The 57,671-nt window shown below is 59.5% G+C and carries 45 protein-coding genes and 4 pseudogenes (1 of these 49 running past the window's edge); 19 read left to right on the forward strand and 30 right to left on the reverse strand.

What is annotated here, in order from left to right:
• Positions 1–114 precede the first annotated feature (114 nt).
• Positions 115–1,299, forward strand: a complete 1,185-nt coding sequence (locus tag ACEUKI_RS01125) for an IS256 family transposase (RefSeq protein ID WP_131218582.1) — start codon at positions 115–117, stop codon at positions 1,297–1,299.
• A 393-nt stretch (positions 1,300–1,692) separates the two neighbouring features.
• Here the strand turns inward: ACEUKI_RS01125 and ACEUKI_RS01130 are convergent.
• Both ACEUKI_RS01130 and ACEUKI_RS01135 read right to left on the reverse strand, forming a co-directional pair.
• Positions 1,693–2,613, reverse strand: a pseudogene (locus ACEUKI_RS01130) (hypothetical protein).
• A gap of 212 nt (positions 2,614–2,825) precedes the next feature.
• Positions 2,826–3,596 (reverse strand): response regulator, encoded by a 771-nt coding sequence (locus ACEUKI_RS01135; protein WP_080784918.1) that lies wholly within the window; start codon positions 3,594–3,596, stop codon positions 2,826–2,828.
• Between ACEUKI_RS01135 and ACEUKI_RS01140 the strand changes: the two genes are divergently transcribed.
• Entirely contained in the window at positions 3,595–4,047 is a 453-nt protein-coding gene (locus ACEUKI_RS01140; protein ID WP_080784919.1) for a hypothetical protein, read from the forward strand. The genes ACEUKI_RS01135 and ACEUKI_RS01140 overlap by 2 nt on opposite strands.
• Before the next feature lie 13 nt (positions 4,048–4,060).
• Here ACEUKI_RS01140 and ACEUKI_RS01145 read toward each other — a convergent pair whose 3' ends face one another.
• Positions 4,061–4,327 carry an SGNH/GDSL hydrolase family protein gene (locus ACEUKI_RS01145; protein WP_374156369.1) on the reverse strand — a complete coding sequence of 89 codons (267 nt, stop codon included), beginning with the start codon at positions 4,325–4,327 and terminating at the stop codon, positions 4,061–4,063.
• Positions 4,328–4,509: 182 nt separating this feature from the next.
• Between ACEUKI_RS01145 and ACEUKI_RS01150 the strand changes: the two are divergent.
• Positions 4,510–5,987, forward strand: a pseudogene (locus ACEUKI_RS01150) (ATP-binding protein).
• 4 nt (positions 5,988–5,991) lie between these two features.
• On the opposite strand, the gene ACEUKI_RS01155 reads toward ACEUKI_RS01150, so the two are convergent.
• The 3 genes from ACEUKI_RS01155 to ACEUKI_RS01165 all read right to left on the reverse strand — a co-directional run bounded on the left by ACEUKI_RS01155 (position 5,992) and on the right by ACEUKI_RS01165 (position 9,713).
• Positions 5,992–7,404, reverse strand: coding sequence for an ABC transporter permease (locus ACEUKI_RS01155; RefSeq protein ID WP_374156370.1), 1,413 nt, complete (start codon positions 7,402–7,404; stop codon positions 5,992–5,994).
• Positions 7,391–8,629, reverse strand: a complete 1,239-nt coding sequence (locus tag ACEUKI_RS01160; protein ID WP_374156371.1) for an ABC transporter permease — start codon at positions 8,627–8,629, stop codon at positions 7,391–7,393. Before ACEUKI_RS01160 ends, ACEUKI_RS01155 begins: the two co-directional genes overlap by 14 nt.
• Positions 8,630–8,729: 100 nt before the next feature.
• Complete coding sequence (locus tag ACEUKI_RS01165) at positions 8,730–9,713, reverse strand: ABC transporter ATP-binding protein (protein WP_186289832.1); 984 nt, start codon at positions 9,711–9,713, stop codon at positions 8,730–8,732.
• Between the two features lie 385 nt (positions 9,714–10,098).
• Between ACEUKI_RS01165 and ACEUKI_RS01170 the strand changes: the two genes are divergently transcribed.
• Both ACEUKI_RS01170 and ACEUKI_RS01175 read left to right on the forward strand, forming a co-directional pair.
• Positions 10,099–11,451 carry a sensor histidine kinase gene (locus ACEUKI_RS01170; protein WP_374156372.1) on the forward strand — a complete coding sequence of 451 codons (1,353 nt, stop codon included), beginning with the start codon at positions 10,099–10,101 and terminating at the stop codon, positions 11,449–11,451.
• The gene (locus ACEUKI_RS01175) at positions 11,451–12,104 is read left to right on the forward strand and encodes a response regulator (protein WP_374156373.1); all 654 of its coding nucleotides are present in this window, start codon (positions 11,451–11,453) and stop codon (positions 12,102–12,104) included. The genes ACEUKI_RS01170 and ACEUKI_RS01175 overlap by 1 nt, the downstream gene beginning before the upstream one ends.
• Positions 12,105–12,288: 184 nt before the next feature.
• Here ACEUKI_RS01175 and ACEUKI_RS01180 read toward each other — a convergent pair whose 3' ends face one another.
• The 4 genes from ACEUKI_RS01180 to ACEUKI_RS01195 form a co-directional block, all read right to left on the reverse strand.
• Positions 12,289–12,912, reverse strand: a complete 624-nt coding sequence (locus ACEUKI_RS01180; protein WP_374156374.1) for a DUF47 domain-containing protein — start codon at positions 12,910–12,912, stop codon at positions 12,289–12,291.
• Between the two features lie 17 nt (positions 12,913–12,929).
• Positions 12,930–13,982, reverse strand: a complete 1,053-nt coding sequence (locus tag ACEUKI_RS01185; RefSeq protein ID WP_374156375.1) for an anion permease — start codon at positions 13,980–13,982, stop codon at positions 12,930–12,932.
• Between the two features lie 119 nt (positions 13,983–14,101).
• Positions 14,102–14,299, reverse strand: a complete 198-nt coding sequence (locus tag ACEUKI_RS01190; RefSeq protein WP_007052106.1) for a YbdD/YjiX family protein — start codon at positions 14,297–14,299, stop codon at positions 14,102–14,104.
• Between the two features lie 58 nt (positions 14,300–14,357).
• A complete protein-coding gene (locus ACEUKI_RS01195) occupies positions 14,358–16,076 on the reverse strand; it encodes a carbon starvation CstA family protein (protein WP_374156376.1) in 1,719 nt (572 codons plus the stop codon).
• A gap of 279 nt (positions 16,077–16,355) precedes the next feature.
• Here ACEUKI_RS01195 and ACEUKI_RS01200 point away from each other — a divergent pair, with 279 nt between their 5' ends.
• Positions 16,356–17,621, forward strand: a complete 1,266-nt coding sequence (locus ACEUKI_RS01200) for an alpha-amylase family protein (RefSeq protein ID WP_181896146.1) — start codon at positions 16,356–16,358, stop codon at positions 17,619–17,621.
• Positions 17,622–17,648: 27 nt separating this feature from the next.
• On the opposite strand, the gene ACEUKI_RS01205 is transcribed toward ACEUKI_RS01200, so the two are convergent.
• From ACEUKI_RS01205 to ACEUKI_RS01225, 5 genes are all read right to left on the reverse strand, one after another.
• A complete protein-coding gene (locus tag ACEUKI_RS01205) occupies positions 17,649–18,233 on the reverse strand; it encodes a TetR/AcrR family transcriptional regulator (RefSeq protein WP_181896144.1) in 585 nt (194 codons plus the stop codon).
• A 198-nt stretch (positions 18,234–18,431) separates the two neighbouring features.
• Complete coding sequence (locus ACEUKI_RS01210; RefSeq protein WP_374156377.1) at positions 18,432–20,510, reverse strand: DEAD/DEAH box helicase; 2,079 nt, start codon at positions 20,508–20,510, stop codon at positions 18,432–18,434.
• A 360-nt stretch (positions 20,511–20,870) separates the two neighbouring features.
• Positions 20,871–22,160 carry a uracil-xanthine permease family protein gene (locus tag ACEUKI_RS01215; RefSeq protein ID WP_374156378.1) on the reverse strand — a complete coding sequence of 430 codons (1,290 nt, stop codon included), beginning with the start codon at positions 22,158–22,160 and terminating at the stop codon, positions 20,871–20,873.
• A 104-nt stretch (positions 22,161–22,264) separates the two neighbouring features.
• Positions 22,265–23,095, reverse strand: coding sequence for a histidine phosphatase family protein (locus ACEUKI_RS01220; RefSeq protein WP_007053407.1), 831 nt, complete (start codon positions 23,093–23,095; stop codon positions 22,265–22,267).
• A gap of 50 nt (positions 23,096–23,145) precedes the next feature.
• Entirely contained in the window at positions 23,146–23,727 is a 582-nt protein-coding gene (locus tag ACEUKI_RS01225) for a haloacid dehalogenase-like hydrolase (RefSeq protein WP_374156379.1), read from the reverse strand.
• 154 nt (positions 23,728–23,881) lie between these two features.
• On the opposite strand from ACEUKI_RS01225, the gene ACEUKI_RS01230 reads away from it, so the two are divergent.
• Complete coding sequence (locus tag ACEUKI_RS01230; RefSeq protein WP_374156380.1) at positions 23,882–24,436, forward strand: helix-turn-helix transcriptional regulator; 555 nt, start codon at positions 23,882–23,884, stop codon at positions 24,434–24,436.
• Between the two features lie 21 nt (positions 24,437–24,457).
• On the opposite strand, the pseudogene ACEUKI_RS01235 reads toward ACEUKI_RS01230, so the two are convergent.
• The 3 genes and pseudogenes from ACEUKI_RS01235 to ACEUKI_RS01245 all read right to left on the reverse strand — a co-directional run bounded on the left by ACEUKI_RS01235 (position 24,458) and on the right by ACEUKI_RS01245 (position 28,237).
• Positions 24,458–24,715: pseudogene (locus tag ACEUKI_RS01235) on the reverse strand (excalibur calcium-binding domain-containing protein).
• Between the two features lie 440 nt (positions 24,716–25,155).
• A complete protein-coding gene (locus tag ACEUKI_RS01240; protein ID WP_118069023.1) occupies positions 25,156–26,319 on the reverse strand; it encodes an SPFH domain-containing protein in 1,164 nt (387 codons plus the stop codon).
• A gap of 373 nt (positions 26,320–26,692) precedes the next feature.
• Positions 26,693–28,237: a DUF6591 domain-containing protein gene (locus ACEUKI_RS01245; protein ID WP_115769968.1), complete on the reverse strand. Its 1,545-nt coding sequence runs from the start codon at positions 28,235–28,237 to the stop codon at positions 26,693–26,695.
• A gap of 433 nt (positions 28,238–28,670) precedes the next feature.
• Here ACEUKI_RS01245 and ACEUKI_RS01250 point away from each other — a divergent pair, with 433 nt between their 5' ends.
• Positions 28,671–29,111: an XRE family transcriptional regulator gene (locus ACEUKI_RS01250; RefSeq protein ID WP_181896145.1), complete on the forward strand. Its 441-nt coding sequence runs from the start codon at positions 28,671–28,673 to the stop codon at positions 29,109–29,111.
• A gap of 61 nt (positions 29,112–29,172) precedes the next feature.
• Positions 29,173–30,873: a serine/threonine protein kinase gene (locus tag ACEUKI_RS01255; RefSeq protein ID WP_374156381.1), complete on the forward strand. Its 1,701-nt coding sequence runs from the start codon at positions 29,173–29,175 to the stop codon at positions 30,871–30,873.
• A 37-nt stretch (positions 30,874–30,910) separates the two neighbouring features.
• Here the strand turns inward: ACEUKI_RS01255 and ACEUKI_RS01260 are convergent, their stop codons facing one another.
• The 4 genes from ACEUKI_RS01260 to ACEUKI_RS01275 all read right to left on the reverse strand — a co-directional run bounded on the left by ACEUKI_RS01260 (position 30,911) and on the right by ACEUKI_RS01275 (position 34,150).
• Positions 30,911–32,296, reverse strand: a complete 1,386-nt coding sequence (locus tag ACEUKI_RS01260; RefSeq protein ID WP_374156382.1) for an MFS transporter — start codon at positions 32,294–32,296, stop codon at positions 30,911–30,913.
• A 980-nt stretch (positions 32,297–33,276) separates the two neighbouring features.
• Positions 33,277–33,564, reverse strand: coding sequence for a cupin domain-containing protein (locus tag ACEUKI_RS01265; protein ID WP_374156383.1), 288 nt, complete (start codon positions 33,562–33,564; stop codon positions 33,277–33,279).
• A gap of 6 nt (positions 33,565–33,570) precedes the next feature.
• Positions 33,571–33,777 carry a hypothetical protein gene (locus ACEUKI_RS01270; protein ID WP_374156384.1) on the reverse strand — a complete coding sequence of 69 codons (207 nt, stop codon included), beginning with the start codon at positions 33,775–33,777 and terminating at the stop codon, positions 33,571–33,573.
• Between the two features lie 94 nt (positions 33,778–33,871).
• Complete coding sequence (locus ACEUKI_RS01275; protein WP_080784942.1) at positions 33,872–34,150, reverse strand: hypothetical protein; 279 nt, start codon at positions 34,148–34,150, stop codon at positions 33,872–33,874.
• Between the two features lie 237 nt (positions 34,151–34,387).
• On the opposite strand from ACEUKI_RS01275, the gene ACEUKI_RS01280 reads away from it, so the two are divergent.
• The 6 genes and pseudogenes from ACEUKI_RS01280 (at position 34,388) to ACEUKI_RS01305 (ending at position 39,556) form a co-directional block, all read left to right on the forward strand.
• Complete coding sequence (locus ACEUKI_RS01280; RefSeq protein ID WP_374156450.1) at positions 34,388–34,753, forward strand: YccF domain-containing protein; 366 nt, start codon at positions 34,388–34,390, stop codon at positions 34,751–34,753.
• A gap of 135 nt (positions 34,754–34,888) precedes the next feature.
• Positions 34,889–35,059, forward strand: a complete 171-nt coding sequence (locus ACEUKI_RS01285; protein WP_374156385.1) for a hypothetical protein — start codon at positions 34,889–34,891, stop codon at positions 35,057–35,059.
• A gap of 178 nt (positions 35,060–35,237) precedes the next feature.
• Positions 35,238–36,034: pseudogene (locus ACEUKI_RS01290) on the forward strand (phosphoesterase).
• 83 nt (positions 36,035–36,117) lie between these two features.
• Positions 36,118–37,560, forward strand: coding sequence for an RNA ligase (locus tag ACEUKI_RS01295; RefSeq protein ID WP_374156386.1), 1,443 nt, complete (start codon positions 36,118–36,120; stop codon positions 37,558–37,560).
• Positions 37,561–37,773: 213 nt separating this feature from the next.
• The gene (locus ACEUKI_RS01300; RefSeq protein WP_374156387.1) at positions 37,774–37,956 is read left to right on the forward strand and encodes a hypothetical protein; all 183 of its coding nucleotides are present in this window, start codon (positions 37,774–37,776) and stop codon (positions 37,954–37,956) included.
• A gap of 334 nt (positions 37,957–38,290) precedes the next feature.
• Entirely contained in the window at positions 38,291–39,556 is a 1,266-nt protein-coding gene (locus tag ACEUKI_RS01305) for a Fic family protein (protein WP_374156388.1), read from the forward strand.
• 236 nt (positions 39,557–39,792) lie between these two features.
• Here the strand turns inward: ACEUKI_RS01305 and ACEUKI_RS01310 are convergent, their stop codons facing one another.
• The 5 genes from ACEUKI_RS01310 to ACEUKI_RS01330 form a co-directional block, all read right to left on the reverse strand.
• Positions 39,793–40,236, reverse strand: a complete 444-nt coding sequence (locus ACEUKI_RS01310; RefSeq protein WP_374156389.1) for a hypothetical protein — start codon at positions 40,234–40,236, stop codon at positions 39,793–39,795.
• A 185-nt stretch (positions 40,237–40,421) separates the two neighbouring features.
• On the reverse strand, positions 40,422–43,082 hold the full coding sequence (locus ACEUKI_RS01315; RefSeq protein WP_374156390.1) for a TrlF family AAA-like ATPase: 2,661 nt from the start codon (positions 43,080–43,082) through the stop codon (positions 40,422–40,424).
• Positions 43,082–44,188, reverse strand: coding sequence for a redox-regulated ATPase YchF (gene ychF / locus ACEUKI_RS01320; RefSeq protein WP_374156391.1), 1,107 nt, complete (start codon positions 44,186–44,188; stop codon positions 43,082–43,084). Before ychF ends, ACEUKI_RS01315 begins: the two co-directional genes overlap by 1 nt.
• Before the next feature lie 132 nt (positions 44,189–44,320).
• The gene (gene proC / locus ACEUKI_RS01325; RefSeq protein WP_374156392.1) at positions 44,321–45,142 is read right to left on the reverse strand and encodes a pyrroline-5-carboxylate reductase; all 822 of its coding nucleotides are present in this window, start codon (positions 45,140–45,142) and stop codon (positions 44,321–44,323) included.
• A 61-nt stretch (positions 45,143–45,203) separates the two neighbouring features.
• Positions 45,204–46,682 carry an alpha/beta fold hydrolase gene (locus ACEUKI_RS01330; protein WP_374156393.1) on the reverse strand — a complete coding sequence of 493 codons (1,479 nt, stop codon included), beginning with the start codon at positions 46,680–46,682 and terminating at the stop codon, positions 45,204–45,206.
• A gap of 75 nt (positions 46,683–46,757) precedes the next feature.
• Here ACEUKI_RS01330 and ACEUKI_RS01335 point away from each other — a divergent pair, with 75 nt between their 5' ends.
• Positions 46,758–49,160 carry a histidine kinase gene (locus ACEUKI_RS01335; RefSeq protein WP_374156394.1) on the forward strand — a complete coding sequence of 801 codons (2,403 nt, stop codon included), beginning with the start codon at positions 46,758–46,760 and terminating at the stop codon, positions 49,158–49,160.
• Positions 49,161–49,243: 83 nt separating this feature from the next.
• Positions 49,244–50,134, forward strand: a complete 891-nt coding sequence (locus ACEUKI_RS01340) for a response regulator (protein WP_374156395.1) — start codon at positions 49,244–49,246, stop codon at positions 50,132–50,134.
• 32 nt (positions 50,135–50,166) lie between these two features.
• Here ACEUKI_RS01340 and ACEUKI_RS01345 read toward each other — a convergent pair whose 3' ends face one another.
• The 3 genes from ACEUKI_RS01345 to ACEUKI_RS01355 all read right to left on the reverse strand — a co-directional run bounded on the left by ACEUKI_RS01345 (position 50,167) and on the right by ACEUKI_RS01355 (position 55,627).
• Positions 50,167–53,019, reverse strand: a complete 2,853-nt coding sequence (locus tag ACEUKI_RS01345) for an ABC transporter permease (protein WP_374156396.1) — start codon at positions 53,017–53,019, stop codon at positions 50,167–50,169.
• A gap of 28 nt (positions 53,020–53,047) precedes the next feature.
• Positions 53,048–53,962: an ABC transporter ATP-binding protein gene (locus ACEUKI_RS01350; RefSeq protein WP_144169229.1), complete on the reverse strand. Its 915-nt coding sequence runs from the start codon at positions 53,960–53,962 to the stop codon at positions 53,048–53,050.
• Positions 53,963–54,310: 348 nt separating this feature from the next.
• A complete protein-coding gene (locus ACEUKI_RS01355) occupies positions 54,311–55,627 on the reverse strand; it encodes an O-acetylhomoserine aminocarboxypropyltransferase/cysteine synthase family protein (protein ID WP_374156397.1) in 1,317 nt (438 codons plus the stop codon).
• 472 nt (positions 55,628–56,099) lie between these two features.
• Between ACEUKI_RS01355 and ACEUKI_RS01360 the strand changes: the two genes are divergently transcribed.
• A complete protein-coding gene (locus tag ACEUKI_RS01360) occupies positions 56,100–56,972 on the forward strand; it encodes a pyridoxamine kinase (RefSeq protein WP_144169228.1) in 873 nt (290 codons plus the stop codon).
• Positions 56,973–57,208: 236 nt separating this feature from the next.
• A protein-coding gene (locus ACEUKI_RS01365) for a YraN family protein (RefSeq protein ID WP_374156398.1) crosses the window boundary here: on the forward strand, positions 57,209–57,671 show its 5' portion. Its footprint extends 41 nt past the window's final position; 463 of the gene's 504 nt are visible here — the first part of the coding sequence; its start codon is at positions 57,209–57,211; its stop codon lies off the right edge, out of view.

The following is a 57,671-nucleotide window of genomic DNA, read 5'->3' on the forward strand; positions in this document are numbered from 1 at the left end:
GAGATTTTGCGCACTTTGGTTTGGGCTTGAGATAGGGGCATGGCCCGTGTCCTGTGTACGATTTTCAGTCGCCAGACATTAGAAAACCGCGATTGGAAACGAGGGCACGAAGCCATGTCACAGCAGATTCTACAGGTCGACCAGGCCATGTTGGAAACCACCCTGGACCGGATGGTCCGCAAAAGCGTCGAGGAGACCCTGAACGCGATGCTCGACGCCGAGGCCGACGAGATCACCGGCGCCGCGCGCTACGAGCGCAGCGGGGACCGCAAGGCGTACCGGGCCGGCCACTACGAGCGCGACCTGACCGTCAAGGCCGGCAAAATGAGCCTGAAAGTGCCGAAACTCAAGGGCGCGGTGTTCGAGTCGGCCGTGATCGAACGATACCGTCGGCGTGAGGAGAGCGTCGAGGAGGCCTTGATCGACATGTACCTGGCCGGCGTCTCCACCCGCCAGGTCGATGATGTCAGCCGGCTCCTGTGGGGCGACCGCATGCCCTCGCAGACCCTGAGCGACAAGCTCAAGCGCGTCTATGCGGATATCGACGCATGGCGGGGCAGGCCCCTCGAACAGGATTACCCGTACCTGTTCATGGACGGCGTGTGGCACAAAAGGTGCTGGGGCGGGTCCGTGGAGAACGTGAGCATCCTGGTGGCCATCGGCGTCGGCATGGACGGGCGGCGCGAGGTGCTTTCGGTGGCCGAGGGCATGAAGGAGGACGCGGAAAGCTGGCGCGAATTCATCAAAGGCATGCTCGCACGAGGCCTCAAGGGCGTGAGACTGGTGACGGGAGATCGGTGCGCGGGGCTGGTCGCCGCCGCGGGCGAGCTGCTGCCCGATGCCCGCTACCAGCGGTGCATGGTGCATTTCGAGCGCAACATACTCGCCAGGGTCAACCCCGGGAACCGCGACTGGGCGGCCGACGCACTGAAGGCCGTGTTCTCCATGGAATCACGCGACAAGGCGTTGGAGAAGGCCGAATCCGTCGCCCGGGACATGGAATCCAGGAAACTCAAGGAGGCCGCCAAATGCCTGCGCGAGGGCATCGGCGAGACCACGACCTACCTGCTCGACGACTACCCGCGCGAGCATAGGCGTCGGATCCGCACCAACAACATGATCGAACGGCTCAACCGCGAGATCAGGCGCAGGACCCGCGTGGTCGGCTCGTTCCCCGACGGACGCAGCGCGTTGATGCTCGTCTGCGCGAGGGTCCGCTACGTGACATCCGACGAGTGGTCGACGCGCCGCTACCTCGACATGTCAAGGCTCGGTGAGACCGTACCAGCAGCGAACTGATCACCGCCACAGGGACGGGCGAAGACCAAAGTGCGCAAGAGTTCGGGCACTACCGCGTGGTCCCCCACCATCATGCAGCGGCCATGGGCCACGCCGCACAACGCATTCTCGACCGGTATGGTGCCGATCTCAGTCTCAAGCCCCTCACCAACCGGCAGGCCCTGCTTGTCAAGGATGGCAAAACCCGGTTGCTGCGATGATGCGGGTCGTAGGTCCGTCGTCCATTCGGCATCGCCGTGGTGTGTCCGGCCTGACATGCCTATCGAGCGGCATCAATCACACAGCAATGTGGCTGGGAACCTCGCCGAACGTCAACACCTGCGTACATCAGCACGGCAAAATCTGCCGAAAAACGCCCGGCGCACGAGATGCCAGCCGGCCCCATCCGTCACCTCAGTGCCGTACCGGGCCAGGCATGGCACTGAGCAACGGGATGAATCCGGCGCACAGTACCAGGGCCACAACGGCGAGTATCTGCCAGTGGGCGGAGCCGAGCCAGCCGCCCCACGTGCCGACGGCACCGCCGATCGCATACGCGAACCTGGCACGGCCGCTGAATTTGGCCAGGTCACCACCGCTCAGCAGCAGTTGTCGCGATACGATCACGCCATGCGCCAGCAGGCCATAGCCGAGGTTGTTGATGAGCCATCCGACGCACACCGCGGCAAACGCGGGGACCAGTACGGCGGCAAGGGAAATCGCCGTGGCGATTGCCCCGATGGTGGACACGGCGCGCATGCCGAGTTTTGCGGAGAGCCGCATGTAGACAAACGATCCGACGATGCTGCCCGCACCGCCGAATGCGTAGACCACGGTCAGCATATCGCTGCCGTACCGGGAGCCGATGCCCAGCAACGTACCGGCCACGCTGGCAATCACGGCGACGTAGCCGCTGTACTTGACGGGCAGGTCATCGTCGTCGCCGGCCGCATCCACCTCGAACACTTCGGAGGCCACGTCGATGACCTGCCCGGTCATCAGCAGCAGGCATGACAGGGCCAGCAGCAGCCACTTTCAATACGTCCAACCGTTGGGCACCAGCGCGACCGCCAGGCACAGTACACCTTCCACGCCCTCCGTGGTCGCAAGCGAACGGAACGAGCCGAACCGCTGCACGATCCATGCGGATACCGGAGAAGCGAAGTCGATGACCAGATTGAACGTCTTGCGGAACGCGATCACCCATGCCGGCAGTCCGACGATCAGAATCGAAGGAATCACCGACCCCTCGAAAATCGCGTTGGACAGCATCGAAAACGTCATACCCACCAACGCCCATCGCAACGCCCTGCTCAATACCGACAATCCGCGCATACCTTAATTCCTCGTCCTTGCTAGTGTAACGGAATACAGAAAGGAACATAATGAAAACAATAATTTATCTTATTCTGTTAGCGTATTTTTTCACCGGTAGCATGTCAACAACAGCATTCTTATCAAGCATAAAGTATGGCGACACTGCAGATTCAGATCAAAGCCTTTTTTATTATTGCCCACCATGGTTACAATGGTTTTGTAATTCATGATTACTGAGAAATCGGTAACCATGCCGTGGTGACCCATATTCCATACGATGACGAACATGTCAACGACCCACCAAGCTGCCGAAGCTGTCTTCTATGGAGCCCCAGCCCGTTGCCGCCCCGCAATTCATCCGGAGCATCGCCCTGAGCCACGTGGTTCTCGGCATGTATTCGTATACCTTCGACGCTCAGACGAACCGTTATCCGGTAACGGGCATGTTGGGGAGCGTGCCGGCATACATTCGCATAGCATTCCCGTAACAAGGACAAGAGTTCCATAACGAGTATTTCCTGTTGTGTCAGATTCCTGTCGCTGGACCGTTGCTCTTCCTGTACACGGGCACAAACCATGGCGGCAGATTCAAAGAGTTGGCCTCCGTATGTTCGGCCGCATATCACTTCGTGTACGCCCTCAACGAAATCAGCTTCCGAATTCTTGCTGACCATGCCCTGTGCGCCGGCCCTGGCCGCAATCGATCGGTACATGTTCGTAGAAAAGGCGGTCATGGCCACGATGGGCATCATCGAACAATGTTCGCGCACAATCCGGCACACGGTCGGCCCCTGCATGCCCTCCAGCGACATGTCGACCAGGACGATTTCCGGTCTGTCCCTCTCCGATAGGCAACGGGATACGGCATCAGTGCCATCGGTGACGGACCATATGACCGCCGCCGTTTTCACCGATGAACCCGTGGAGCGACTGCAGGCCAATGCAGTGGTGTATAGCGCCGCCCGCCATGAGGCCTGACTGTTCGGCGACTGCCAGATCATGGTCAACGGCGAGCAGATCCCGACCGTCAAACATGTCGATGAGCTGCTTGGCGAGTTGCGCGCGTTCACTGTGCTGGCGTTGCGGAGCAAGGGCGAGCACCAATCGCCTGCCGTTGCCGCTACAGACCCGGCTCGCGCGATGATTCTGCCGTTTCTACGCCTGCAATCGCAGTTCGCCAACAAGCGTGGTCCGTACGGGTATTTCGTGTTCGACGGGTTCACCGATCCGACGTATCCGATTCGCACCGTGAATATCAATCCGGGCGATGAAGTGGTACTTGCGTCGGACGGCTATCCCCTGCTTCGGCCATCGCTCGCGCAATCCGAACGGGAGCTGCAACGGCTCAAACGCGAGGACCCGGAACTCATCAGCGAATATCAGTCCACCAAAGGTTTTACGCCGGGCAACGATTCGTTCGATGACCGCACCTATTTGCGATTCATCGCATGACCCGGTATTCTCATCATTCCTTGGCGCCGTCAAACAGCAGATGCATGATGGCGTCGGCCATGACCACGTAGCCGAAGGTGCCGGGGTGGAAGCCGTCGACGGCCCAGAATCGCTTCGGGTCGACCTTATCGGTATGGGTCAGGTCAAGGAAGGCGATGTCGCGCGTCTCGCACAGTCGCCGGCTCATGGCGGTCTGCGCGCTGATGCGGCGTTCGATGTCGCGGCGCAGCGCGCGCGGCGAGCAGCGGAATAATACCTTTCGACTGGCCGTCCACGCCACCCAACATAGTCCGCCCGCCTCGACCGGCCGATCTCATCAGCGAACACGCGGAATCGAACCCTACATCGACGTTCGTTTCGTCTGGTTTGGCCCATGAATTCTGGGTGAATTGGGGTGAACTGGCGGGGCTGGAGGCGAGCGGGCGGCGGATTATGGGGCACAATGGTGTCAAGGAGGCCGCCATGGTCGATGACTATACTGCCAAAATGACTGAGCTGATCGAACTCATGCGTCTGATCGGCAACGATACGCAGCAGTGCGAGGTCAAGGAATGCAAGCGCAAGATCTCCTCGACCATCACCGATACGCTGTCCGCGTTCTCCAACGGCTCCGGCGGCTGGATCATCCTGGGCCTGTCTGAAAAGAACGGGTTCACGCCGGTCGAGGGATTCAACGCGCGTGCCATGCAGGAGGCGCTGAGCCAGGCGTGCGAGAAGATGACGCCGGTGGTGCGGCCCGTGATCGTCACCTGCCCGTTCGAAGGCGCGAATCTGGTGTTCGCGCGCATCGACGAGATGCTGCCGCGCGACAAGCCCTGCTTCACCACCGCGCTCGGACCGCACGGCGGCTCGTTCATCCGCACCGGCGACGGCGACCGGCGCATGACCTCCTATGAGGTCGACCGGCTCATCGAGGAGCATCTGCAGCCCACATACGATCTGGATATCGTGCCCGACGCCACGATCGATGACCTCGACCCGCAGCTTGTTTCCGGATTGTTGGCGCGCGTGCGCGAACAGCATCCGCGCGTGTTCGCCGACCGGGACGGCATCGACGTGCTGCTGGATCTGCAGGTGTTGCGCCATGATGATTCCGACGAATCGGAGGTCGGCGGAATACTGCGTCCCACCTTGGCCGGACTGCTGGCGTTGGGCCGCTATCCGCAGAAGTTCTATCCGCGGCTCGGCATTTCGATAGCCGTGTTTCCGGGGACGAGCCGGGACGATGTGTTCCGGGGCGACGAACGATTGGTCGCCTCGAAGTCGGTGGTCGGTTCGATTCCGGTGATGATCGACGATGCGGTCGACTCGTTGATGCGTTGGATTGGCGCGAAGAAGCCCGATTATCCGCCGCTCGTGCTGCGCGAGGCGATTGCGAACGCGCTCACCCACCGTGATTATTCGCCCGATGCGCGCGGCACGCAGGTGCATATCAGCGTGTTCACCGATCGCATCGAGATCACCAATCCGGGTGGCCTGTACGGCATGGTGACGCATGACGTGCTGGCGAGCCCTCATCCGGTGACGGGCGCGCCGTTCGTCTCCACCCGAAACCAGTTCCTGTTCACGCTGCTGGAGTCCACGCCGTATCCGGGCGGCGGGTTTGTGAACCCAGAAGGCGGCGACGGCTACCAGCGCATCGCCGCCGCGTTGCGCGAGGCCGGCATCGAGCCGGCGACCACGCGCAACGACATCAACACGTTCACGATGACCATCACCAAGCAGCGCACGATGGCGAACAGTTCGCCGGGCGACGTGGTCAAGGCGATTTGACCGTACTGGAGCGGCATTCGGCCATGAGCGTCAAGGAGATCATGCGCGAACTGCAGTTGACGCCGCTGGCCGCCACATCCGGTATGCGCGAGCTGATGAAGGAAGGGCGGGTCGCCCGAGTCAAGTTCGCCGACGACCCGGTGCAGCGGTATCGGTTGAAAGGCTGATTTCTCACTCGGCCAGCTGCGTGGTGGCAGGCGCGGCCAGGGCGGGGCGGGATCGGCGGAAGCGGCCGGCGGCCAGGCCGATGCAGATGAACATCACGCCGAACAGTGCGACCAATCCCAGCGAGCCGGCCCAGCCGGCGACGCTTATGCCGGTTTCCGCCGCCGTGCCGAAGCCGAGCGCGTTGTCGATCGCGGTGCAATACCACCAGCCGGGCAGGAACTTGGCTATGGTCACCATCACGCCGGGCATCATGTCAATCGGCAATGCGACGCCCGACGTGAACATGATGAGCAGGCCGAAGATGTTGGCGAACCCGTTGGCCGCCTCTTCCGAGAGCCCGAACTCGCTGAGCATGAATCCGCAGGCGACGGTCATCAGCGCGTACACGCAAGTCGCGCCGAACGTCATCAGCACTCCCCCGACGCTCAGGTGCAACGGATCGAGCCCCGCCGCCATCATCAGACCGATTGACAGCACCAGATAGCCGACGCATACGACGAGCGCGAATCCGCCCAACGTCAGCAACCGCTGGAGTCCCATCAGGGCCATGCGTCGGGGCGAGGCGGTGAGACGCCGCCGCACCTCGCCGGTGGTGAACGCGCCCAGGATCATCGAACCGCAGATGGCCATCGCCAGGAACAACGGGTACAGTGCGGTTTTCATGGTGCCGCCGAATCCGCTGACCGCCGTATCCGCAGCGCTTGCCGACTCCTCGGTCGGCGTATCGACCACGGCGACCTGATGGTTCACGTCTGTATCGCTGGCCGATTCGGCGGCCATTTTGGCGGCCTGGGACAGATCCTTGATATCCGGCTTGTCGGCTTGCCCTTCCGGCAGCGAGTCCAGCATGTCTTGGTCCAGACTCGCGCCATCAAAACCGGCGGCCCCTCCTGTAGCGTTCATCATGCCGGCGAGCGCCGCTTGGTCGACCGTCGTCTGCGCGCCAATTAGTGCGGTGCGGGTGAGCGAGAGGAACCCGCCGACGTTCATCCGCGCCATCGACCCGGAGCCGGATGTGTAGCTGGTGACCGTGTCCACGTTCGGCGGATTGTCGCCGTCCGCCGCCGCAGCGACATAATCGTCGGCGAATCCGTCGGGAATGATGACGATCAGGTCCACCCAGTTCGAGGCGACGGCCTGTTGCAGCGTTTCGCTGGTGTCGTCGAGGTCCACCAGTTCGCTGGAATCGCGCAGGTAGGCGCGCATCGACGTGGCGATATCACCCCGGTCGGAGTCGCGGTCGATGATGGCGACGCGCGTCTTGGTCGATTCGAACACCGCGGACATGGAGCCGGATGCGGAGGTCAGCATCGCCCAGCTGATGGACATCATCAGGATGCCTATGAATACGAGGTAGATCATCAGGTAGACCCGGTGCGCGAACAGCACGCGCAGCGTGGCTTTACAGGTGTTCATAGCGTTGCCTCCTCAGCATTGCGGTGCCGGCCAAGAGGAATACCACGCTCATCGCCAGCAGAATGATGCAGGTGGTGATGAACGGCCGGTAGCTGTCGTAGTACAGGATGTCGTAGAACAGGTTCGTCACCTGCTGTGCGGGGTTGATGGTGCCGAGTATGGGCGCGTTGCGGGCTATCCAGTCGCTGATCTGCATGGCAAACCCGCCGTACAGTCCGGTGAACAGCGACAGCGTGCAGGAGATGCCGGCCGACAGCCCGTATTTCGTGTTGTACGAGAGCTTCGGCACCGCACCGAGCAGGGTGCCTGCTGAGCTGGTCATGAACGAGGCGATGATGACCGCGAGGATCGCCGCTGGTTCGCGTCCGCCGAGCGAGACGTCGCAGGCGAGTCGGATATAGGCCAATGCGATGGACAGGGCGACCGACGAGCACAGCCAGCAGGAGAGGAAGCCCGCGACGAGCTGTTTGGCCCGGCTCAGCGGTGCTATGGTCCGCCGTATGCCCAGCGCGGACAGGTTCGCCTGTGCGGCGGCGACTGTGCTGATGGAGTATCCCATGGCCATCATGCAGGACATGGCCAGCAACGCGTAATAGTATCGGGCGATCGCGTCAGGCTGGAAATGCGTGAGTGTCGTCTCATGGGTCATGTCGACGTTCTGCCCGACGCTGTTCCAGAAGTTCCGGCTGAGCGCGGCCTGTGGATTGTCGGCGATGGTCTGCCGGGTGACGGCGTCGGTGCGGTTGTACAGGTCGATGACGCTGCGCAGGGCCGCGAGGCTAATGTCCAGTCCGCTGTTTTGCGTGGAGTCCTTGGCTGTGACGGCGGTTTCCCGGCTCACGGTCATCGCCAATCGGCCGTTATTGTCGGCGGTCAGATAGCCGTTGGCAGTGCCGTCGGCGAGCCGTTGTTCGGCCTCCTTCACGGTGCCGACTGTGGTGATGGTCAGCAGCTTTTGGTCGATTTCGGCGTAGGTCGTGTCGTCTGAGGCCGATTCCGTTTCCCCGGCCAGCGCGTCTACGAAGGTGCGGGCACCGTCCGCCTGCTGCCAACGGGTGTCTTCGATGACGGCCATCGGCACCGGCTTGAGTTCGTATGCTTCGGCCAGCCCGCCGAACAGTCCGTTGAACATGGTCGCCAGCACGATTGGGAACACGGTCATCCAGAACAACGCCGACCGGTTACGCAAGTTCGCTTTCAATGCGACCAGAAATGTGGTCCACATGATGTCTCCTTACTCAGGAACTCTCCTCAGTCACCTTTGGTGACAGCTCCCCTCGGAGAGGGGAGCCAAGTTATTTGCTTGCCGACTGAGGGGAGCATGGTCAGTCCCTCAGTGCTTTGCCGGTGAGTTCGAGGAACACGTCGTTGAGGGTGGGCGGGCGACTGGTCAGGTGGCCGATGTTGGCGCCGGAGCGTTTCACCGCGTCGAGCACGTCGGTCAGGTTGTGTTCGCCGCGACGGCATCGCACGTCGAGTTCCTTGCCGTCGTAGGTGGCTTCGATCACGCACGGCAGCGCACGGACCTCGGCCATCGCCGAATCCGCCAAATCGAGCGTCTCGATGGTGATGCGCTCGCCCGTGTCGATCATGTTCTTGAGCTCGTCGGCGGTTCCGAGCGCCAGGTGCCGGCCGTGGTCCATGATGAGGATGCGGTCGCAGATCTGCTCGACCTCCTCCATGTAGTGGCTGGTGTAGATCACCGTGGTGCCGGCCTGGTTGAGCCGCTGGATGCCTTCCAGAATGGAATTGCGGCTTTGCGGGTCGACGGCGACCGTGGGTTCGTCGAAGAAGATCAGGTCAGGCTTGTGCGCGATGCCGCAGGCGATGTTCAGGCGTCGCAGCAGACCGCCGGACAGTTTGCCGGGCCGGAACTTGCGGAAGTCCTGGAGTCCGACGAATTCGATGGACTCCTCGACCAGCGGCGCGCGGTCAGTTTTCTTCGGCACGTACAGCGAGCAGAAGTAGTCGATGTTTTCGGTGACGGTCAGTTCGTTGAACACGGCCACGTTCTGCGGCACTATGCCGATACGGCGCTTCAGCGCGTAGGAGGTCGGCGTCATCGGCTGGCCGAATACGCGAATCGTGCCCGAACCGTAGGTGAGCAATGCGAGGATGCAGTTGATCGCGGTGGTTTTGCCGGACCCGTTCGGCCCAAGCAGGCCGAAAATCTCGCCCTGGTTCACGTCAAGGTCAAAGTAGTCGAGCGCCACCATGTCGCCGTAGCGTTTGACCAGTTGGCTGACGTGCACGGCCAGGGCCGGGTTGGTTGTCGAGTCGTGTTCGGAAGCTCTGTTGTCGGTTGTCATAGCCACTCCCTTCCTTGGTGATTCCATCATCCCAAGAAGGGGCCGGACGCCGCCACAGGCAAATGTCACGACTTGGCCATACAGGCGTGACATTTGTCATTACAGTCCTTCGGCGTCGGTCTGCATGGCCTGATACACCTTATCGACCGGCATCAGGCTGATCTCGTCCATCGAATAGTTGGACGCCCTGTGGCTTTGCGCAATCATCGGTATCATCCCTTTACGGTTGTGTCGACAACATCCGACGCTTGTGCCTCATCTATTCGGGAAGTGTAGACCCGTTGTCTTGGACCGTCATGCGAATAATTCCGCACGCCTGTCAAGTTCGTCGTGTTCCGCACACCGCTATACTGGTGGTGGAAGAGCGTCGAGCCGGGGAGGTGCCATGCGAGTGTTGGCCGAGAAGGGCTTGCTGCTCGTGTTGGGCCTGGCTTTGGCCTGGCTTGTCGGGGTACGGTTCGATGGCGTGTTCATCGCCGGCCTGCTGTTGGCCGTTTCCGTCGCCGGATTGGTGGAATGGCTGCGTCCCGCGCAATGGTCTTGGGTCTTGTGTACGGCGTATCTCGTCATCGCCGTGGCGGTGCCTTCATGGTGCGCGTTCATGCCGCTCATCGCCTACGATACTGCACGGCTGCCGGCCCTCGCCTCGGCCGGAGCCCGAACTGGGGCACGGACTGCGGCAAGCGGCCGCTCCCCCAGTGTCTCGCGGACCGCGGCCTCTCACCGTTCCCCTGCCGATGCAATGCGTTCGGCCCCGTGGCTTTCGGTCGCCGCGCGCTGGATATGGGTGTTGCCGCTGATCGCGCTCTGGTTCGCCCGTGGCCCCGACCGTCTCCAGACGCTGGTGATGACGCTGGTCGCCCTGCTTGGATTCGTTCTGGGCCGGGCCCGCGCCTCCTCGGACGAGGCGCGGCGCGCGTTGCTGCACGCGCAGGACAGGGCGCGCGAATCCTCGCGGGCCACTCGTTCGCGCATCGCCGACATCGATGAGGAACGCGCCCAGTCGATTCGCATGGCGACCCTCGGCGAGCGCACGTGTATCGCCCGGGAGATCCACGACAATGTGGGCCATCTGCTGACCCGCGCGATCATGCAGGCTCAGGTCGGCAAAACGGTGGCCAAGGCGACGAACGATACGGTCGCTGCGCAAGGGTTCGCCACGTTGGGTGCGACGTTGGATGATGCGATGACGATGGTGCGCCGTTCGGTGCATGATCTTGAGGATGACGGCACTGATTTCGCCGCGCAGATCGATGATGCCGTCACGTCGTTCGACGGTATCTCCCCCGGTTTCGCCGTGGCGCTGTCCAACGATATCGCCAAGGCGCCCGCGCCGGTCTCGCGCTGTTTCGCGACCGTGATTCGCGAGGCGTTGTCGAACGTGGTGCATCACAGCGCGGCGCGCGAGGCGAGCGTGACGTTGCGCGACTTCCCCGCGTTCTGGCAGTTGGTCATTCAGGATCCGGGGCCGGCCGAGTCCGAGTCCGATGAGTCCTGGACGGCCGCTGCCCGTCCGCGTGCGATGCGCGCCACGCGCGTCGGCTCGCGACTCGCCGCCGACGGCGTTGCCGATATGCGTGGTTCGGCCGATGAGCTGATGCGCGGCATGGGTTTGGCGGATATCGAATCGCGCGTGCGCGCCCTTGGCGGCACCGCGGTCTGCGGGCCGTATGAGGACGGCTGGCGTGTGTTCGTATCCGTGCCGAAGAAGCGTTGGACCATGGAATCGAGGGATTGATGAGAATCGCAATCGTGGATGATGATCCGATCGTCTGCCAGTCGTTGGAGACGATTCTGACGGCCACCGGCACGGCCGAGGTGCTATGGACGGCAAATGACGGCGACTCCGCCGTGCGCCGTTATTTCGAGACGCCGGCGAGCCGACCGGACGTGCTGCTGATCGATATTCAGATGCCCGGCACCAGCGGTTTGGATGCCGCGCGCGAGATTCTGGCCACGGGCCCGGCCGCGCGCATACTGTTCCTGACCACGTTTGCGGACCAGTCGTATATCGCGCAGGCGATGGGGCTTGGCGCCAAGGGCTATCTCATCAAACAGGATGTGGCGGCGGTCGGGCCTGCGCTGCAGGCGGTGATGGCAGGTCAGGTGGTGCTCGGCGCGGAAGTGCTCGGCAAGCTCACCGAACGGACTCCGGATCCTGCCGATTCCGACGATTCCAGAGGTACCGCCGATTCCATCGAGGGGCTGCTTGGCGAGCGCGAACGTGAGATCACCGCGCTGGTCGCCGAGGGCCTCGATAACCGCGACATCGCCGCCAGACTGTTCCTGAGCGAAGGCACGGTCCGCAATCGCATCAGCGCGATACTGGACAAGCTCGGCCTGACCAATCGCACCCAACTCGCCATCCTCTGGCTCAACGCCCATCGGTGAGGGGCTTTTGGTCAAGTAGGTCTCTCCCTCCGTCATCGCTTCGCGATGCCACCTCGAACGCGATTCAGGACAGCTTGCAGCTGACCTCTTATTCGCTCGTTGTCACTCACCCTCGCCTAAAAAAACGCCTCCGGCGTTTTCTTCACGGCTCGGCTCATCAGAGGGAGGTTGCGGAAAACCAACCTCAGCTGTTTTTCATGACGATACTGTCGATGGTGTTGGCCACGCGCTCGCAGTCGTCGGAGCACTGTTCGAGGTGACGGTAGACGTCATGCCAGGCGAACACCTGCAGCGGATCGGTGCAGGTGGTGTGCAGCGTGCGCATCGACTCGATGAACAGGTGGTCGGCGTCCGTTTCGATCGTGTTGATGGCGAACACCAGTTCACGCAACGTCTTGGAACGCCGGAATCGCGGCAGTTCGTTGACCAGCTCGCAGATGCTTTCCGTGGCGCGCACCACCATATCCGACATCTGGACCGCGTCGTCGCGCATGTCGGTCACGTTGTCGTAGTACATGCGGTTGAGCACGCCTTCGATGCTGTCGGTCACGTCGTCGAGCACGTGGCCGAGCTCGTCGATGTCCTCGCGGTCGAACGGCGTGATGAACGCGGTCACCAGTTCGTCCATCATGTCGTGGCGCACCTCGTCTGCTGCCTTCTCAATCGCGTGCATGCTGTCCATGCGTTCGCGCAGCTGGCCCGGATTGAAGTCGTGCATGACCTCGGACAGCAGCTTCGCGGCCTGGCATGCGTAGTCCGCGCTGCGGCGGAATCCGTCGAAGTAGAACGTGTCTTTTTGTCTCGCCATGATGGGTGGATTCCTTTCTAGAACACGACCATGAACAGTTTGGCCATTACGAAGCTGATGAGACCGCAACCGGGGAAGGTGAACACCCAGGTGAGCATCATGTCGCGCACCACGCCGAAGTTGATGGCGGAGAGGCGGCGTACCGCGCCCACGCCCATGATGGCGCTGGTCTTGGTGTGCGTGGTGGAGACGGGGATGCCGAGCACGGTCATGACGAGCAGGCACAGCGCGCTTGACAGATCGGCCGAGAAGCCTTGGTATTTCTCGAGTTTCACCATGTCCTGGCCCACGGATTTGATGATGCGTTCACCGCCGACGGACGTGCCCACGCCCATGATGGTGCTGCACAGAATCATGAGCCAGACCGGAATCATCACACCGGTCACGCTGGGTTGGCCGTTGCAGAACGCCATGCCGAGGAACAGCACGCCGATGAACTTCTGGCCGTCCTGCGCTCCGTGCATAAAGCTCATGGCCGCCGCGCCCACGATCTGCGCGTAGGTGAAGAACCCGTTGGTGCGGCGGCGGTCCATGCCAGCGCAAATCAGGGTCACGGCCTTGCATACCAACCAGCCGACGGCGAAGCCGAACAGGAGGCTTGCGACCAGACCGTAGAGCACCTTGACCCATTCGCCCATGTTGATGCCGCCGATGCCGCCTTGGAGGGCGATGGCCGCTCCGGACAGGCCGGCGATCAGGCTGTGGCTTTCGGAGGTGGGTATGCCGAGCAGCGAGGCGCCCACGCTGTATACGACGATGGAGAACAGCGCCGCGCATAGGGCGATGAGCGCCGCGTTCGTGTCGCCGCCGAAATCGACCATGTTGCTGATGGTGGAGGCCACGGAGGCGTTGAGCTGCGTCATGATGAAGACGCCGAGGAAGTTGAAGATGGCCGCCATGATGACGGCGGAGCGTACGCGCATGCATCGCGTGGTCACGCAGGTGGCGATGGCGTTGGGTGCGTCGGTCCAGCCGTTGACGAAGATGACTCCCAGCGTCAGCAACGTTGTGACGGTCAGAGCCGGGTTGGAAAGCACTTGTTGGAGGAAATGCGCCAGTGAGACGTCCAAGGGGAATCAACACCTTCTTCTTCGGGGGCGGAAGCCGTCACACTGATTGTAACGGAAGAATGACTACGCAGTTCCCATGGCGCGCGGGTTTTATGGTGTTGTTATGCTATTGCGGCCTGTCAGCAGCAACAACTGGTGTTGGGGTGGAGACGGTCGTATTCCTCGCGGGCGCGAATGAATTCGACCTCGCTCATCGGTGTTTCGCCGGGATGCTCGGCCGCGAAATGCTCAAGATAATGGTCGTAGCGGGCCTCGCCGCTGATCTCACGCAGATACCAGACGATGCCGTGCCATACGGCAACGAGTTTGCCGAGCATTTTGTCTCCTTTCGCTGATTATTGGCTCCCCTTGAAAAAAAGGGGAGCCAATGACGCACTACGCTGCAGCCTGCCCGTTCCGCACAAGCTCATGCAACTTGGCGCTGTATTCGCGCTGCACTTTCTTCTCAAGCGCGGTGGCGACCAGGCTGGAGGGCGCGAACCACTGGGATTCCACGAACGGCTCCTCGGACGTCGTTTCGGCACCGTACTTGCCAGCGGCGAACGTGCGCGCCACGACCACGATGCCGACTACCACGAAGACGCCCATCATGACCAGGAAGAACACGGAGAGCACGCCGTCCAGATACGCGTTGGACAGCGCGGCCTTGGCGTTGGTCAGCGCCTCGCCGGCCAGCTCGCCGGAGTCGATCTGCGCCTGGTTCTTGGAGGCGGTGGTGAAGTAGCTCAGCGGCCCGAAGATCTTCTGGAAGTCGGCGGTGAAGGTCACGGCGATGTCCCACACGAGCGGTACCACCGGTATCCACAGGTGCTTCCAGTAGCCCATCTTGGCCACGCACACGGTGATCAGCACGAAGCAGGCGGCGGCGAGCAGCTGGTTGGAGATGCCGAAGATAGGCACCATCGCGTTGATGCCGCCGTTCGCGTCGGACACGCCCATCCACAGCAGTCCGCCCCACAGCGCGGTGGCGATCAACGTGGTGATGATGTTGCCGGGCTTCCAGGTCGGGTCGGCGAACTTCTTGAGCTTGCGCACGTTGCCGAGCATTTCGCCGATCTGGTAGCGGGCCACGCGGGTGCCGTTGTCCACGGTGGTCAGGATGAACAGGGCTTCGAACATGATGGCGAAGTGGTACCAGAAGGCCATCGAGTCGTGGCCGCCCAGGTAGGACTTGAGGAAGTTGGCCATGCCCATGGCGAACGTGGTGGCGCCACCGGTGCGGGAGACGATGGAGGTCTCGCCGATGTCGGCGGCGGCCTGCTCAAGCGCCGCGGCGCCTTCGTGGGTCTTGGCCGCGCCGTTCTCGTCCACGGAATCCCAGGTGACCTGCATCTGGTTGCCTTCGATGTCGGAGACCTTCATCGACTCCACGGCCTTGACGGCGGCATCGGCCTGTTCGCCCGGCGTGGAGGTGGCGGAGATGCTCACGCCGGATGCGGCGGTGATCTGTGCGGCGGACATGTTGGTGGAGAAGTACACGCCCTGCGAGATGGTGATCGCGGCGATCAGCGCGATGACGGCGGTGAACGATTCGACGAGCATCGAACCGTAGCCGATCATGCGAATCTGGTTCTCCTTCTCCACGGCCTTCGGGGTCAGGCCGGAGCTCACCGCGCCGTGGAAGCCGGAGAGGGCGCCGCAGGCGATGGTGATGAACAGGAACGGGAATGGGTTGCCGGAGAAGGTCGGGCCGGTGGAGGTGGAGGCCAGTTCGGTCAGATCCGGCACCTTGACGGACGGGTTGGCGATGATGATGCCGATGACGAGCAGCACGAAACCGAGCAACGTGGTCTCAATGACACGGCCGGGGCGCAGGAAACGCTGGTAGCAGCCCATGATCAGGGCGATCGGGATGGTCATACCGATGGAGAACACGGCCCACGGCGAGACGGCCAGAATCGCCCATCCGCAGGCACATACGATGGCGATGGCGGCCCACAGCAGGGCCTTCTTCCATGTCCATACCATTTTGGGACGCACGCCTACGGGCAGTCCCTTCGAATTGCGAATCACACGTTCGGCTTCGGCCGGCGTGTAATCGTCCTTGAATTCCAACTTGCCAGGTGCCGGGGCCTGGGCTGCGGCGGTGGTCATAATAACCCTCTGTTCCTCTCAATAACCTCTGCGAGAAAGGTTCTCTTCCTTGCGACCTTTTTTTTGGGGGGGTATCTCTCGTCTGCTTATGGCACTGGTTGGAAGCGTAGCCACGGCATGTAGCGCCTCAGGAAAATGTCCCAATATGTGAGCTTGGCCACATGTTCACGGACTGCGTTTCATGCCGATTACCCGGGATTCGCACCGCGATGTGCGAAAATGGACACGGTGTCAATCAGGAGGTGCACAGTGGTTGTAAGCACGGATTCGAGCCGCACAATGCCCGATTGGGTGAAGTACGGGGTGTTCTGGCACGTGTATCCGCTGGGCTTCTGCGGTGCCGATATCAGGCCCGCCGGCCCGCGCCTGTTCCATGGCCGCGGCCTTGACGCGATAATTCCCTGGCTGGAGTACGTGCGCGATCTAGGCGCGTCCGGCCTGCTGCTGGGTCCGGTGTTCGAGTCGGCGACGCACGGATACGACACGCTCGACCATATGCATATCGATGTGCGATTGGGTGGGGATGCCACGTTCGATCAGCTTGTCGCAGCCTGCCGGGACATGGGATTGCAGGTGATGCTGGATGGCGTGTTCAATCACGTGAGCCGCAATCATCCGGCCGTTCAGGCGGCGCTTGACGAGACCGCCGGACGCTTGAATCCGGCCGACAACCCGTGGCATGGTCTGGTCCGCGCGCATGTCGGTGATAATGGCGAACCCGCTTTGGATGTGTTCGAGGGGCACGGGGATCTGGTGGCGCTGGACCATTCGGCTGACGAGACCGTTGACTATGTGGCCCATGTGATGATCCATTGGCTGGATCGCGGAGCCGCCGGCTGGCGCCTCGACGCCGCGTATGCCGTGCCGAGCCCGTTCTGGGCGCGCGTGTTGCCGCAGGTCAAAGCCGCACACCCGTATTCGTGGATTTTCGGTGAGGTGATCCATGGCGATTACCCGCGCATCATCGAGGAATCCACGATGGATTCGATCACGCAATACGAGCTATGGAAGTCGATCCAGCATGCGCTGGAGACGGAGAACTTCTTCGAGCTGGATTGGAACTTGAAGCGGCACAACGCGTTCCTGGATTCCTTCGTGCCGCAGACGTTCATCGGCAACCATGACGTGACGCGTATCGCATCGCAGATTGGCCCGGCCAAGGCGGCGTTGGCATTGGCGGTGCTCATGACGGTCGGCGGCGTGCCAAGCATCTATTACGGCGACGAACAGGGCTATGTGGGCGTCAAGCAGGAGCGTTTCGGCGGCGATGACGACGTACGTCCGAAGTTCCCCGACTTCCCTGCCGAACTGTCCACGCTGGGAGAGCCGACATACCGGCTGCATCAGGCGCTGATCGCGCTGCGCCGCCGCAACCCATGGCTGCTGGATGCGCGTACCGAGGCCGTGAAGCTGGAAAACAAGCACTTCGTCTATCGTTCGACGAGCGCCGACGCCCAGCATTCCCTGACCGTGGACCTCAACATCGAGCAATCCCCCACTTTCACCATCCGCAACGCCGATGGCAGTACAGCGTATCAATACTGAGCTCCCTCATCAGAGGGAGCTCACCATTTACCGCCGAATGCCTCGGATCAGCAGGTCGAGCAGGTAACCGTACGACCGGTCGACCCGCGCGCGGCCGCGTGTGCGGGGTTGTGCGGAACGCAGTTCGAATTGGATGAACCCGTGTATGGACACCCAGATGGAGGATGCGATTAGATGGGGGTCATCGCCGCGGAATACAGATGCTGCCTGGCCGTATCGAATGATCTGCGTGATGGCGTCCAGGCAGTGCTGGGCCGAGTCCGACGCCTGCCCCATCCAGACCAGCGCGTAAATGCCGGGGGCGTCCAGCGCGTGTTCACGGTAGATTATGCCCGCCCTGCGCAGGCGCAGCACGGGGTCGGATTCGTCAATGGCGATGAGCTGTTCGCGCAGATCGGTGAAGTATGTGTCGATGAGCGCATCGCACACCGTCTGCTTGCCGCCGATGTGCTGGTAGATACTGGTGGGCGACACATCGGCCTGTGCGGACAGCGCACGGATGGTCAGACCGTCCACACCGTCCCGTTCCACGATCTGCCTTGCCGCGTCAAGGATTCTCCCGCGGATTTCAAGGGTGGGCGTGCGTTTGGATCGGGGCTGCGATTGCGTCATATCCGTTATTCTAGGGTGCGTACAGGCCATTACCGCCGTTTCGGCATGGCCACGATCGCAACGACTGCGGCGATAAGTGCAATCGTCATGGCCGCTAGGCAGGCGAACAGGCATCCGCATCGCAAACACCGGCCTACAACACAATCAGGCCCGACGACCATCAAAGGTCGTCGGGCCTGATTCATACGCGCTGTCGGACTAACGGCGTCCAGACTTCATACGGAATGGCGCATTGTGGCGATTCTTCTTGGAATGGCGGCGGTTCGGGCCTTCCGTGTTGCCGTATTTGGCGATCATGCGGCGTTCGTGACGCTTGGCGCCTTCGGAACGCTCGTCGCGTACGATGCGGTTCTCGTTCTTGCGATGGATGCGCTTGCCGCCTTCGCCCTGGCGGGTGTTGCGCATGGACTGCCTGCGGCCGTCATAGGAACGCTCGTCATAGGAGGAGCCGTAATCCTCGTGGCTGCGTTCATTGCGGCGAGGCTTGCGCGAACGCCCGAAATCGCGGGAATCGGACCGTTCGAAATCACGGCCCGCATTGTGCCTGCGGCCGCCGAAATCGTCGTTGCGGCCATATTCGGCCCTGTCGCGCTTGTCGAATTTTCCGCCCTTGCGGCGCTCCTCGCGGCGGTCATCGCCATGCTCGAACAGATAGTCGCGGCGCTCGGCCTCGGGGTTGCTCATGCCGGCGCGGCGTTCCGCACGGTTGCGGTTCTTCTTCACGGCCTTCTTGCTGGCCTTGTCGCCGTGCTTGCGCTGCGGCTCGTCTTCGGCAACAAACTCGCCGCCTGCGTTCTCGTGCTGGAATTCGATCTCGGCAACGTTCTGCTCGTCGCGATTGCGATTGTGCTTGCGCTTGCCGCCGCGGCCGGAGTCGTCGCCCGCCGCGTTCTTGGCCCCCTTGTTCTTGCCCTTGCGCGGGTTGCCCACGGGCTGCGACTTGTCGAGGCTCCAACCATCCACGCGCTCGGCGCGGTCGCCCACAAGCTCAAGCACTTCGGGCGAATCGTGGGTCACTTCGATCATCTTGGTCTTGATGCCGGCCTGGTTCAGCAAGCGGCGCGTCTCGCGGCGCTGCTCGGGCAGCACGAGGGTGACCACGTCGCCCGCCTTGCCGGCGCGGGCGGTACGACCGGAGCGGTGCACAAAGGACTTCGGGTCGGCCGGCGGTTCGACCTGCACCACGAGCTCCACGCCGCCGACGTCTATGCCACGGGCGGCCACGTCGGTGGCCACCATGACACGCACATCGCCGGAATCGAACGCAGCGAGGTTGCGATCGCGCTGGTTCTGGTTCAGGTTGCCGTGCAGCTCGGCGGCCGGAATGCCGTTCTGCGTCAGGTTCTTGGCGAGCTTCTTGGCCTGGAACTTGGTGCGGGTGAACAGGATGCGGCGGCCTTCGCCCGAGGCGAGTGTACGCACGAGTTCGTGCTTGTCGCCGCGCGTGGTCTCGAACACGTGGTGGGTCATCAGGTCGGGTTCGGCGGTGGCCGAATCGACCTCGTGCACCTTGGGATCGTGCAGGAAGGTGTTCACCACTTCATCCACGCCGTGATCGAGCGTGGCGGAGAACAGCATGTGCTGGGCGTCGGGCGAAATCTGCTCAAGCAGTCGCTTGACCGGCGGCAGGAAGCCCATATCGGCCATTTCGTCGGCCTCATCGATGACCACGACTTCGACGGACGAGAGCGTGAGCGCCTGCTGGCGCAGCAGGTCCTCAAGGCGGCCCGGGCAGGCGACCACGATATCGGCGCCGGCCTTCAGATCGCGGATCTGGTGGATGTACTTGACGCCGCCGTACACCGTGGTGGTGTTCATGCCGAACGTGTGGGCCAGCGGCATCAGCACGTCGTTGATCTGGTTCGCGAGCTCGCGGGTGGGGGCCAGCACCAGGCCACGCGGGTGCGGCAGGAAGTCGTCGGCGCGGCGCTCTTCCAGGCTGGCCTTCTTGCGGCGCTTGATTTCCTTGCGGAACTCCTCCATCGCGATTTCGCCGAACGAATCATAGGAGCCAAGACGGGTGACCAGCGGAATGGAGAAGGCGAGGGTTTTGCCGGAGCCGGTGCGCCCTCGGCCGAGAATGTCGCGGCCGGCCAGTGAATCGGGCAGGGTGTCGGCCTGAATGGGGAATGCGGTCTTCTTGTCATCTGCCGCAAGCACGCGCACCAGCGGTCCGGGTACGCCAAGTTCGCCAAAGGTAAGGGGGCGGGATTCCGCGCTGTCGTTCATCTGGAAATCAGCGGAATCGTCACGATCATCGAAATTATTACGGGGCACAGTGGCCTTTCATGTCAAAGGTTACGCAAATTACGCAAGCTTTCCGAGCTTAGCGTAAGCCCCCTACTTTGCTTGGTGCTCACCACGCTGTCATCCCACTCTTTACTTATGACCCCATGGGGCGGTAACTTGCCCATGGGGCGGTTTGAAGAAATTGTGAAACCGCAGAATAAAGCCATTTTCATCTACCGCCCCATGAGGGTTTTACCACCCCATGGGATGTTTGCCGCCCCATGGGTTCTACCACCACGTAAGGCGAGCACCGCTCCATGGAACACGCAAATGGCCCCTACCCGTGAAGGTAGGAGCCATTGTGCAAAAAGGCTGAGCCACAATACGGCCCAGTAGCCCTAAAACACACTACAAAATATCCGGATCGTCTTTGGCAATAGTGCCGGTTGCCTTGCCAATGGCCTTCAGGCCGTGGTAGGCCACAAGAATCACGATCGTGCCAATGGCAATGCCGTTGAAGGAAATGCCACCAACAGTGAACGCGAATTGGCCGATGGCAATGATCATGGTGATGGCGGCCACCATAATATTCAGCGGCTTGTCGAAGTTGACCTTGTTCTCAACCCAGATGCGGATGCCGATCATGCCGATCATGCCGTACAGCATCGTGGTCACGCCGCCGAGCACGCCGGCGGGGATCGTGTTGATCACGGCGCCGAACTTCGGGCACAGGCTCAGGATCAGGGCGAAGGCGGCTGCGCACCAGTAGGCGGCGGTGGAGTACACCTTGGTGGCGGCCATCACGCCGATATTCTCGCCGTAGGTGGTGGTGCCGGAGCCGCCGCCGAAGCCGGCAAGCGTGGTGCCCAGGCCGTCGGCCATGAGGGCGGTGCCGATCTGGTTGTCGTAGTCGCGGCCGGTCATCTGGGCCACGGACTTGACATGGCCGACGTTCTCAGCCACAAGCACGAGCACAACAGGGACGAACATGGGAAGGATGGAAAAATCGGCCTGCGGCAGGTGGAACTTCGGGAAGCCGATCCATGCGGCGTCACCGATGGCGGAGAAGTCGACCTGGCCACGGCTGCAGGCGTATACATAGCCGATGACCACGCCGACCAAAATATTGAGGCGGCCCAGCAGACCCTTGAACAGCACAGCCACGAGCAGCACGGCCAACAGGGTAACCAGTGCGGTGTCGGGCGCGGCTTGGAAGTTGGTCCACACGGAAGGTGCCAGATTGAAGCCGATGATGGCCACAATCGCGCCGTTGACCACGGGCGGCATGATGATGTCGATCCATTTGGAGCCGGCGTAATGCACGAGCACGCCAACCAGGGCCAGCAGAATACCGGTGACCATGATGCCGAAGCTGGCGACCGCAATGCCCTTGTTGGCGGTGGTGACCGCGGTGATCGGTGCAATGAAGCCGAAGGACGAGCCCAAATAGCTCGGCAGCACGTTCCCGTTGATAAGCAGGAACAGTGCGGTGGACATAGCCGTGAAGAACAGGGTGGTGGACGGGTCGAAGCCCGTCAGAATCGGCACCAGGAAGGTGGCACCGAACATGGCGATGACGTGCTGTGCGCCGATACCGGCGGTGCGCACCCAAGTCAGACGTTCATCGGGCTCGACGACCTCGCCGGGCGCCAGCGTCTTGCCGTCGCCATGCAATTGCCATTGGAAGATATTGGACATTACTACTCTCCTCGCTCTCGCTTGGGGCACGGCATTCACAACCAGCCGCACTACGCGCCATTCTAGCTCACGAAGATTTTGTGAAGTCTCTCTTCCGGGAAAGGCTATTTGCCATAATACTCCAGCAGGTGCGGATCGACGGCCTGCACCACATCCACCAAATCGCCATTGGAGAGATACGGGCGCTTGAATTCGCGCCACGGCTCCACCTTGACCTCCCAGCGGCCGGTTGTCTCGTCGAGCACGGGCCGGGCGGTCTGCTCCCAGCGCACACGCTTGGAGGTGCGGCCGGTTTCCGGGTCGCGGCGTGTGTAGTGCAGGCAGGTGCAGTTGGTGATCTTCCAGTCGTCCGAATCGGCGCGATGCAGGAATTCCTCGTCGGCCAGATCCTCGATGGTGAGCATCAGGGCGAGCATGAAGTCGCCGTGGGTGACCATGACCACGGATTCCGAATCGGATTTGCGGCTCAGCGAGGTCAGGATGTTGTGCACACGGTCCTCGGCCACATCGGCAATCGACTCGCCTGCCGGCGGACGCCAGTACAGCGGATCGGTGTTCTTGAAGTTCCAGTTGCGCGCGTAGTTGTTTTTGAATTCGTCCTTGGTGATGGTGTTGATTTCACCCCAAGAACGTTCGCGCAGCACACGGTTCTCCTCCCATTTGGCTTTGGGCAGGGCCATGGTGGCTGCGGTTTCGCGGGTGCGCACGTATGGCGAGACCATGTAGCGGTCGAACAGCTGCTGCTGGCTGACCAGCCAGCGACCGATGCAGTCGGCCTGCTTGCGTCCGGTGGCGGTAAGTCTCCAGGAGCGGTCGGGTACGGTGACGTTGTCCTGCGTGTACAGGGAATTGTCGCCCTGTTCGCCCGCCTGGACGATGACGTTCGCTTCGGATTCGCCATGCCGGATTACGTAGAGATCGAGCGGCATGCTCATATGTGTTCCTCTTTCGTTATTGGTTACGTTGTGTTGTTTTCTGTTGTTTCCTACTTGACCTGCGTGATGGTGTTCCCCTTGACCATGAACGCATGCCGGGCCATGTCGATCATCGGCTGATCGAACTTGGAGTCGGTGTAGAACTCGTCGATGACGGCGTCCGGACCGTACAGTTCGCGGAACCGTTTGGTCTTGTTGGTGTTGAAGTTGAGGTACGTGACCTTCATCGTCTCCACATCCACCTCGCTGGCCACGAGATTCCTCACGCCGAGTCTGCGGCAGGCCTCCCCCACCGTCAGACCGAAGGATGCGGTGAGGAGCACATCGTCCGACTCAGGCTGGTACCAAGACTTGATACGTGCGTAATATCGGTCCCAGAAGTCGTCCACGAGCTGTTCGACGCTCGCCACCCGTTTGGATCGACTCAGTTCCGTGAGATAGCCTTCGGTCATCTTACCCACGCCGTATTCCATTTGTTCAAGCGTGGCCCGGCCAAGCTTGTATTTGACTGCGTACCGCAGCACGGGGGCAATATAGCGGAACACTTTCGGGTCGTGTCGGGCGGAATACAGGTACAAGTCGAACAGGCTTTCGCCATCATAGATAGTTCCGTCGAAATCGAATACGCGCATACCTTCTGCTTCTACTCTGTTATTCCTTGTCTAAGGCTAATCTCGGTAAGCCGGCGAAAGCGCAAATACGCAGTGAATTTCACATGAACACTGTTTTTTGATTGATTTCGGTACAGGTAACGTACACTGGTGACAGCGTGGAAGGAGGTGCGTAATGGCGACGTCTGAAATCGAACAATGGTGGATTGATAAGTTTCAGGAGAACCTGGGTCCGATTCGCAAGGTAGCCGGATGGACGACTCAGCAACTGGCCGACGAGCTGGGAGTCGCGCGACAGACGGTGTCTAACTTGGAGACCGGCAAAAGCCCGATGACCAAACTGCAGTATCTCGCTTTACGTACGGTGTTCAGCGCCGAAATCGCACGTCGTGAAGACCGCGATCTGGCACGCATCATCAAGACTTTGGTCGACGATCCCATTGAGCAACGCATTCGCGAACGGCGCGCCCAAGAGCAGGACGGCGAGGCCGTTGCCGACAATGCCCCAGTCAATACGGACGGTGGCAACGTTGCCGACAACGCCGCCACCGAGAAACGCAAGCCCAGTGCCGCCACATTGAAGGCTTCAAAGACTGCCGCAACGGGCAAGCCCGCGCTCAGCACAGCGATGCAGGCTCTTGCCGTCATCACCGGCGCATTGGCCAGTGGAGCCGCCGCCGGCATCATCACTTACTTGATGTTCCCGGACGGCGGCCCGAACAAGCGCTGAGCCTCCTCAACAACGCGAGCGTTACTCGCAGGCCACGCCATCGTGATTGCGATTGAGCTTGCTACTGTATCCGGGCTACCCCTGATAAATCGGAGCCGCTCCAGCCGCGCGAGCTTCAGAGCAGTTTGCATAGCACACATTCTGCTGTGCTTGTTGTTGCTGTTGTGCCTGCCGAGCGGCCTCCTCCTGCGCTATATCGCTGGCTTTACGAACATTGATAACAGGCTTGTCTCCATCTTCCACGGATTGAACAACCCAGTTCGAAGCCCTGAGCACCATTTTGTCCGTGTCGCTTTTCACCTCATAATCAGATGAGAAAAAACCGGCATCCTTGAGCTCGTCCTTCACGTCAGACAGCGAACGCCCTTTCTTGGCGATGGCGGCAATTTTCGAATTGTGGATTCCTCCTTGCCGTCCACACCGTCAGAAGACCCCGAGCATCCCGCAAGCGCAAGACCCAGAACCATCACAAGAATCACGGCCAACGCCCAAACCGCACGATTGACACGCTTCATGTTCCCGAAACGAACCCCGTTGTTCAACATTATTCTCTCCCTTGTAGTCGCAGATCCGCGGATGGTCGGAACCACGTCAATGTGAATCCAACCATCCTGATAATTACTGCTTATTCAATGATATGTTCATTCATTGTTCTCTCCGTCATACCGCACCAACGTTTCCCTCATTATCAACTGTCTCGAGTTGCATGAATGCGCCGTTTATAGGCCGAGAATTTCGTGCTTTTTTGCATCAAATTCTTCTTGGGAAAGAATGCCGATATCAACCAATTCCTTCAATTTCTTCATCGCCTCGACTTGTTCTTCCACAGACATGGATGCCGTGTGAGAGGCGGGAGCAGCGGCTTCCGGTGCCGGCGCAGGTGCCGGCGCTTGAACCGGGGCGGCGGTCATAGGATTGATGGATTGCGCCATATTCATACCAAGCAACATGCCACCATCGCCAAAGCCGTTGTCTTGAATGCCTTGCGCAATGCGCTGCTGGGCAGCCATATTGCCAGCTTGTTGGGAAACGCCCTCGTATGCGGCAACATTCATCTTATTCGAGGCGAACTGCTGCACGAGTTGACGTGATTGCTCGGTGAACTCGATGCTCTCGATGCCCACGCTGGACACTTCAAAGCCAAAACGATCATTCCATGTACCGGCATTGGCTCGATCGCCACGCACGCATGCTGCGATGTCATTCGCCTTGCCGGGCAATTGCGAAATACGATATTCATTGGACAGCGAATTGATGGCCACAATAAACGACTGTACGAATTCAGACAGAATTTGCCTACGTGGCCCTTCATCATCGAATGAATACGACACGGTAGTGGCAGGCACAAAGTTACGAACGAATCGAACTGGATCAGTGACCTTTAGCGACATGGATCCGCGTGCGCGAATTTCCAAATCGACGCCATAGAACCGGTCGTTATACACCAGCGGCGCAGAAGTGCCGAATTTGATGCCACGAATCTCACGCAGGTTGACGAAGGCCACATATTTGGTGCGGCCAGGCTGGCCTCCGAAGGTGAATCGATCGGCGACCTGGTTGAAGAACGATCCGATGCCGTCTCCGGCGAGCACGCTCTGTTCCCCGTTGCGATATTCATAACCGCCCGACTCGGTGATGACGTTTTCGATACCTGTTTCAGAGAAAATGAACGCCGCAGTATTCTCTGGCACATAGATACGCGAACCATTGGTGATTATTCCCTCGGAACCGTATTCATTCGAACCGCGATCGTTGTTGCTTCCGCGGGGAATGCCCGGCACAACGACGGTGTGTTCCGTGAACGGACCAGCGGTGATGATATCACGCCACAGGTCCGCGAATGTACCGCCGAGCGCGCCGGCGAACGCCTTAATAACTGCCATCTGTTTTTCCTCGATATCTCATGCATATGGCCGGTCTTGCGACTATGCAATCGCAAGACCGGCCGTTATGCTGGCATGTTGGTTATAGCCGCGTTTCGCGATCGCAGTATTCGCATCGAACGACTTCTTTGCGATGACCGGAAAGCGGAGCGCCACAACCTTCGCAATTCACCGAAACCACGGGTTCGGTAATCCCAAGCCCACTACGGAATGCGCCAAAAGTGTCTTTCAGTGTCCCGGCCAGAGCCTCCGTTCCGGGGATGGCCTTGTTGAAGGCCGGCTCATCCATTGGCGTATACTGTCTGCCGCGTATGCCCATATACCGTCATCGTCCCCTTTCTTGGAAAACCGTTACCTCGATACGCCAGTCTGATCACTGGCCCACCGATGCGAGCTTCTGCGTGCATCGAGTCATGACCTCGGTGTAGTAGGCCAAATCCTCACTGCTGAGGGAGTTTTCGTCAATGGCGTCTACCTTCTGGGAGAACTCAGAGTAACGCTTCATCATGCTGGCATAGTCGGTAGCCATGCTGACCACGTTATCGGATTTCTGATATTTGTTCATGAAGGCAACATACTCATCGATAAAGGCCTCATAGCTGTCCATCGTGGACTTGAAGTCAGCACTGTCATTGGTGTTCTGCTGCGCCTTCTGATCCGAAGACTGGTCGCTCTGCTTGTTGGCATCGCTGGAATCAGTGCCCGTATCAGTGCTCTTATCATCCTGCTTCGCGGCGTCGCCGTCCGTAGACGTATCTTCCTTCTTCTCCGGAACCCGGATAGTGATGGACATGATGGTCTCGTCGTCAGTGTCACGAGAAACGCTCACCCTGTATCCATCGGCGTTCTTGGCATTGAAGATGTCAGCGGACTTGTTATAGTCCACGGTGAAACCGTTGTCTTGCACGGACTTGACGTAGTCGGCATACTGCTTGGCGTCGGTATCGCACACCTCGATGGAGAAGTAGTCCGAAGACTCGCTTTTAATTTCACCCTTGGTGGATTTCGGCTGCGGCAGCAGCGCCGCGATATCCGACTCCGGCCATGAATATGCTTCGCACTTGGTGGCGAGCGATGCTTCCAATTCCGCCTGATCAGCCTTGGCCTTCGCACCGTCACGAATTACGAACACGCCACCGATTACCAGACCCACAACGGTGATACCGACTGCCACCCAGGCCAGCACTCGGCCTTGCACCTTGCCACTCGGGCGAGTCACGTATACGGCGAAGCCTGAGAGCAGTGCCGGAATCACCGTGGCGAACAGCAGTCCGCCCCAGGATCGGCCAAAAACATCCACAAATTGGGCGAGTACGAACAACACTCCCCAAATAATGGCGAACACAGCCAGCTTGGAAGTCTTCTTCACCCCTTGTGCATTCGGAGCAAGCACGGCAGGCGCAGCGGCACCAGCAAAACCAGCGGCAGCACCGGCACCATGTGTGGCAGGTGCAGGAGCCACACCAATACGCTTGTCCAGAGCGGCGAGGAACTCATCAACGCGCTTGGCGCTTTCGTTCCCGGTCGCCTCCAGACGAACGGCGGCCCCTGCCGCACCCTGCGGGACTACGGTTAGCATGCAGTTCACCCCATCGTAGGAGTGGAAGGAAAACGCTCCGGTCTGGGTGTTTTCGTTATCCAAGGTAAACGTGGCGCCAGTAGTCAGCTGGTCGTGAATAACTTGGAACAGCTGTTGCGGACTGACCGCATATACACGATCAAATGGCGCGCCAGCGGGCTGCTGCGATGCCGTAGCCGGAGTCATCGGAGTAGTGGTAGCACCATCAGACGCTACGTTTGGTTGGCCAGCCGGTACAGTATTCGGCACGGTAGGCGCATTCGCGCGATCTTCCGGTGCGTCATTCGTGCCTTCGGACGGTGGAACCGGCTGAGGTTGTTGATCAAATGGCGTTGTCATGATGTCCTTCTTTCCTTAAGCAGCAGCATTACCAGCACAGAAGAGGCAAGCCCGGCAACCGTTACGGTCAATCCGACTGCCATGGCAAGCCGGTATCGTTCGCTCATCATTGCGTCCCTTCTTATTGCTCGCTTTGCTCTGCGATACATCGAAACCAGTGTATGGCGTTGTTATTATGTACGCAAATTAGCATTTTGTATGCATGTTAGCTTTATTGTCGATGCTTGATACCGCGCATGAACATCCTTTCCGCCACCGCGCCTACACGGATGGCATCGACCATTCTCGACGACACGCGCGGGTCATACATCAGCTGACAACGGAATTCTTCGGCGTGTTTCCGAAAAGTCGGCGTCCTGTACGCTGGGAATCGAGCAACCGCGTACGATGGCGCAGCACAGCACCCGCAGCACAGCGACAAGGAGCATGGGCAATGGCAGACATCCCCGAAGAACATTTGACCGAGGAACTGTTGGATCGGCTGCTCGCCAGCGCCAGCATTGAGCAGTATCTCGATGAGGGACTTGTCAGCGCACGCACGCTGACCGACTATCTGTTCGACCGTATGGAAGCCCATGGCCTGAGACGAGCCGACGTGGTGCGGACATCCGGCCTCAACGCCACAGTGGTTTATGACATTTTCTCCGGCAAAAGCCGCCCCGGCCGAGATCACGCCATCATGCTGGCTTTTGGTCTCAAGTGCACATTACGCGAGACCCAACGGCTGCTTCGTCTTGCAGGCGTTTCCGAACTGTGGTGCAAACAGCGACGTGACGCGATTATCATCTGGTGCATACGCAATGGATTCGACCGCATTGCCACGGACGACGAGTTGTATCGTATGGGAGAGGCGACGTTGCTGCCGGCCGATTGACGACATTCGGCCCAACAACACTCACCAGTGAGACGCAAGTCAGAGGGCATCAAGGAGAGACATGGACGATAAGCAAGCGATGCATGCGATGAGCATCGACGATGCGTACCATGTTGAGCGCACGCTTGCTCGCGGACCTTCCGGCGTCACCGAACTGGTGAGCATTGACGGCAACGGCCCGTTCGTACGCAAGAAGATTCCCTCTCCCCTAGCGCAACGCAATGTGTGGGCGGCGCTCAGCGCCTGCCAGAGTAATCGTCTGCCGCGCGTGGAGGCAACGTACGAGCTGCCCGACCGGTTCGTCATCGTCTACGATTACGTGCCGGGCAGCACGCTTGCGCAAATTATGGAGGAAAACGGGCGGCTTGCACCGAATGTGGCCGTGCAGCTTATCGACCAAATTTGCGAAGCCGTGCAGGAACTGCACCAGCACGGCGTTATTCACCGCGACATCACGCCGGCCAACATCATCGTGGCCCAGGATGGCGCGCATCTCATCGATTTCGGCATCGCGCGCATCCGGTCAGAGGCAAGCAACCGTTCACGGGATACCACGGCGCTTGGCACCTACGGATTCGCCTCGCCTGAGCAATATGGCTTTGCCAAAACCGACGCGCGTTCCGACGTATTCTCGCTGGGCCGACTGCTCGGATTCATGCTGACCGGCGTATATCCCGATGCCAGCGACTACGAGCAACGACTTGCCGATGATGCCGCAGTACCGGCTCGACTACGCGCCGTCATCGGCTATGCGTGCGCATTCGAGCCCAGCAAACGGCCACAGAGCGTCCAAGAGTTTCGTCAGGCGCTGTTCTCCCAGTCCAATCCGCCCATACCGAACGCATCATCGGCAAATCCGCCATCGACGAACACAACGAACGGCAGCACGTCGGCGTCTCGACTATTCCGGCGTCTGCACTTGAGCAAACGCGCCATCGTGCTGTGGTCCATTGCCGGAGCGGCACTGATAATCGCCGCCATTGCGGGAGGCATTGTGTTGGCAGGCCAAATCGGCATTATCGGATCGGCAACATCACCCGATTCCTCGACACAATCCAGCAGCCAATCAACCGATAAGGCCGATGGCGGGCACTCCTCGAACGGATCAGGAACCGACAATGCCAATGGCACGGGCGGAGTAGGCGGCACTGACGGCGCTGATGGAGACAATCAAGACACCGTCACCGACAATCCTCTGAAAATAGTGGAATCCGGCTGGTCGGCGAACCAGCAGGGGTATGTCCACTACGCTTTCGCCCTGCGCAACACCAGTACGACCCAGCAGGTGCAGTATCCGCAGATTACCATTACGGGGCGGGCCAAAGACGGTTCCATCGTGTTCTCGCAGGCGCAAACGCTGAATATGGCATTCCCGAATCAGACTGTATATGACGCCGGCCAAGCAGGCGAAGGCACCGCCCCGGAAACGGTTGATTTTACTGTGCTCAATCCGGATACATACAACGTCGCCAAAGCTCAGGGAGCCGTCACCTTCCCCATCAGCGGAACATCCAAAATAGACAACAGGGACGGCGGCACGACGTTCAATGGCGAGGTCCGCGTCGCATCAGACGGATTCAAGCCATCTGATGGGCAGCAGATCAAGATTTCCCTAGTACTGCGCAACGCACAGAACGCAATCATCTATGGAGATATCGCATTCGTGGATTGGCCGGGCAATGGCCGATCCACGCCATTCTCGATTACCGTCTACGATCTGCCGAAGTACGCATCTTACGATCTGTATGCGCAAATCTGCTAGTTGACTTTGCGCCTGCAAGGTGACTGTCAGGCGACTGTCAGGCTTGTGTCCGAGTCACCTGTGCACTGGTGTTGTGGCGCGCCTGGCCGAACAGATAGATGCCGATGGGCAGAGTCAGCACACCGCCGATGATGAACACCAGCGAAATCGGGATCACGTCGGCCAGTGGCGCGAAGATCAACATGCCGAGCGGCATTCCGAGCGTGCTCAGGGTGGTGTCGAGGCCGAAGACGCGGCCGACCATTTTTTCATCGGCATCAGTCTGCATAATCGTGCGCATCGGGCCCACGCAGATGGCCGAGGCGACGCCGTTCGCCACGTCGACAAGCAGATATACCAGCAGGTTCGGGGCTGTGCCGAGGCCCACCACAGTAACGCCCACCAACGTGATGCCGAGCGCGACCATGAACATGTGATTTCGGATGAATTTGGCGCCGATGGTGGACATAAACGCGCCGCCGAGCAGCATGCCGATGCTCAGTCCCAGTTCGTTGGCGGCGAGCTTGTCCGAGGCGGTGGTCAGGGTAATGAATCCGAGATTCAGATCAATGCCCTCGTATTCTCGGGCCATAAGCAACAGCGTCAGATTCATTGGAGCGACGGCGATGAAACAGGTCAGCGCGTCTCCAAGCACCACGTTGCGCAGGTTCGGCCGGTTCCACGTGTAGACGAGTCCCGCCTTGAGATCGGCTAGAACGCGGCGGATGCTAGCGATCAGCGAACGGTCGGCATTATCGTCGTCGGCTGGTTGCAGCGAGGCCTGGCCTGCGGCCGCTGACGGTGTGCGTTTCTCCGGCACCTTGATCATTGCCACAAAACCTACGCCGATGATCGCCGTGGTTACGTCGACCAGCAGAATCGACCACAGCGGCACCATGTTGATAAGCACGGCCGCCACCGCTGGAGCCACAATCATATTCGCCGAATTGATCACGCCATATATTGAATTGACACGTAGCAGTTTGCCGGAGGGCGCAACGTCTGGAATGAACGACTGGACCGCTGGCGTCTGGATGCCGCCGCCAGCCGAGCGAATGAACAGCACCACAAAGATCAGAGTGAGACTGGCCCACCCCATCGCGAAGCTCAGCGATAGCACGACGGTGACTGCGGCAATCACCATGTCCGGCAGCATAATGAGCAGTTTGCGATTGTGCCGGTCGGCCCAGGAGCCGCCGAAAATCGAGACGATCGACTGCGGCACCACGCCAAACAACGTGGCCAGCAGCATACCCATGCCGCTGTTCGTCTGCAATACGATCCACCACCAGATGGCATATTGCACGATGCTGGAACCCAGCAGTGAGAACGCCTGGCCAGTAAGCAACAATGCCACACGGCGAATCCACGTGTTATCGGGTTCTGCCGTTGCCACGGCCTCGGCATATGCATCGGATGAGGCTTGAGCTGGGGTTGGAGACAAGGTTTGGGTTGAAGTCTGGGCTGGGGTTAAGGTCTGTGTTGGGGCCGATGGCTTCGTGTCCGCACCTATATCGGAGTTGCCGGAAACTTCGGGCGTTTCGGACATGGTTGGTTCAGTTGATTCAACGGTAAGAGACATACGAGTGTTCTGGATTCCTATTTCACGACAAATTTCATATCAATCAATTACGCATGACATTCGATGACAATGCGTATGCATGCGCCGGCCCCAGCAACGGGCCGAGCCAGCCGTTAGATGGCAGGCTTGAACATCATGGCGCTATTCATTTGCGCCAGCATGCAACGATAAGAACACATGGCTCGAACCATATCAATCAGCCACGACTACAGGCTCCCGCCCATTGTTCTCGACGTGTTGCTGCACATGCATCGCGGATCATCGATATGCCCGAGCGAACAGGCGGAATGTGTCGTCAGCGACGTATCCAACGTAATCGAGAACGGGGCACGCATCATCATGAATGCGGCCATTCTCGTGCTTGGAGCTGGCATGGGTTTGGCCGGTCGATAATATGGGATGGTCGTGTTTCGCCAGCGGCTGGAATCATCCACGGCAATCCATCCGTCACGCCACGAGAACGATACCGGCCACTTCCCAAGGGATCTTAGGGTTGAGCAACGTGCCGCCCAAATCCTTGGCCGCAGGCGTCTCATGGCCGGACACCGCGGTCCAGAACATGGCCAATGGCATATCGAACTTGAGGCCGGGGCCGATTTCATAGCATTCGATATCGTTATGCCAGCCACGGTTGCGCCAATGCCGAGGATTACGGGCCGGATTGTTCGCTCAGAAACCTTCCCTCGTATTCTCGAACATTGCTTCCACCTGCTGTCGTTTTTTTAAAAAAAAATGGCTTCCTTCATATTGCGGTCATACGACCAACACCATATGAAGGAAGCCACTATGAATGGTCTAACGGCAATCAGCTTCTCATACGTGATTGCCCGTCATTCACCGAATCAGCCGCGGTTGTCGAACATCTGCAGCAGCATCTTGCCGGGTTCGACGGCATAGACGGTGTGCGGCAGACGGGCGCTCAGGTAGACGATGCCGCCGGCCGTAAGCTCGACTTCACGGCCTTCGCCGCCGACGCGCAGCTTGCCTTCCAGCACCTGGATGGTCACGGGCATGGTCGCGGTGTGCTCGCTCAGTGCCTGGTCCTTGTCGAAGCCGAACAGCACGGCGCGCAGGCCATCCTCGCGCAGCACCGTACGGGAGACGGTGGCCTCCTCCTGGATATCGATCAACGAGGCCTAGTCTTCGATGAATCCAAGATGCGGCTCGGTCGAAACGGCGTGGCCTTCGGCGTCGTGGGCGTCGTGCTTGCAGGCGCAGTGGTGTTCGCCGTTGGCGGCAGCCGCTTCGGCTGCCGCGGCGGTTTCCCTACGCTGCTTGCACTTGCAATGCTGCTTGTCGCGTCCTGCCTTGCATGCGGTCTGCTGCTCGTTCTCATCGGCCATGTTGTTCTCCCATTCGTCGCGCGTACCTCACGTACGCGTCATCGCTTTTGCTTGTTTTCCCATTATCCGGCCATCGTGGGCCGGCACACCGTCGTTACGCTTCGGGCTTGCGCACCACGAACGCGATACCGGTGAGTTCGTTGCGGTACTTGTCGAAGGTGTGCTTCATGTTGAGCACGCGGGCGCGGATGTCCTTGTTGCCCAGAACGTTGCGCAGGATGCGCAGCACGCGCTTGCCGATGCCGGCCAGAAGCCAGTGGCCCTGCAGGTGGGCGGGGTCGCGGTCGGACTGCGGCAGGGGCAGCTCGCGGTTGGTGGCGGGTTTGGTGGCGGTGGACTGAGATGCCTGAGAAGGCTGCGGTGTAGTGGTCATGTGTCGTGATGCTATAGTCCACAGCCCGCCCGCACAAGGGTTTTTCGCTAGAAATCAGCCGAATGTGAGAATGCTCACCCGAGTAGGCGCCTGAGCATGCGGCTCAGGGACGATTCAGGGGATGCTCAGGGGTCCCGTCACCGATTCCCCACATTTCGCCCGCGTTCGCCCAATAGAATGGAATCCAGCATTCGATTCGGTATCCGGCACCATGCCGGCAAACGTGAGGAACTTACGATGAGGGTCATCGGCAATATTCTGTGGATCATTCTGGGCGGACTGGCAATCGCCATCAGCTGGGCACTGATCGGACTGTTTCTGTGCATCACCATTATCGGTATTCCACTAGGAGTTCAGGCGTTCAAAATGGCGGGTCTTACCTTGACGCCGTTCGGCAAAACCGTGCAATACGGTGGCGGCGTTGGCTCCACGCTGGTCAATATCCTCTGGGTGGTACTGGTCGGCTGGTGGATGGCACTCGGCTATCTGGGTGCAGGCGTGCTCAACTGCATCACCATCATCGGCATTCCGTTCGGCATCCAGTCGTTCAAAATGGCCAAGCTCGCGCTCTGGCCGTTCAGCGCGCAAATCTACAGTCTGTAACAATTATTTCTGCAGTAGGTCCGGTGCAGCGCATTATCATCGTGCGTTGCACCGGACTTTTTTTATATACAACGGGCATTTCACACACCTCGTGATTTGACGGATTTGGACGTAAGACCTTATGGTGTGCACACCATGATTCAACACATCGCATTCAGCAGCAACGGCGTGAACGAACACGCCAAGCGCCAGCAGATGAAACTGCCGGCGATGCTCGAATGCGCTTTCAAACAGGGTTTGCGCACTGCTCAGTTCCAGCCAATAACCGGAAACAAGCGCAGCCTGCTCGCTGCCATACAAATCTGATCAGTACACCTCTCATTGGCGCATAGCTGAATCATTGCCGGTGATATCGAGCCGACTCGTTCGCACCATGCCTCATAAACGCACCTGTACGAGCATGCGTTCTTGGCATAGTCGCAACTCAATGCACCGCGGCAAAACCCATTGCATACCATCACATATTCAGAAAGAACAACAGATCATGAAGTATTTCACTACTGACACGCATTTCGGGCATCCGCTGGTCAGCGTGCTGCGCGGATTCACCACGTTCGACCCTGGGCACACACAGTATGACGTTCTCCTCTCCTCGCAAGGACGCAAGGCCGCCGAGGATTGGGCGAAGGGCGTGGTGCTTGATGACTCCCGGCTCAATTTCCGCAAGGCCGCGGACGCCGATGCGCACGATGAAGCAATTGTGGCCAATATCAATCGGATTGTCGGCGAGGACGACGAGCTGTGGATTTTGGGCGATATCGGATACCGAACATCGGTCCGGCATCTGAAGAGCTGCCTGCGTCAGCTGCGCTGCAGGCATCTGCACGCGGTTATCGGCAATCACGATGACTGGTGGCTGGACGATGCACCCGCACGAGATCTGTTCGAATCGATTGAGCCGAACAGCACGGCGGAGCTGACCGGTCTCGAAATTGGCCGCCCGCAGGCGACGGAGACCGTCAATCTATCGCATTTCCCCTACCGTGAGGATCTTGCCTATGGCTGGCCGGATGATGCCGTACGTTTCCGCGATCAGGCATTGCCGTTCGACGGACATCGTCTGCTGTATGGTCACACGCACCAGCTGTCTCCGGAGGGCGCAGCCACGAAGCCCTCAACGTTGGACTGGACGCATGGAATCTGCAACCGGTAAGCGAAACACAGATTGCCGACTGGTTCCATGCACACGCGACCGATTCAACGCGCGTATCACCGCTGGATATGCTCGACTCCGCCGCACAGCAGGAACCAGGCGGCTCGGTTTCGGCAGCCGAATCATAATACAAGCAATATTGGGGCGAGCAGAACCTTATGCCATCGCTGGCACCTGTCTCGCCCCACAGCACAACGAAAGGAGCTTGGCTATGGCAAAGCTCATTATTCTGCGAGGACTGCCCGCTTCAGGCAAGTCCACGTGGGCACGCTCATGGTGTGAGGACCCCGCCAACACGTGGCCGCATTGCGTGATTTCTCTCGATGACATTCGGCTCATGATCGCCGGCTCGGCACAGGCCCGAGACCGACTGCAATCCGAGCACGGCAAGCGATTCAATGACATGGTGGTTGCCATGGGACGGCACATGATTGCCGACGCATTGGATGCGGGGTGGGATGTGGTGGCGGATGCGCAACACGCTAATCCCCGGTATGCAGCCGAACTGGCGCTACTCGCTCAACGGCATGGCGCACTGTGGGAAACGAGGGATTTTGACGTTCCTCTGGACGAATTGTTGCGTCGCAATGCGGCGCGTGATACCGCTGACCGTGTTCCGGAAGATTACATTCGTTCGTCCTGGAAGCGTTTTCACACCGCGATGTTCCGCCCGTTGGAACCGGGCGATCCGAATGGAAACCTGTTGGAGCGTATGCGCGCGGACCCTTACGTTCGGGTTATTCCGGTGCGCGGCGAAACAGACGTGTATGCGTGCAATTTCACTGCAGAGGCATTTCGTGAACATCGGTGGACGGATCGCACCATCAATGCGCGAGGGCTTTTTGTCGGCGGCAACGGTCAGGTGGTACAACGCGGGTTCGAGAAGTTCTTTGCTGTGGACGAGACGGAGGAGACGTCGTTCACCCAAGTCGTCAATCACGCTCAAGAACATCCAGAGTCGTTGCCCGTGCGCGTTGAGCGCAAGGAGAACGGATTTCTCGGGCTCGTGGGCGCGGCGGGAACTCCTGGATTGTTCCGCTTCTGGTCGAAGTCGGGGCAAACGGATTATTCCGCGCTTATCGAGCGCCTGTTTCCTTCAGATTCAGCGGTACGTGCCGAATTGTGGCGTATGTTGCATGAGTGGAATGTCACGGCGGCGTTTGAAGTCATCGATCGCGAGTCCGACCGGCACATCGTTGGATACGAATCATCCGGGCTGCGCTTGCTGCATCTGATTCGTAATGCCGAATCGTTCTCCATCGATGCCGCTCGCGAGGAAACGTTCACTCTTGCCGGCGGCTTCGTGCGGCCGGAAACGGTGGCGATCTGCCATTCGCCGGAAGAAGTCGCCCAGGCAATCGGCGACGCCAAGGCGAGTCTGCGCGAAGGCGTGGTGCTGTATTTTGCCGACGGTTGGATGGTGAAGGTGAAGTCAGACCGGTACAAGTTGGTCAAGGCGATGCGCCCTCTTATGCAACGCGTGCTGCTGCGTGGCCGTTCCTTCAACAAGTCCGGCGACATTGCCGATTTGGCTCGCCGTATCATCGATTACGCACACGAACACCACATCGACCTGACCTACGAGCGGCAGGCATTCGGCGAGCGCGATATCGATACGGCCAAGGTCAACGACATCGTGGACCACGTGCGGTGACTGCTGAGTTCTAGCGCAATATCTTCTGACCAACGTATGTATTACGAAAGCATGTGTCGTGAAAGCATGTATTGCGCTAGAACCAAATCATTCTCGTTGAGGCCGGATAATGAATCTCTATGCTTTGAACATGACGCACCATATGCCGGCATTTCCTTGCGCGAACAACTGTTCTACGAACATTGTACTGATGCCGTTACAGAACAGAAGAGGGTGCTGTTCCAGCGTAGCGCCAACCATCCGACCCGGTTCTGCCAGGCACCGAACCGATTCGACAAGGACGTCGTGAAAGACATCATGTTCGGACGGGATGACACGAAGAAGGACTCCAACGGAGTGACCGTCATCCCCTATTCCAAACTAGACGAGCGTGCGCCCGTGGAACTCGCCGCATAACCCATCTCAATACTGCATACTTGAAACCGCCTATAGCTGCTCTTCGTAAACACTGAGGCGGTTTATCGTGTCTCTTTGCGTCTCGTCACGATGTTTATCGCGGAATGGAGAAAGAATACGGGACACAAGCTTCAAGACCCTCATTTTCAGCGCTGCCTCAAATGCTTTGCTTATTCCCGCAATGTTTCATATGGCATATGTCACTCACACGCAGTCATGCGCACAACTATATTTTTGTATTATCCATGATTTTATAGTTGTTTATTGACTCATTTCCTTCTCTATATTATACTTTCTACAATCAAGGATGCTCTTTGGGAAGCGAGTCTCTCTCATGGATATGAAGTATAGAAGTTTGGCAAGGCTGTTCCATGCCGACAGGTCAGTCGATTCCTTCAATAACCATGCGGCACTCGCACGGCAGCGGCTTGAGGCAGATTCCACATTCAGGACCGGGGCCATCACGCCATTGGGCGAACTGTTCTCCGCCACGCCACGCGAGACGACCCTGCTCACGGACAATATACTTCTCGCCGAAAGGCGCATATCACGGCTCTGGAACCAGATTCCCGGCGTCATGCGCTGGGACTACATACGGCATTCCATCAGTGAGGAACTGTTCGCCACCAACGAGATGGAAGGCGTGCGCAGCACCCGCGAGGAAACCCAGGACGCCGTGGACGCGGCCGACAAGGCAAGGAGGGACGGCGACGACTCCAAGGCGCGGTTCAGCGAATTTGCCAAGCTGTACCTGAACCTCACGGACAAGGACTCCGCGTTGCCGGCGGGCATCGCCGACATCCGCGACATCTATGACAAGGTCGTGCTCGACGAAATCGATGAGAGCGATCAGCCGGACGGCGACCTGTTCCGGAAAGGCGATGTGGAAATACAGGGGCCGCACGGCCTCGCGATCCATAACGGAGTCAAAGGCGAAGGCAACATCGGCGCACTCCTCACCGACATGATCCACCTCACGGCCTCCGACGAGATTCCCCGGCTGCAGTCGGCCATCATGTCGCACTTCCTGTTCGAGTATGTTCACCCGTTTTACGACGGCAACGGCAGGACCGGCCGGTATCTCCTGGCCCTGTACCTGAACCACGACCTGACTATGCCCACCGTGCTATCCCTGTCCCGCACCATCGCGGAGAACAAGAACGCCTACTACAAAGCATTCATGGAGGCGGAGGACAAGCTGAACTGCGGCGAACTCACGCTCTTCGTGAACACCATCCTCGGATTCATCCAACAAGCCCAGGATGAGCTGATTGACGAACTCAGTATCAAGGTCGATCAGCTCGACAAAGGTCGGATACTCTGTACACAGCTTGAAAAGAGGCATGGCCTATCGCGCAATGCCGTCTCGGTGCTCTATGGCGTGATTCAGGAAGAGCTGTTCGACTCGTCCAAATCCATGTCGTTGGACGAAGTGGCCCATCACATCGGACTGTCCAAACAGAGCGCAAGGAAATACGTGGAAGAGCTCTTGGCCGCGGGGCTGGTCGTACAGACCGGAAAACGTCCGCTGAAAATACAGGTATCGAAATCATTGAGGAATGTTCTCGTCACAGGAGCCGACGAGAACGCGGAAGCCTGAGAAAGGTGGACGCAAACATCTCATCTCAACGAGGTTCATAAAGGTTCGCAGCATGAAGAAAGGTCCGGGCAACCAACACTGCTCGGACCTTTCCGAAACACTCCCCTCAGTCGCTTTCAGCGACAGCTCCCCCTCAGAGAGGGGAGCCGAGGAAAACTACTTGGAGACGTTGAACTTGAACTCCACCCAGCGTCCGCTCTCGTTAACGCCAGCTAAGCCAGGCACGCTTTGCAGTGTTAGCTTTGAGTTCTCGCGTCGAGATATTTGTTTATCGCGGCCACGAATCTGATTCTCTCGAATTTCCTTAGATACACGAGAACTGGTACCGAATACAATGAGCCCAGCTGCTCCCGGACGCCCTTGATTTGTCGGTCCAGTTGGGCGCAGGTCTTCTTCAATCCTTCACGCTCATTTCTTTCGGTCGTCGTTAGGCCACGACGACCCTTAAGCGCCTCGTATTTTGAGAGCGCCTCCAGTCGCTCGCTCTCCAACTCAAGCAACTTGGCACGCACCAGTTCGGCCGTGTCCTCAGCAGTCTTTGCAAGGCAACTTTTGAAATGCTCTGAGAAAAGGAGCTCGTTGATCTGAGCCGGAAGAGGCTTCAGGACAACTCTGTAGAACACGAACAGAATCACGATTTGCATGAGCAGAAAGAAAACGAAGAGAATGATCCACCCCATACAATCCCAATCCTTCCTTACGATTGCCAAGTTCAGTACCCAGCTGAATCAGGCTACACCCGTCCGTCGTTGAATAAGAGCGACCCCATGGGCCCTGACGGGGAGTCTTGCAGCCCTTTGAATATGCTTCTCTTCCAGACTCTTGACTGAATACAGCCTCTCGATGTGACCCGCCGGATTTCAAGTCAGAACCCATATAGATGCTGACGAGCATTAAACGCGACTGACCCACCCTCCAGAATATTCTCCACAAGCAAGCGCACCGAGCGTTCATCCAAGGAGCCGACGCCGCCCTTCGCAGGACACCCATGCGTTCCATCACTTTCAAGAGCCACGATAAGTTCAGCATCACCTAGGACTGGCACGTTGGCATTGTGAGTACTCACAACAATCTGTCGCTTTCCTTTAAGATCCCGAAGCCGTCGAACAACACCCTGGTAAACGAAGTTGTTGTCCAGGTCGTCCTCAGGCTGGTCGATTATAAGCGGCGCATCGGATGCTCCGAGCAGTAGCAGCAAAAGCGCCGTCGCACGCTGCCCCTTGGACAGTTGGTCCATGCTACGGAGGCCCTGCAGCCCATCCATTCTGAGGAGAACCTCAACACCCAATCCAACAGTTAGCTCTTCCAGCTCTCGCGCCAGTTCCTCACCAGCCTCAAGCATATTTTTTGCCTGCGCCCCTTTGATTCCGAACTCTCCGAGAGCTTCATTGCCGTTTCTGATCGCTTCTGCGAGTGCAAGTGGAGTGAAATCAGAACTGTCGATAGCTGCCTCAATCTGCTTTCGCTGCCCGCGAATGTGGCTTTTGACGACATCAAAGACGTGGCTGCGATCCTTAATCGGCGTCGACTTCACCACCACAACCCCACCCGTCGCGTCGTTGGCACATCGAATGGCATCATGGAGCCCGTCAGAGACTGCTATCTCGCGGTTACGAAGCTTCTTGAGGAGTTCGGTCCGCTCATCCAAGAGCCGCCTAATCTCCTTCCGCTTCTGATCCAGTCGGGGTTTGGCGGCCTGAATGTCCATCAATTCCTTGCGTTTGGAAATATACAGACGTGGATTCAGTCCCTCGTCTGAGAGCTGTCGGAGTACTTCTGCGTACGTCTCCTTCTCAGCCGATGTTGCCTTGCTCCAGTCAGACTGCGCAGCAGCGATCTTACTTCGAGCAGACTCGACCGCACCGGAGGCAGTCTTCATCAGCTCTGCCAAGGTCGTATACAAAACCGACAGCTCATCCGACGCTCGCGACAGATATCCGGCCTGCGGCGCGCCGTCAATGTTGTCAAGGGGCACTACAAGATCACTCAGACAACCGGAACTCTGATCCTGCTCCAGCAAATCTCCCACCGCATCCACACGCTTCAAGGCTTCTTTAAACACGGCTTCATCGAGTGCGAGTCGCTGATGTCCCTCAAGCTTCCCAGGCACATCCGTTTCTTGATAGCGGTTGAGCTGCTCTTCGAGCCTGTCAGCCTGCGCCTGTTCCTCCTCCAGATCCGCTTTATCCTTCTCCATCCCTTTGAGCGCTTCCCGATTGGCTCGGAGCTGCTCGCGCAAATCGATGAGAGTTGGATCGTCCCCTTCTGATCCAGCAAAACGCTGAACTAGTCGGGCAATACTCACCGAGTCGCCTGCTAATTCAGCTAGCTCATGCTGCCCGAACACTTCAACGGGTCCGATCACATCTGACGGGGCAAGGTTTGTTATCTGGTCGCTAGAGGTCAGGACAACGGGCTGCTGGTTGACCTCTCGCTGAATGGTAAAGCTCTCCGTCGTTGGTGACACACTCTCTACCTTGACACGTACGACCGTGCCGACATTCAAAACTGATTCAACAATGTTCTTGTGATCTTTCTTCATCTGATCTGAGATAGGGCTAAGATCCAGCGCGTATCGAAGGCTCTCGATCACAGTCGATTTCCCTGCACCACGACCGCCGATCAGCGCAGTCAGATCTGAGGAGATTGGCACGGTCACTCCATCGAGATAACCCCCAATCCAAGACACACTCATAATGCGCGCACGCGGTACAGACAGGGGGTCACAGAGAGAAACTCGAGTCTCCGGTGTACGAACAGCTAGCTTGAGACTCTCCAGGGAAACAGAGCTTACCTTAAACCAGCAACTTGCTCCCTCGGTTCTCAAATGACGAGGCCCCATGACGTCATCAGCATAAATGACAGCCAAGGGGTGCACTCGCTCAAAAATCCCAGTACCTTCTACAACTGCTTTTTGATCGCGAGCTGCCTCACGACGAGGGGATACCCCGATAGCATGCAAATCTGGCTGTCGAATCATCGCCGCGAGAGGCTGACCAGACCGAGTGGTAAGAAGACCTGCAGGACTCGCATTCACATGCGCAGGAATCGGAAGAGCTCCTGCTCGCGTCATCTTCTCCATAATAACTGCATACGATTCACCTACTTCGCCATTAGCACACCCTGGTTTGGCACCACACTGTCCAATTGCAGCATTGATCTCATCAAATGGTGTTCCATCTTCAAATATGACAAGGATATGAATTCCTTCCGATGAATTTGCCTCAAATCCAGGAAGCGCAACAATTCCTCTATCTTGCGCTGCATTGATTAAGCCAACTGCCGAATCAACTCGCCAATGGTCCGTGATTGCAATCAGGCCGATACCCTGTTCGTCGCAGCAGTCCAAAAGTGCCGTATTATATGATTCCTCATCATTGAAATAGTCTTTCGGGCTGCTGCGCCCCACATAGCCATATGGGTTCACCTGTAACGCAGCTCGAATCCATTGCGCCCCAGGCATGAGCGAGGCACTATCCCATTCTTTGAGACTATCGTCCACAGAAGTTGCATTCTTGTTTCCCACTATTTCCTCCCGCCAGACGTAAGCCCCGTGCGGAACTCGACAATATCTCCGTCGGCCATGACGTAGTCGCGGCCTTCCTGACGGAGCTTGCCTTCCTCCTTGATCTTGGCCATGGAGCCGTCGGCGGCCACGAAATCGTCGTAGGAGACGATGTCGGCCTTGATGAAGCCCTTTTCGAAGTCGGTATGGATCACGCCGGCGGCCTGCGGGGCGGTCCAGCCCTTGTGGATCTGCCAGGCGCGCACTTCCTTGACGCCTGCGGTCAGGAAGGTCTGCAGGCCGAGGATGTCGAAGCCCACGCGGGCCAGCTGGTCGAGGCCGGACTCGCTCAAGCCAGCGTCGGCCAGCATTTCGCGGGCATCCGCCTCGTCGAGCTCGGTCAGGTCTGCCTCGAACTGAGCGTTGAGGAACACGGCCGGCGCCGGGGCCACGGAAGCGGCGAGCTTGGCCTGAAGATCCTTGTTGGCCAGCTCGTTGTCGTCCACGTTGAACACGTAGATGAACGGCTTGGCGGTCATCAGATGCAGGTCGTAGACGGAATCCTTGTCGAAGCGGCCCTCGCGTGCGGCCTTGTCGAGCGTCTCGCCAGCTTCAAGGATGGTCTTTGCCTGCTTGACTGCGTCCATGTAGGCCGGCTCGATCTTCTTGCCGCGCAGATCCTTCTCCAGCTTGGGCAGCGCGTTTTCGATGGTCTGCAGGTCGGCGAGGATCAGCTCGGTGTTGATGGTGTCGATGTCGTCGGCCGGATCCACCTTGCCGTTGACGTGGACGATGTCGTCATCCTCGAAGGCGCGCACGACCTCGCAGATCGCGTCCGCCTCGCGGATGTTGGCCAGGAACTTGTTGCCCAGGCCTTCGCCTTCGGAGGCGCCCTTGACGATGCCGGCGATGTCCACGAAGGTCACCGTGGCGGGCACGACCTTTTCGGTGTGGACCAGCTTGGCCAGTACCGGCAGGCGCTTGTCCGGCAACGGCACGATGCCGGTGTTCGGCTCGATGGTGGCGAACGGGTAGTTTTCGGCAAGCACGTTGTTGCGGGTCAGTGCGTTGAACATGGTGGACTTGCCGACGTTGGGCAGTCCGACGATTCCGATAGTAAGAGACATGATTCCAGTCTAGGGAGAAGCTGGACACATTGAACGTGCATGTGGCGAACCAACCATATGCAAAGGCCTCCGAGCATACGGCTCGAAGGCCTTGACTGTGATATGCGAATATACGCGAACTCTGATTGGCAGTCAGCCGACGATGGCGTCGACGGCGTCGATGACCGAGCCGCGGAAACCGTCCTTTTCGAGCTGGGCGACGCCCTTGATGGTGGTACCACCGGGCGAGCAGACGGCGTCCTTCATGGCACCGGGGTGGGTTTCGGTGGCCATGTAGAGCGCGCCGACACCTTCGACCATCTTGGCGGCGAGCCGGTAGGCGGTGGCTCGCTGCAGACCGTACTGCACGCCGGCGTCGCCCAAGGCCTCGATGTACATGTCAGTGAAGGCGGGCGCGCAGCCAGCCACCACCATGGCGATGTTCATATGCGCGGTGTCCACGCGCTCGATGAGGCTGATGGGGCCGAACAGGCTTTCGAAGGTTTCGGTTTCGTCGTCAGTCAGGGTGTTGACGGATTCGGTGACGAGCACGCCCTTGCCCACGGCCATCGGAGTGTTCGGAATGGTGCACTGGATATGGATGTCCGAAGAGTCAACGGATTCGCCGTCTTTGGTGGTGAACAGGTCCTGGTACTTCTTGAGATTCCAGCCGGCGGCGATGGAGACGACGATCTTGCCCGGCTTGGCAAGTTCGTCGGCCAGCGGCTTGACAACGGCGGCAATCTGGTAGGGCTTGATGGCGATGATGACCACGTCAGCGGCCGTCACCACTTCCAGCGCATTGTGCAACGGACGCACGCCAAGTTCGGCGGTGGTCTTCTCAAGCTTGTCGTAGTGGGCGGCGCAGGCAATCATCTGGCCGCCGGTGACCACGCCCGCGTCAACGAAGCCTTGGGCGATGGCCTGGGCCATGTTGCCATATCCGATAAAACCGATGGTGAGGTTCTGAGTCATACGTTTTCCTTTCGTGCATGTATACAGAGCTCCCTCATCAGAGGGAGCTTGCTTCCTTGAGTCAGAACAGTTCTTCGAGGTCGCCTCGGTTGAGGGCTTCGGTGTAGAGGTGCTTGAAGACGAGCGAGCCGTGCAGACCGTCATGCTCGAATTCGTTGGTGGTCCAGTAGTGGCTTTTACCCACGCGGCTCAAGGTGTCGAGCTGCATACCGGAATCGACATACATGTCGTCGAAGTAAACGGCGGCCTGCAGCGGCACCTCATTGCGGGCCAGCTGTTCTTCGTCATAGATCACGCCGAAGTGCGTGTCTTCCATGAGCAGGTCCATGGCCGGCTTGAACGGGCGTAACGCAGACTCCTGTTCGAACATCCACGGGAACATGGCCTCGCCGGTGAAGTTGAGCGGGCGTTCATCAGCACCGAATTCGGGCTTGCCATCGCGCACGCGCTGGGCGGCCCAGCGAATCGGCTGTTCCATCTCACCGTTGGCGTAGATGAACTCCTGCAGCGGCCAGTACAGCGGGCGCGACGAAGTGGCGTTCATCACCTTGGTCAAAAATTCGTCAGACAACGGCGAGTCGGTAGAAGCGGAACCATCGCCATCAAGGAAGGCGTCGTCAAGAATCCAATGGACACGCTCGAAGCTCGGCTTCATGCCAAAGTCGGATCCCAAGCACTGGAAGCGTTCGACGGTGAGCGGGTCGCCGTTCGGCATCAGCGGGAAGCCGTGGGCGGCCATGCCGGCGATCACGCCAAGTCGATGCTCCACATCGGTACCAGCCATCGGATTCAGTACGGAATCGGTGAGTTTGCCAACGAATTCGGCGACTTCCGCAGTAGTCGGCAGCTTGTCGGTGATGGCGGCCACGCGCTCCTTGTCCTGTGGGTAGCGCTCGTAGAACTGAGTCGTCTTGCGCACCATGCGCGGGAAGGTATGCTCGTACACTTCAGCGGCGTCGGCCGGCACGTGCGGGATGCCGCCGGTGGTGAAGCTGGCGATTACGCCGGCCGGGAACAGGGACAGTGTGGTCAGGGTCAGGAAGCCGCCGTAGCTTTGGCCCATCGTCACCCACTTGCGGCCACCGAATTCGGTCAGGCGCAGATGTTCGAAGTCACGCACGATGGAATCGGCAAGGAACTTCTTCAGAAAATCAGCTTGAGCGCGGGCGGCACCGGCTGCATCATCCTCGTGAGCGGCGGCCAATCGCGCCATCGTGTGCGTATCCACTCGGGAGGAACGTCCAGTTCCGCGCTGGTCCGGAAGGATCACGCGGAAATGCTTGGTTGCCTCTTCAATCCACCCATCGGAAGTAGGGCTGTTCAAACGCGGGCCGGATCCGCCAGGACCACCTTGCAGGAATATCAGCAGCGGCAGATCGTCATGCACGTGTTCGGGCGCGGTGACCACGCGATAGAACAGTTTGATGGTTTCCCCGCCGAACGCCCGCCCGGGCTCGTGGCCGGTCCAGTCGAGCGGAACATCGATGGAATGGTCTTCGATGGCGAGGCCCGGTACATAGTATTTGCTCAGCAATGTCATGGCTCAAACTCTAGCCCACAAATCCGTCTGAAGGGTGATGTCGGCTTGTTAACGGACACGCTAGCCTTGGGACATATGGAAATGGTCGCGCACGTGAGGGCATGGTTCGCTCGGAAGCCGAGTCACACCCTGCTATGGGACACCCTGCTCGCCGCAGTACTGACATCCGGACTCGTCCCGTTCATCAGTTCCACCAGTTCCTCTTCGACTCCTGGACTGTTGTTCGTGTCGAACAATTATTCATTGTTGTTCTGGTCGCTACCGACGTTCGTTCCGCTGATGCTGCGACGATACCAGCCGGAGATCGCCACTTGGTTGTTCGTGGCTCTGACCGCCGCCCATCTCGTCTTCGGCCCGTCGATGACCTACGGCGACTTCTACACGCTTATCATCCTGTATTCGGTGCTCGTGTACGGCAATCCCAAGCATTCCTTGCGATTCATTATCACCGCCTTTGCCATGGGATTGGCCGCGGCTGCGGTCTGGGCGGTGTCAATGAACGTCGGCCCACTATTCAAAAGCGGTTCCTCCAATGCTTGGACCGCCTGGATCAGCTGGCTGCCCACCGCTGCGACCATGCCCACATGCCCGGCCTCTCCCGGTCTCATCAGTGAACCGAGCGTATCCAACTGCGGAATCAAAATGCTGCGGGATATGGGTGTGCTGGCGCTGTGCATGGAAATCAGCGTGCTGAGCGTCATCATCATGGCCTTGTGGCAGCGAGCGCGCAACGCCACGCTGGCGGCCATGCGCGAACGCAATGCTTCCATCGTGGCCCGGGAAGCAGAGGAGACGCATATCGCGGCGCTGGCCGAGCGTGCGCGCATCGCCCGTGATATGCATGATGTGGTGGCACATACGCTCTCCACGATTATTGTGCAGTCGGATGGCGGCCGGTATGCGGGTGCGCATGATCTGGCCATCGCCAAGCACACGATGGGTACGATTCGGCATGAGGCCGAACGCGCGCAGCATGATATGCAGCGTCTGTTCAATGTGTTCGGTGCGAGTGGCAGTACCGGATATGCCGACATCGATTCGCTGTTTGATGGACATCTGGTGGTGTCCCGGCATATGACCGGCAAAGCGCAACCTGACCGGCTGTCCGCCGACGCGGAAACCGCCGTGTTCCGTCTTGTGCAGGAAGCGCTGACCAATACGCGCAAACATGCGGGCGAGGGTGCTAAAGCCACCATCGATGAAATCTGGTCAAACGATGTGCTGTCGATTACCGTATCCGATAACGGCCGTGGCGCGACGTCTGCAGCAGACGGTCATAAGCCCGGATACGGATTGGTTGGTATGCACGAACGCATTGAGTCGTTGGGTGGCAGCGTGCAGGCCGGTCCAAGGCCGAATGGTGGCTTTATTGTGGCGGCTACGATTCCGCTCTCCCCTGCTGCCCCACAGTCTGGCACCGATACGGAGGATCCGGTGCTAACCGTTATCTCGCGTATACGAGGATTGATGGATCGGGCGCGTCCCAAAGTACTCGACCAAGGAGATGCGCATGAGTCGAACTGGGTGGGTCGATTTGCGCAGTGGACCGAGCGGCACTATCTTCTGATGGACGTTATCGCCACTATCGTGCTGATTGCGCTATTTGATTCCGCCACGTATGGCGATTTGCGAATGATCGGCAATGCCCCGTATTCGCCGAACCGCGTGCCGACTATAACGCTGACGATTATTATGCTCTCGCCTTTGGCGTTCCGCCGCCGCTTCCCAGAGGGCAGCGCGCTGGCGATGGCGGTGCTGTCTGCTGTGCAACTGTTGTTCTTGCCATCGATTTTGACCATCAATATGTTTGCGATGGTATCCGTGTATTCGGCGGTATTGTATGGACGAGAGTCCGCTTGGCGCTGGGTGAGCGTGGCGCTGGCAGCCGATTCGTGGCTTGCGGGCATCAAGGTGATGACTGGGTGGAATGGATACAGTCAGCTGTTCCATCTGTTTTTGCCCGATGGTAGTTCCATGCTCTCAAAATGGAGGCTGGTTTTGTCCGGCTTGCTGCCGGGCGGGGGAATCATGTTGGTCGGTTTTGCCTGCATTGCGATGGCTCGATGGAGCCGTTCGCGTGGCGCAAACGCTCTGGTGCTGTTGCAACGCGAGGAGACGCTGCGAGCCGAGCAGGAGCGGCAAAAGGTGCTGGCGGCCAACTTAGAGCGCAACCGTATTAGTGCGACGATGCAAACCGAAGTACTGACCACGCTGGAATCGGTGATTGCGCAGGCTGATGAGGGACTGGTGATGCTCAACGCCGAACCTGCGCCTGATAGTATGCAGATTGCAGCGGCTTTTGCCGCGATTGGCGCTCGGGGGCGCGCCGCATTGGCTCATATGCGTCAGCTGTTGAAAGTGTTGCGTGAAACCGGGTTCAGCGACGAGACCCATGAGGGTGTGCAGCCGGATATGCAGTTGCGACCGGCGGCTTCGTTGGATAGTCAGATGCAGCACGCGGGAACGTTACCCCGGTGAGAGACTTGCCCAATAAGAACTCAGGGAACAATCAGGGTGTTTATGGAGCGGCGCTCCGATAGGAAACGGATACAGTGGAGAGCATGAACGAGAGCAGAAGCATTCGCGTGATTATTGCGGACGACCAGGAGCTGGTGCGTGCCGGTTTTGCCATGGTCATTGGTTCGCAGTCGGATATGGAGGTGGTCGGGCAGGCGTCCGACGGCGCCCAAGCCGTGGCGTTGGCGGAATCCCTGCATCCCGACGTGGTGCTGATGGATGTGCGCATGCCCGGCATGGATGGCATTGAGGCCACGAGCCGTATTACCTCGCTCTCCGCCGCGCCGGGAGACGCGGCCGATTCGGCCAGCCCGGCCGCCGACGCGACCATCTCGGCCGAATCGGCTGACGACCGGCCGACGCGCGTAATCATTCTGACGACGTTCGATTTGGACGAGTATGTGATGGCGGCCATCAATGCCGGTGCCTCGGGCTTCCTGCTCAAGGACACCGAACCGGAGACGCTGCTCAATTCGATTCGTACTGTATTCCAAGGCAATGCGATCATCGCGCCTTCCGCCACCAAGCGACTCATCGAAAAGATGATGCAGGACGGTTACGCGCAGCATGGTTCGCTGACCGGCGATGTCGCGCGCTCCGGTGCCATGTACGGTTCCGCCGGCGGCGTCTCTGGCGGTGCGGCCCGCAACGGTGCCGGCTCGATGACCGGCATCCCCTCCCCTGCCGGAGCCGCTTCCGACGGTTCCAATACGTCACGCCCGGCATACACCGATCCCGAACTGGATCTGCTTACCGACCGTGAACGCGAGGTGCTGGTGGAGATCGCCCATGGTCTGAGCAATCAGGAGATCGCGGACAAGCTCTTTATCTCTCTTCCCACCGTCAAAACCCACGTGGCGCACATCCTCGCCAAAATCAACGCCCGTGACCGCGTACAGGCTGTAGTCTTCGCGTACGATAACGGGCTGGTGTAGCAAAGCTCCCTCTGATGAGGGAGCTTATTGCTCTACGCCTCGGCCAAGGCCTCGACGGGTGGCGTTTTGACGGCCCGGCGGGCGGGTGCCACGCTGGCCAGCAGAGCGGCGAGCGCGGCGACGCCGAGCACCACACCGTTGGTGGCCCATTCGAACGGGAACACGGTGTCGCCGTACAAACTAAACACCATGTAGGATCCAAGCCAGCCGAACAGGGTACCCAATACCACTCCCACCACGCCGGAGACGAGCGAAAGCAGCAAAGCTTCCACCGCCAGCGAGCGCCGCAGTTGGCCGCGCGTCATGCCGATGGCACGCAAGGTGGCGGATTCGCGTGTGCGTTCGATCACCGACAGACTCAGCGTGTTCGCCACACCGACCAAGGCGATGAGCACAGCCACCGCAATCAAACCGACCAACAATGCCATCATGCCGTTGATCATGGTCTCCCATTGCGTACGTTCGGCCACCGGACCGGTCACGGTAACACCCGCACTGGCGGAGAACACATTCTGCACGTTGGTGAATACGTCGTTCAACGCAACACCCGCGCCTTCGGTGTCAATGCGCATAAGCATGATATGCCCGTCGGCCTTGATTCCACCGTTGGTGAAGTGGCTGGCGTCTACGAAGGCGACCGCGGCGTAGTTGGAGGCGATGCGGCGATAGTCCACCTTCCGCGGTTTGAGCGTCAGCGTCTGTGTGCCGCCGGATTGTCCATTGCCGTTTTCGGCGCTGCCGTTCGCATCATTACCGGACGGACCATTGGTGGCATCGGCTTGCGCTTCGGCCGCTCCAGCCGTGAACGTAACGCTCTTGTCCAGCGGAATATCCTTGCCTGTAGCGGCGGAATACTTGGGCATCAGTACGGAATCGCCATCAATGGTCACACCGGACAAATCGGAGCGCACCACCTTGCGCAGCGCGTCGACGCCATCCACGCCCACGACCAGCACACTCAGACTCTTGCCGTCGGCATCCTTCATGGTCATCATGCGGGTCGGCGCGTAGATACTGCTCTGAACGCCCTTGACTTTGGCTGCCTCGCTGGCCTGTTTGCCAGTCATATCGGTGCCAGCGGCAATCATGTCGACGCTGTAGCGCGTGGTCAGCGCCTCGTTCATGGTTTGCTTGGCGCTGGCGGCACCGGTGGCGATGGTGGAGACCAGCGTCACGCCGATAAGCAGTGCGGCACCGGTGGCGGCCACGCGGCGCGGGTTCTTCTGAATGTTCGCATGTGCCACTTTGGCGGACGGACCGGCCAGTGCAACCAGCGCGCCCACGCCGCGCATGAGCACCGGTAGCCAGAACGTGGCGGAAAGCACCAGTCCAAGGAAAATCAATGCACATCCGATGATGGCGGCGAGCAGCACCAGCGGATACTGCTTGTCGGCCATTGAATCACGTCCGGCGATGTTCTCGGACATCTGCCATACAGAGAATGCGCACAGTGCCACGCCGGCCACAATCAGCAGCATGGAAATCACGGCGCGGACCACACCGGCCCGTCGCGTGTCGGTCAGTTCGATGGGTCGCAACGCTTCCAGCGGGGTGACGGCGGTAGCGGAACGCGCGGAGCCTAGCGAGGCAATCACCGTCATAATGATACCGAATGCCATCGGCACCGTGAACACCGGACCGGATAGTACCAGTCGCATGGTCATGCCGGTGGCTTTCATCAGGCCCGACTGGCATAGCGCGGCCATGAGTCCGATGCCCAGGCCCACTCCCAGTGCGGAGGCGATCAGTCCCAGCACACCGGCTTCAAACAGCACGGAGACATACAGCTGGCTTTTGTTCGCGCCGATGGTGCGCAGCAGGGCGAGTGTGCGGCGGCGCTGTGCCACGAGCACTTGGAAGGTGTTGGCGATGACGAGTGCCGCGACCAGCATGGCAAGTATGCCGAAGCTCAGCAGGAAGATGGTGGTGATGCTGGTTTCGCCCGAACTCATGTTTTTGACGGATTCTTCGACGAGCGCGGCACGGGATTGCACGCTGAAATGCTTAGGAAGCAGTGTGCTGATCTGTTTTACGGTGGACGCCGTGGCCGCGTCGCTGGCATCGTCGATATCGAGATAGACGAGGTAGACAGGCAGGTTGCCGAAATCGTTGCTACCGGCCATTGCGGTAATAACGTTGTCGGAAAGCACGGAAGCGCCACCGTAGTAGGCGTAGGCACCGTTCGGGTCGTCGGTGAGGCCTACCACGCGCACGGTCATGCCGGAGTCGGCAGTGTTGGCGCCATCGGATGAGGCGGACACGCCGGACGCGGCATCGGAATCACCGTCGTGCGAGCTCGTGACATCGGCGTTCTGGGCCGACTCATCACCAGCGTCACCGGTATTACCGGCCGAATCGCCGGTCTTGCCCGCATACTGCGCCGCCTGCGAGTTGACGGTCACACGGTCCCCTACCTTGACGCCAAGCTGGTCGGCTACGGACTTGGTCAGGGCAATCTCGTTGCTGTCCGCCGGCTGGTCTCCTTGCGTGATGGTGACCGGCAGCAGCGTACGTTTTGCGGCGGTGGTGATGACGTAGCTGCTGGCATGCTTGTTGCCACGGGTTACGGTCACGGAACCCGCGTAGCTGGCGCGTGCGTCCTTGACGCCTTCGGTGGCGCGGATGCGGTCAAGCTGGAAGTCGTTAACCGTGCGCGTGTAGATGTAGTCCTGGTCCTTATCGGTCAGGTCCTTGCCGCTATCCGGGCTGATCACGTAGTTCGCGCCGCCGAGCCGGGCGGTGTTCTGGGCGGCAAGCGCATCGTTCATCGCGTTGCCGAACAGGAAGGTAGCGGCGATGAACGCAGTGCCGATCAGGATGGCGATGCCTGCCGGAATCAGCATCCTGGCGCTTTTCTTCATAAGTTTCAGAGTGATGGAAAACATGGGGGTGTCCTGTCTCTCGCTTTCCGGCTCAGCGAGCGTGCTGTGCGGCGGCGCGGGCATGGCGCATGGTGCCGGTTCTCCCAGCTGGGGGCAATGGAGCGTCGGTGATGGGCAGGTTGGGCACATCCTTTACGCCGGCAAGACGGGCGAGCGTGTCGGCGCGTGTGCTGGTGACGGCAGTGCGCGTGGCACGTTCGCGTTCGGCCATAAGCAGCTCGCTCATCGTTTCGGCAGTGGGATTCGCCTCGTCGGCCACGATCTGTCCGTCGGCGAATACGATGGCACGGTCGGCGTAGGAGGCGGCCACCGCATCGTGCGTGACCATGACGATGGTTTGGCCAAGCTCGTTGACCGAACGCTTCAGGAAGCCGAGCACTTCGGCGCTGGAAACGGAGTCGAGGTTGCCGGTCGGCTCGTCAGCAAACACCAGCTTCGGCTTGGTAATCAGCGCGCGGGCGATGGCCACGCGCTGCTGCTGGCCACCGGACAGTTCATTCGGTCGGTGGTTCAGGCGCTGCTTCAGTCCCAGGGTATCGACAAGCAGGTCGAACCAGGCGCGGTCGGGCTTGTCTCCGGCGAGAGTCAGTGGCATGAGGATGTTCTGTTCGGCGGTGAACATGGGCAACAGGTTGAAGCTTTGGAAGATGAAGCCGATCTTGTGGCGACGTAGCAAGGTGAGCTGCTTGTCGTCCATGCGGGTCAGGTCTGCCCCGTCGAAAAGAATATGCCCGGATGTGGCGGAGTCGAGGCCGGCGAGCGTGTGCATAAGCGTGGATTTGCCGGAGCCGGACGGGCCCATGATGGCGGTGAATTTGCCGCGTTCGAAACTCACGTTCACGCCGCGCAGGGCATGGACCATATTGCTGCCAGTGCCGTAGTTCTTGACCAAGTCGACGGCCTGAATAGCGATGCCGCGCGATGCGGCCGGGTTCTGCACGTTCATAATGTCTCTCCATATTTGGCCGGGCCTTATGCCCGGATGATGATTCCAACTTATGAAGAAATAACGGCGCGCCCCATCGTGCGCCAGACTGAATTGGGCGGTCGGCCACGCGCCGGCCCTCATCCTTGAGGATTATGTCGTCTCAGGTCTCACACTATTCATGCCTCTGCGCAGACAGTGTGAGGCATACAGACGCAAGAAAGCCCGCACTGCATGACATCAGTGCGAGCTTTCTACTCCTTGGGTCAAGCGATCAGGCGGAAGGCGCCCCATGCGGCTCGATGATTCGCGATGCACCCCATTAGCATCGCGCCCCTTCTCATCGGGCCGTCAACCCTCCTGTCGACCTCACTTGGCCAAGCCGGAAGCGCGAAGGGCTTCGAAGCCGCCCTTCAGGTCATCGAGGATGTCCTCGATGTTCTCGGTGCCGATGGACAGGCGGATGGTGCCCTGGTGAATGCCCTGGTCCTCGAGCTCTTCCAGGGTCTCCTGGGAGTGCGTGGTGGAAGCCGGGTGGATGACGAGGGACTTTGCGTCGGCCACATTGGCAAGCAGAGAGAACAGGTGCAGATTGTCGATGAAGACGCGAGCCGCATCCTTTCCGCCCTTGATATCGAAGGTGAAGATGGAGCCTGCTCCGTTCGGGAAGTACTTCTCGTACAGGTCGTGATCCGGACGGTCCGGGATGGACGGGTGGGAAACGAACTCGACTTCCGGCACGGTCTGCAGGTACTCGACGACCTTCAGCGCGTTCTGGACGTGGCGCTCAACACGCAGGGACAGGGTTTCGGTGCCCTGCAGCAGCAAGAATGCGGCGAACGGAGACAGGGTGGCACCGGTATCGCGCAGCAGGATGGCGCGGATACGGGTCACGAAGGCGGTGCCGCCGAGAGCCTCGTAGAAGTTCAGGCCGTGGTAGGAGGGGTCCGGCTCGGTCAGGGTCGGGAACTTGCCCGGCACCTCGGCCCAGTTGAACTTGCCGCTTTCGACGATCACACCACCCAAAGTGGTGCCGTGGCCGCCGATGAACTTGGTGGCGGATTCAACCACCACGTCGGCGCCGTGCTCCAGCGGGCGGAACAGGTACGGAGTGGCGAAGGTGTTGTCCACAATCACCGGCAGGTGATGCTTGTGGGCGATTTCGGAGATTGCCTCGAAGTCCGGCAGATCAGCGTTCGGGTTGCCGAAGGTCTCGAAGTAGACGAGCTTGGTGTTCTCCTGGATGGCGTCCTCGAACTCCTGCGGGTTCTCGGCGGAAACGAAGGTGGTGGTGATGCCGTCGCGCGGCAGAGTGTGGCGCAGCAGGTTGAAGGTGCCGCCGTAGATGTTCTTGGCGGCGACGATGTGGTCGCCGGACTGGGTGATGTTGCGCACCGCGTATTCCACGGCGGCTGCACCAGAGGCGACGGCAAGGCCTGCGGTACCACCTTCAAGAGCGGCGATACGGTCTTCGAACACGCCCTGGGTAGAGTTGGTCAGACGGCCGTAGATGTTGCCCGGGTCGGCAAGGCCGAATCGGGCCTCAGCGTGATCGAAGTTGTGGAAGACGTAGGAGGTGGTCTGGTAGATCGGCACGGCGCGGGAATCGGTGGCCGGGTCGGCCTGTTCCTGGCCCACATGCAGCTGCAGGGTTTCAAAACGGTACTTCTTGTTGTTCTCGGCCATGGTATTCTCCTTGGTTGTGCTAGGTCGCGAGGATTTTTCCTTGCCACCCGCCTGCCGTGTTCGGGCGGTTGGCGAGGTGTTGGTTATGAAGTTACGACGCTTGGGCCGCGCGGCGCAAGCTGAACGTTATCGGACTTGCCTATAAGGGCTTATAAAGCCTTGGGATCATTGACGTGAGCGACTGTCAGAAGTCACGAAAAAGTCGTTGAAATTATCGCGACACGCCGGGCCGCACGCATGCGCTTTCAAGGTCGACTGCGGTCACGGTGATATCGCTGCCATGCCTTTCGCGCATGGCTCAAGTGTCCGTGATGATTGCTTGTTCCACCCGTCACCAAGACGGTTTGCCCGCTCGGTGATGACATCTGTTTCATTTTCTGCCGCCCGGTTACATGGTTTACATGACGAACGACTACAGTCAAACATCGCCAATGAATTATTCCGCCAACATGGTGAAGGGATTCGAACAGACATGACCGATGTAACACTGTATGACCGTGATCCGAACTATATTCCGCGCGTGGCCGCCGTGCACGACATGTGCGGCTACGGCAAGTGCTCGCTGACCGCCGCGATTCCGATTCTCTCGGCCGCCGGCTGCGATGTGTGCCCGGTGCCGACCGCCCTGTTCTCGGCGCACACGCGCTATGCAGTGTTCACGTTCCATGACACCACGGATATTCTCTCCGGTTACTTGGATGCCTGGCAGAAGGAAGACGTGGAGCTGGATGGCGTGTATTCAGGCTTCCTCGGCTCCCCCGATCAGGTGGCAATCATTCAGCGTCTCTACCGCGAATATCCGAACGCGCTGCGTCTGGTTGACCCGGTGATGGGAGACGCCGGCGAAATGTACCCCACGTACACACCGGAGCTGTGTGAGGCAATGGGCGCGCTGGCCGATGGTGCCGACGTGTTGATGCCGAACCTCACCGAAGCAAGCATTCTCACCAAGCGTGACTATCCTGGCCAGGATATTGATGAGGCCACGGTTAACGAGCTGCTTGGTGCTCTGCTGGAGTTGGGTGCCAAGAACGTGGTGCTGAAGGGCATCGACCATGGCGATGGCAAAATCGTCAACTATGTGGCCAGCGCTTCCACTGGTGTTGCCGGCAAGACCGAGCTGGCTCATGAGAAGTTGCCATACATGATTCATGGCACGGGTGACGCCTTCGCCTCTGCCCTGTGCGGCGCGGTGATGGCCGGCCGCGACCTGGCCGAGTCGGCCGAAATCGCCGGTGAGTTCGTGCGCCACGCCATGGTCAGCACCCGTAACCAGCCGCATTTCGAGGATCGTGGCGTCAGTTTCGAACTGAGCCTTGGCGAACTCACCGATTTGGTGAAGTGACCGCACCTTGGCTCCCCTCTCCGCTCACTGGGTCTGACGCGTTTAGCGAACAACCCGGCGGGTTGTTTGTCATCCACAGGTAAGTCAGCTGGGGAGCCTTGGTAAACCTTCTGAACTAATGGTGGATAATCGGGTTTTCATCCACACGTTATCCACAACACGCCAAACCGCGTCATAGTATCCACATTTGCCGGTTGCGCTTGTGCTCTTACATAAGTAACCCGCACAGTGGAATCATGAACGCTTTACCACCTACCCAGCCGACGACGAAGTCCGGCATCGACGCCGGTCTTGCCTTTCACCAGCCCATGCTGGCTTCACCTGATCCGCAGGCAACGCTGTCTTCGGAACGGATTGCGGCCACAATGGGCGACCGCAATCTGACGCCCAAACAGTTCGGCGCGCTCGGCGAGCAGTATGCCGCCGCGTGGCTGGAGGAACATGGTTGGACGACCCTGAGCCGCAATTGGCATACCCGTTACGGCGAATTGGACATCGTGATGCTCAATCCCGAGTACACGGTGGTGTTCGTCGAAGTGAAATCACGCCGGTCCATGCATTACGGATATCCGCAAGAGGCCATTACGCCGGCGAAACAGCACAATCTCAGGAAAGCCGCCTGCGATTGGCTGCTTGACCGGCGTAATCGTGTGCCGCATTCGGCGGTCCGTTTCGATGTTGTCACCATCGTGCTTCGGG

Source organism: Bifidobacterium sp. 2450 (assembly GCF_041900695.1).
GTDB lineage: Bacteria > Actinomycetota > Actinomycetes > Actinomycetales > Bifidobacteriaceae > Bifidobacterium > Bifidobacterium longum.

Bases quoted from the DNA above. Each gene is read 5' to 3' on its own strand.
- ACEUKI_RS01125 (WP_131218582.1), top strand. From the start codon at position 115: ATGTCACAGCAGATTCTACAGGTCGACCAGGCCATGTTGGAAACCACC.
- ACEUKI_RS01140 (WP_080784919.1), top strand. From the start codon at position 3,595: ATGGTCAACGGCGAGCAGATCCCGACCGTCAAACATGTCGATGAGCTG.
- ACEUKI_RS01135 (WP_080784918.1), bottom strand. From the start codon at position 3,596: ATGATCTGGCAGTCGCCGAACAGTCAGGCCTCATGGCGGGCGGCGCTA.
- ACEUKI_RS01155 (WP_374156370.1), bottom strand. From the start codon at position 7,404: ATGAACACCTGTAAAGCCACGCTGCGCGTGCTGTTCGCGCACCGGGTC.
- ACEUKI_RS01160 (WP_374156371.1), bottom strand. From the start codon at position 8,629: ATGTGGACCACATTTCTGGTCGCATTGAAAGCGAACTTGCGTAACCGG.
- ACEUKI_RS01165 (WP_186289832.1), bottom strand. From the start codon at position 9,713: ATGACAACCGACAACAGAGCTTCCGAACACGACTCGACAACCAACCCG.
- ACEUKI_RS01170 (WP_374156372.1), top strand. From the start codon at position 10,099: ATGCGAGTGTTGGCCGAGAAGGGCTTGCTGCTCGTGTTGGGCCTGGCT.
- ACEUKI_RS01175 (WP_374156373.1), top strand. From the start codon at position 11,451: ATGAGAATCGCAATCGTGGATGATGATCCGATCGTCTGCCAGTCGTTG.
- ACEUKI_RS01180 (WP_374156374.1), bottom strand. From the start codon at position 12,912: ATGGCGAGACAAAAAGACACGTTCTACTTCGACGGATTCCGCCGCAGC.
- ACEUKI_RS01190 (WP_007052106.1), bottom strand. From the start codon at position 14,299: ATGCTCGGCAAACTCGTTGCCGTATGGCACGGCATCGTCTGGTATCTG.
- ACEUKI_RS01195 (WP_374156376.1), bottom strand. From the start codon at position 16,076: ATGACCACCGCCGCAGCCCAGGCCCCGGCACCTGGCAAGTTGGAATTC.
- ACEUKI_RS01200 (WP_181896146.1), top strand. From the start codon at position 16,356: ATGCCCGATTGGGTGAAGTACGGGGTGTTCTGGCACGTGTATCCGCTG.
- ACEUKI_RS01205 (WP_181896144.1), bottom strand. From the start codon at position 18,233: ATGACGCAATCGCAGCCCCGATCCAAACGCACGCCCACCCTTGAAATC.
- ACEUKI_RS01215 (WP_374156378.1), bottom strand. From the start codon at position 22,160: ATGTCCAATATCTTCCAATGGCAATTGCATGGCGACGGCAAGACGCTG.
- ACEUKI_RS01220 (WP_007053407.1), bottom strand. From the start codon at position 23,095: ATGAGCATGCCGCTCGATCTCTACGTAATCCGGCATGGCGAATCCGAA.
- ACEUKI_RS01225 (WP_374156379.1), bottom strand. From the start codon at position 23,727: ATGCGCGTATTCGATTTCGACGGAACTATCTATGATGGCGAAAGCCTG.
- ACEUKI_RS01230 (WP_374156380.1), top strand. From the start codon at position 23,882: ATGGCGACGTCTGAAATCGAACAATGGTGGATTGATAAGTTTCAGGAG.
- ACEUKI_RS01240 (WP_118069023.1), bottom strand. From the start codon at position 26,319: ATGGCAGTTATTAAGGCGTTCGCCGGCGCGCTCGGCGGTACATTCGCG.
- ACEUKI_RS01245 (WP_115769968.1), bottom strand. From the start codon at position 28,237: ATGACAACGCCATTTGATCAACAACCTCAGCCGGTTCCACCGTCCGAA.
- ACEUKI_RS01250 (WP_181896145.1), top strand. From the start codon at position 28,671: ATGGCAGACATCCCCGAAGAACATTTGACCGAGGAACTGTTGGATCGG.
- ACEUKI_RS01255 (WP_374156381.1), top strand. From the start codon at position 29,173: ATGGACGATAAGCAAGCGATGCATGCGATGAGCATCGACGATGCGTAC.
- ACEUKI_RS01270 (WP_374156384.1), bottom strand. From the start codon at position 33,777: ATGGCCGATGAGAACGAGCAGCAGACCGCATGCAAGGCAGGACGCGAC.
- ACEUKI_RS01275 (WP_080784942.1), bottom strand. From the start codon at position 34,150: ATGACCACTACACCGCAGCCTTCTCAGGCATCTCAGTCCACCGCCACC.
- ACEUKI_RS01280 (WP_374156450.1), top strand. From the start codon at position 34,388: ATGAGGGTCATCGGCAATATTCTGTGGATCATTCTGGGCGGACTGGCA.
- ACEUKI_RS01285 (WP_374156385.1), top strand. From the start codon at position 34,889: ATGATTCAACACATCGCATTCAGCAGCAACGGCGTGAACGAACACGCC.
- ACEUKI_RS01295 (WP_374156386.1), top strand. From the start codon at position 36,118: ATGGCAAAGCTCATTATTCTGCGAGGACTGCCCGCTTCAGGCAAGTCC.
- ACEUKI_RS01305 (WP_374156388.1), top strand. From the start codon at position 38,291: ATGGATATGAAGTATAGAAGTTTGGCAAGGCTGTTCCATGCCGACAGG.
- ACEUKI_RS01310 (WP_374156389.1), bottom strand. From the start codon at position 40,236: ATGGGGTGGATCATTCTCTTCGTTTTCTTTCTGCTCATGCAAATCGTG.
- ychF (WP_374156391.1), bottom strand. From the start codon at position 44,188: ATGTCTCTTACTATCGGAATCGTCGGACTGCCCAACGTCGGCAAGTCC.
- proC (WP_374156392.1), bottom strand. From the start codon at position 45,142: ATGACTCAGAACCTCACCATCGGTTTTATCGGATATGGCAACATGGCC.
- ACEUKI_RS01330 (WP_374156393.1), bottom strand. From the start codon at position 46,682: ATGACATTGCTGAGCAAATACTATGTACCGGGCCTCGCCATCGAAGAC.
- ACEUKI_RS01335 (WP_374156394.1), top strand. From the start codon at position 46,758: ATGGAAATGGTCGCGCACGTGAGGGCATGGTTCGCTCGGAAGCCGAGT.
- ACEUKI_RS01340 (WP_374156395.1), top strand. From the start codon at position 49,244: ATGAACGAGAGCAGAAGCATTCGCGTGATTATTGCGGACGACCAGGAG.
- ACEUKI_RS01345 (WP_374156396.1), bottom strand. From the start codon at position 53,019: ATGTTTTCCATCACTCTGAAACTTATGAAGAAAAGCGCCAGGATGCTG.
- ACEUKI_RS01350 (WP_144169229.1), bottom strand. From the start codon at position 53,962: ATGAACGTGCAGAACCCGGCCGCATCGCGCGGCATCGCTATTCAGGCC.
- ACEUKI_RS01355 (WP_374156397.1), bottom strand. From the start codon at position 55,627: ATGGCCGAGAACAACAAGAAGTACCGTTTTGAAACCCTGCAGCTGCAT.
- ACEUKI_RS01360 (WP_144169228.1), top strand. From the start codon at position 56,100: ATGACCGATGTAACACTGTATGACCGTGATCCGAACTATATTCCGCGC.